Genomic DNA, 52,130 nt, shown 5'->3' on the forward strand with positions numbered 1-52,130 from the left:
GATCGGTGTTGGTGCTACACCCGATTCCCCCGTGGCATCGCGATAGCCCTTGCTAATTTTTGCATTGACAAGGCGATCGAGCAGTGTTTGGGCTTTCTCTAAGGAAATCGCGGTCACTGTCTCAGAATTTTCTTTTAGGACAGAACCCTGCCGACCATACCGCGAGTTGACCACATAGCGATTTTCACCCACCCGGCAGAGATCGATTTCATAAACCTTGGCTGAGCTGCCTGCTTGATAGAGTAGGGTTGTTCGTTTAATTAGTTCCATAGCAAGTTCAAACCAGTTAAATCGATCGCGATTTAGCTATCCTAAATCATTTGTATTTGACCCAGTTACACGATCTAGGTTATCGTTTAATCGTACATAATTTTGTACGTTTTTTTGTCGCAATGGCAGTCATAGAGGTAAACAACCTTGCAATCCGAATGGTGGATCGCCATTCTTGCATTTAGTCTAAGCGCGCATCACTGGCTTACTCTTAACTGTGCGTCTCTCGCTACTAGTGTGTTATCACAGTTTGGCTTCCGAGAAGCTAACGAACACACTAGTAGCGGAGCCGCTGGAGTTGAGCAATCCAGTCCTGGGAGGTTTACGAAGGAGTAACCTGTTGACTGCTATGCGACTTTTTTACAGTGCTTTGCGCTTTACCAACTATGACCAATCAACCTAGAACCCGTCAGGAACTCTACGATCGCATTAGACGCAGTTCCAAAGAGGAAGTGATTCTGGAGGAAATGATTCGTTTGGGGTTCTGGCCAGCCGCAGGGGAGATGCCCCAAGATCCTGCTGATGAGATTCGGCGCAAGGGCGAGATCTTGCGAGAACTTGAGGATTTAAGATCGCAAAATCGCCAACTCCATAACGAGGAAGCCCTCAAAAAAGCAGCACTAGCCCTGAGATTAGCCGAATCGAAACGCAAGCAACAGGAAACCAAGGAACGCCGAGAACGAGAACGACAGGAACGATTAGCGCTTTGGGAACTCAAAAAACAGCAAGAAATTGTATTTTTGGGCGAAGGGGTTTCGGCGGGATTAAATCAAACCGAATGCGATCGCGATCGTCTGCAAAGCTACGATTTACCTGAATATGGCACATCGGAAGAGATTGCCAATGCCATGGGAATTAGTCTTGGCGAACTGCGGTTTTTAGCCTTTGCGCGACGTGCCAGCAACACCTCTCACTATATCCGTTTTAAGATTGCCAAAAAAACAGGGGGCAGTCGCTTAATTTCTGCACCGATGCCACGCCTCAAGCGAGCCCAGACATGGATTCTCTATAACATTTTAGAGCAGGTCGATTTGCATGAGGCAGCGCATGGTTTTTGTTTGGGGCGATCGATTGTTACCAATGCCGCTCCCCATGTCGGAGCCGATGTCATTATCAATCTCGATTTACAAGATTTCTTCCCTACGATTTCCTATAAACGAGTCAAGGGCTTATTTCAATCCCTCGGCTATTCTGAAGCTGCTGCAACTATCTTTGGACTCATCTGTACAGATGCCGCCGTAGAGGCAGTGGAACTAGATGGCAAAACCTATTATGTTGCCCTAGGCGGCGGTACGCATCCTGAAAGGAATCGCCATTTGCCCCAAGGCGCACCCAGCAGCCCAGCCATTACCAATTTAATCTGTCGCCGTCTCGATCTGCGTCTCTCAAAAATGGCGACCCATCTTGGCTTTGTCTATACTCGCTATGCTGACGACCTGACGTTCTCAGCTTCTGGGGAGAATTTGCGGCAGATCTGCAATATTCTCAAACGCACAGAAGCGATCGCAACGCACGAAGGATTCACAATCCATCCGCAAAAAACGAGAGTTCTGCATAAATCTCAACATCAAGAAGTAACGGGTATTGTAGTTAATCAAAAGCTCAATGTTGACAAGAAAACACTCAAATCTTTCCGCGCCACTCTATTCCAAATCGAGCAAGATGGACTAGAGGGAAAACACTGGGGAAGTTGCCCCGACCTCATCCAATCCATTGAAGGTTTTGCCAACTTTGTTGCCATGGTGAATCCAGACAAAGGAGAAAAGCTCAAAGAGCAAGTAAAGCGCATTAAAGCCAAATACAGACCTAAGCGTGTAAAGCGCATAAGATGGAAAAATAAATAAGCGATCGCTCTGAAAAAAACAACTTGGATTCCACCCAGAAACTCTTTCCATTACTTTTCTTCCATACCTTAAATTCTGCTTCTGTTGCGATAAATTTCATTAGTGCAAATTACTGTGTGGTTAAACTAACGTGAGTTCGATGAATTTCAAGACTCTAAAGCTTTATAAATCAAGGTTTTTGAAGCCTAGTCATATAAACAAATCCAAATTTTTATTGAGAATAAATGACTCCGTCGCAAACGGACGGGGTATCAAATTCAAATTCTTTTTTTTCAAAGACTAATGCCCTAAAGGGCGGGGAATTCGACCCTTGATGAGATTAAAATCCATCGAACTCACGTTAAAAATTAATGGGGGGTTATGACAGGACTGCAAAATGTAGTAGAGCTTCGCTCGACGTGTGATGCTAGTGGATTGAAAGTTTGATAAAATCTTGGGAAAAGCTTTAGAAATGGTTGACTTGACAGAATCTGCATATATAGCGATCCTAAATGATCCATGAGAGATTCTTTCTTCTGCATAAAATCGTAGGGGCAATTCATGAATTGCCCCTACACACAAATTAAATAGGATTGCTATAGTATAAAAGTTATGCATAGCTGATAAATTCCTTCTTCTGATTTGTCTAGAAATTATTCAGGAACATAATTCTTATGACAAAGTCCAGATATATAGGTTAAAAACGCAAATAATTAAACATATATTTGGAGTTTGTTAGGTTTTAAATGCAGAGAATTAACTTGAGCAGTTTTTTATTGTGTGGTGCAACGGTAGCGATCGCGCTATCTGGGGCTAAATCGGTTAACGCTCAAGCGATGGATGTTCTTTTCGGGCAAGCCTATAACGTGTGGCAAAGTTGGAGGGTCGATGCCCAGAAGATTCAGGAGATTAGGTCTAGACCTAGTAGACTTCCAGGTGAGGGCTATGTTGACCGAGAAGCACAGAAACTAGAGGCAAGTCTTGTCACGGCAACATCGATTGTGAAAAAGCAAGCAGAACTGCTCAACAATCCTGAGTATATTCTGTATCTAACGGGGCATTGGAGGCTATTTCCAACTCCTCAAGGTCAAAAATCTGGCGAATTTTGTAGTGCTTTCTTCTCAAGAAACGGAGTAATGCTCACTTTGTCGGGTCCTGGTGGCGACTATAAGGGTGCGCTCCTCACATTTATGTCAGCAGATATTCCAAAGCCTGACAAGATGGAAATGGTAAAAGTTACCCTCACTCAAGATGATGAACCTTCCATAACGACACAAGCATTCAATTACTCGCCTCCTAATATGCCATTTGGGGCGATCGCTTTTGCGGTTCCGACTATGGATGCAGCTTTGTCTGGTATGAAAGATGTTCAGGTTTTCAAGGTAGAGATGGCTGGCAAACCCGTCGCGAAGATCAATTGGCATAGTGGTCTGGCTGCAAGTAGAGAACTGCGTAGGTGTATGGATGGTCAACCCTATACAGTGACAACTATCGACATTATGCCGAAAGGTATGAAGCGATGAATACTGATATTCCCTAATGTCGTTTACCCGTCACGATATAGCTCACACGCTGTCCGACGTTGGTGGCATGGTCTGCCATGCGTTCTAAATGGTGAATTGCCAAAACCATCAGCATCGTGGGTTCGATCGAGCCAGCGATCGGGGTTTGTTTTGCCAATAGGTCAAACAACATAGCATAGTCATCATCAACCGCATCGTCCTTGGCTTTAATTTGGAGTCCCATATCAGAATCAAAATTTGCTAAGGCAATCAAACTCATTGCTAACATAGCACGACAGCGATTGGACATGGTCTGAAGCTCTTCCATAAAAGGAGGGGTAGGGTAGGAAAATAGCTTAATCGCAATTTCACCTAAATTTTCAGCATAGTCGCCAATGCGCTCTAAATCTCGAACCAAATGCATCAAAGCACTTAGCAACCGCAGATCGCGGGATACAGGGGATTGCAGTGTCATGAGGCTGATGCAGTCCAATTCTATTTGGCGATAAAATCCATCAATTTGTTTGTCTTGGGCGCTAATCTGTATGGCTGTCTCTAGATTGCGCTCAAACAAAGCCGTATGTGCCAACAAACAGGAGTTTTCTACCAAGGCTCCCATGCGCAGCGCATCCTGTTCTAAACGGCGTAGTTGTCGTTCAAATTGGCTTCTCGTTCGTTTTTGCCCCTGAGGAGGGATGTCTAACATTGCAGTTCTAACGTGAGGGACATTAGCTTACGCCAAGCGATCGAAAACAAAGTCTCAAAAATAAAAGATATATTAAGATTTTAAGCACTTATCTTGACATATTTACACCAGTTTTAGTGTGTTATCTAATACCCTAGCCCATCCCGCTTGTTGGCAGGTTTGTTGGCAGGTTTGTTGGTAGGGTTGCTTGCATTAGCTCAAGCCACTCGATCAAGTTTTCGAGTTGTTTGTCAGGAGCCATTGTCCCTAAGCCTCTAGCCGTGACCTTGCCGACTTGATAGGCAAACCGAGATTGTAAATGACTGGGTAGCTGCTGCTGCAAGATTTTCCAAGCGGGTTCTTCCATTTTAGTTTCTAAAATAACGTGTTGCTTGCCTTCGGGCTTAATGCGAGAGAAGCCGATTTTTTTAGCAACCTGCTTTAATTCCATCACCTTCACCAGTTGTCGGGCGGGTAGGGGAACCGTACCGTAGCGATCGCGCCATTCTTCTAAAATTTGTCCCAATTCCTTGCGCGAACTGACGGAAGCCACAGCACGGTAGGCACTCATCTTTTGATCGGTATCGGGAATATATTCCGAGGGAATAAAGGCTGTGATTGGCAGATCGATTTGCGTATCATCCACCTCAGGGATTTCAGAACCGCGAATTTCATTTAGTGCCTCTTGCAGCATTTCCATATAGAGGTCAAATCCAATTACGTCCATTTGTCCAGACTGCTCTGCACCCAGCAGATTGCCCACACCCCGAATCTCCATATCGCGCATGGCGAGATGATAGCCAGAACCGAGTTGGGTGAATTCTTGAATCGCGCGCAAACGCTTGCGGGCTGGTTCTGTAAGTTCGCCTTTTTCTTGATAAAACAGCCAAGCATGAGCCTGTAGACCCGCTCGACCGACCCGACCGCGCAGTTGGTACAGTTGCCCCAACCCGAATTTCTGGGCATCTTCGATAATGATCGTGTTAACGCGGGGAATATCCAATCCTGACTCGATAATCGTGGTACAGAGCAGGATGTCGGCTTCACCACTGTTGAAGGTGAGCATGGTGGACTCCAGTTCTGCTTCGGGCATCTGTCCGTGCGCGATTTCAATTCTGATCGATGGGATCATGGCGCGGATTTTTGCTGCCGTTTCTTCGATGCCCTCAATCCGAGGTAAGACGTAAAAAATCTGACCGCTGCGATCGAGTTCCTGCCTGATTGCCGCTCTGATTGCTTCGGCATTGTAGCGCGATAAATGTGTCTTGATCGATCGCCGCGAGGGGGGTGGCGTTGTAATTAAGCTCATCTCGCGCACGCCAGACAGTGCCATATAGAGGGTGCGCGGAATCGGTGTTGCAGTCAGAGTCAAGACATCAACTTCAGTTTTTAGGGCTTTGATTTTCTCTTTTTGGGCGACACCAAACCGCTGTTCTTCATCGACGACCAATAAGCCCAAATCCTTAAAACTGATTTCTTTGGACAGCAATTGATGGGTTCCCACAACAATATCTAACTCCCCCGTTTTGAGTCGTTGGATAATCTCCTTGCGTTCGGTCGCAGAACGGAATCGATTCAGTAGCGCGATTTGGATGGGATAGGGCGCGAAGCGTTCCTGTAGGGTGTGATAGTGTTGCTGTGCCAAGATCGTAGTTGGAGCTAAGAGTGCAGCCTGCTTGTCGGCTGTAACCGCTTTAAATATCGCACGAATACCCACTTCGGTTTTACCGAAACCGACATCGCCGCAGACCAAACGATCCATAGGGCGACTGCTTTCCATATCTTGCTTGACATCTTGGGTTGCCTTGAGCTGATCGGGTGTGGGCTGATAGGGAAAAGACTCTTCCATTTCCTGCTGCCAAGGCATATCCGAGGGGAAGGTGTAGCCAACTTGTTGCGATCGCTTGGCGTAGAGTTCCAAAAGATCGATCGCAATTTTTTTAATCGCTTTACGGGCTTTATTCGTCGTGTTTGCCCAAGCCTTGCTAGACATGCGATTGAGTTGTGGCTTGCCCTCCGCTTGGCTGCGGAATCTAGACAAACATGCCATTTGATCGACTGCCACCCTTAGCAAGCCATCTTCGTATTTGACCACGAGGTACTCGCGAGTCTCGCTACTGATCGTGAGACGCTCTAGCTTGAGAAACTGTCCGATGCCATGATGCTTATGCACCACATAGTCACCGGGGGAGAGTTTATTTAGATCGACCTGTTTAGAAACCGCTCTGCGCCGCTTGCGCACGTAGCTAGGCGTTCCAAGGGAATGCTGTCCAAAAAATTCGCGATCGCTGATCACCGCAATCCGAAAAATTGGTAGCACGAACCCTTGAATCTCAGCGACGCCTGAATATTTCAAGGCTACGGGTGTGCGTCCAGATTGCAACTTCTCAATTGCCCCATAATCCCTAACATTGGGCACAAACTGAGCAGGACAGTCATGTTCTTGCAGCAAAGACACGGCTCTAGAAGGCTGCGCCGAGATTAACGTGATTTTAAACCCTTGGTCGCGATATTCCCGTATGGTTTTAGCTAGATTTCCAAACTGATGCGGTACGGCTGGAATGGAACGGCTTAAGAGATTGATGCCTTTGCCTTCTTCGCCCAATTCCGATAGGTATAAGCGAGCGAATACTTCAATTTCTGCCAAACACTCCTCAAACGAACGGTGTAATTTGCGAATCGCAGAATTATCCACTTGCGGCTCGCCGACCGTAGATTGGTGGTAGAGAAATGCCTGCTCAGCCGCCTCTACCCAGCGATCGCTATGGGCTTGACATTGCTCGGGTTCGTCGATCACGACAAGGCTGCGATCGCTGAGATAATCAATCAGTGAAGCCCTTGCCTCAGGATTCACCGCAAATATTCTTGGGGTTTCTTCTTTGGAATCTTGCTTGGAATCCTGCTTGGACTCTTGTCTGGAATTCTGAGCGATCCCGAAAATTGGCTCAAAACTAATCGGGGTGAGGGAGATGGAGGGAATACTATCTAGGGTGCGTTGGGTGGCGGGGTCAAATTCTCGGATTTTCTCGATGCGATCGCCAAACCAGTCCAAGCGGATCGGTAGTTCGCTGGAAACGGGGAAAATATCGACAATATCGCCACGCCTTCCCCATTGCCCCTCTGCTTCTACTAGGGCGGTACGCTCGTACCCCAAGCGCGCCAAATCTGCCGCCAATTGATTGAGGCTGAGTTCCATGCCCACGGACATCTGTAGGCAAAAGGATTGAAAGTCTTCTAGCTTGGGTAAATGCGGCTGCAAGGCGCGATCGGTAGCCACGATCGCCAATCTTTGGCCGTTATTTGTTGCGTCGGTTCGATCCTCGTCTTGACTGCGAACCAAATCTGACAGCACCTGCATCTGCGCCCAAGTAATCTCAGACTCAGGCACAAAAGGCTCGTAGGGTAATGCATCTGAAGTGGGGTAAAAATGCACGGTCTGCCAACCCATCGCCTCTAGCTGCACCGCCCATCGCCCTGCTTCTTCGAGAGTAGCGGTAATCACGACCAAGGGACGTTCTTGCTTTTGGCTCAGACAAGAACTAATAATCCCTTTGCCTAAGCGGGATAGCCCCGATAGCCTCAGACATTGCGATGCTTGTAACTTGTTCTCTAGCTCGTCTGTAAAAGGCGATCGCATCAAAGAGCGAATAACCGATGAAAATGGCATAAACCTAGCAACCCTCTAACTGCGCCACAAAAGCTTACTGCTTTGCTGCACTAACTCCTCTTGTAGTGTAGCTAAAACTTCGATCGCTTATATTTTTTTAAGATTTGGTATGGTTGCATAATGTTCTCAACTTCTATGAGTCAGTCACGAGATCGTGTTCGTCTGTCTTTACTAGCCACAATCGCTGCTATCAAAGCTGCCATCCTCTACACTGTAATGTATGCTGAGGTGTAGTTTTTGCTAAAAAAATTATGAGTGCGTTTCTGCAAACCCTTGTCCAAGCCAATGCAATTTATGTCAAACAAAAATTTGAACTAGCTGAAATATTTGGCTTTGAAACTCGCAACCGTTATCAAATTCAAACCGATGATGGTCGGCTATTTGGTTACTGCGCTGAACCAAAACTAGGTTTTATGGATGCGATCGGGCGACAGTTTTTAGGACATTGGCGAGTATTTAACATCGTGGGAACCGATCTGGATAATCAGCAGGTTTTTCGTGCCAATCATCCATTTCGCTGGTTTTTTCAACGTCTGGATATTTTTGGTGCAGGCGATCGCCCTGTAGGGAGTTTGCAGCAAAGATTTGCATGGTTTAGTAAGAAATTTGATTTTCTCGATACTAGGGGCAGAGTAGTGATGACCATGACTTCGCCACTTTGGAAAATTTGGACATTCCCCATCAAAAAAGGAGAGCGCGATGTATCCGTAATTGAAAAGAAATGGACAGGTCTGACTAAAGAACTATTCACGGATGCTGATAACTTTAGAGTACGCTTCACCGATGCGAAATTAACGGCTGACGAAAAGTTACTGTTACTCGCTGGTGCAGTGTTTGTCGATCTTTTATACTTTGAGACTAAAGCTTCTTCATAGTCAGGAATTGCCTTGAGTGCGATCGCCGATCTTGTAGATTGAAGTTGACGAAGGAATCCCAACAGATTTTTACCCGATCGTTCCTGTCGGTTCGGCGATTATCGGAAAACCCTTTGCCCACAACAAACTTTGCAATTACTAACTTCGTTTTAATCCTTTATATTCTCAATGTTCCGACTCAATGGCACGCATCAGAACATTTTCTTGTTGGTGTTCGGCTTCCAAACGTTCTTGAGTCAGAAGTTCGCGTGCTTCTTCACTTAAAACTGGGGCAGTCCTAAAAAGGAAAGGATCGATGTAAGGCATGCTAGACAAAGATTTCTGCGATTGAAAGAATATTGAAGCCCCTGAGTATGTAGGCTTTTTTTTGCGTATTTTCGGCTGCATAGATCAAATATGTATGAAGTCATGGGCTTTGTAGCATCTTCCTAATACTGAATCTTAGATATTCTCATGCAAGAGAAATTCATAAACTCCATACTGAAAGAGGGTTCTGAACATCCTTTCCTTTTTAGGGCTACCCACCTGCCTACCTAGATGAGCGAAATTGGTATAGGCTTTCTACTAAATCTGCTACCTTGGGATAATTATCCATTCGACCCTGTTGCTGAAAGAGTTTGGCGGCTTCGTTGTAATCCGCGATCGCAACTTCTTTCTTGCCAAGCTCGTACTCCGCGTACCCACGACTGAAGTAAGCATTGGCATCATCGGGCTCAAGACGAATCGCTTCGGTGAAGTCAGCAATGGCTCCCTGATAGTCTCCTAATCTGACCTTTGCGTTACCACGACTGTTATAGCCAGCCACACGATTGGGCTCAAGACAAATGGCTTCGGTAAAGTCGGCAATAGCTCCCTGATAGTCCCCGAGTTCGTACTTTGCGTGCCCCTTTCTGAAACTGTCTTCAGCAGACTTACCCCAAAATATCTTGCAAACGTTCATCGCTTTTCTAGCTCAATTTTTTGCGTCTATGTTCTAAATTTATCTGGAAAACCTATTTCCTTGGGTGTTTGGCGTCATCATCTTGTTGCGATCGCGATCGCAGGTAAGTATGATAAAGAACACAGGATCGCAAGGATAGCGATCGCATTGTTAACTGGGTCAGTATTGCAGAATATCCTTATCAAGTTTAAGGAACCAAAAATATGCAACGACAAAGTACTCCTCAGCAAAAACTAATCGCTCGATGGATCGATATCGAAGGCAAACTCATTTGCAAATGGGAGTCGATCGACCTCGAGCAAAAAACAGGGATTGTGCTTGCTTTCCCCTTGGTAGAAGGCTTATCAGAGCAGAACGCACAGGCAGCCTAATACTGTACAGGAACCATACACTAGCTAAATTTCGTCTTAAGCGTTCAAAGGTTGTTTCAGATATGGCTTTAGCATCAAATTGTCTCGATCGACACAAAGCGAAAGCGAAAGTAAGATTAAGGTAAGGTTAAAATATGTTTGTATTTGATGACAATAAAGAAAGGCAGCATTCTGACCGAGGGTTAAAATTAGGTGTTCTATTCCGAACCGTGAGTAGTTTCCTATGCTCCTCTCTGCGATCGCAAAGAAATAGAATCATGGCTTATCAATAGGAAATTAGGAGGATTCCATCATGAATAAATCTGACTTTATCAGTCCACGTTCTCGCTTTTACGGAGAATTTACGCCTCAAAATCTGGTTTTTGATGCGAACTTGCAAGAGTTTGCCCATCGCGTCAGTATTGTTACCGCACTGACGACAGGGGGGAAGTTAATGCCTGAAGAGGCCTATAGCCAAATCAAAAAGCTATGGCACGAACTCAAAAGCTCCAAGAAACAGCTTGGCATCGGTACAAAACCCACTGAAGGCACTCAGGAGATGAAAAACTGATTGAAACTCATAATTTCTGCTCGCACAAAAGCACAAAAGAACCCGCTATAAATAGCGGGTTCTTTTATATATGGGCGATTCTACTAGAGGATTAACCTATTACTATTTCCACAACATCTACAGCGAGACCCATTATGTATGCAGCAACAAAGATCCTCTTCATTCCTAGATCTGGGATAGAACTGCACGGGCTGCAGCTAAGGTTGCCTCAATATCGTCGTCGGTATGAGCTAAAGATGTGAAGCCTGCTTCAAATTGCGAGGGTGCGAGATAAACGCCATGCTCTAACATGCCGCGATGGAACTTGGCAAATTTTTTGGTGTCGCTCGTCTTGGCATCTTCATAGCTATAGACCTGCTGACTCGTAAAGAACATGCCAAACATGGCTCCAAGAACGTTGCCTGTGGCAGCATGACCTGTTTCATGGGCGATCGCCAGCATTCCATCCGCTAATTTCTTCGTAACTTGGTCGAGATATTCGTAAGAACCTGGTCGCTTGAGAATCTCTAGGGTTTTGATCCCAGCCGTCATCGCTAGGGGATTACCCGACAGCGTACCAGCTTGATACATTGGTCCCGCAGGTGCAACCATAGCCATGATGTCCTTGCGACCGCCATAGGCACCAACAGGAAGACCACCCCCAATTACCTTACCAAGGGTAGTGAGGTCAGGCGTGACACCAAAACGGGCTTGAGCGCCACCATAGGCAAGACGGAACCCCGTCATGACTTCATCAAATACGAGCAAAGCGCCATTGGCACGGCAGAGATCTTGCAAACCTTGGAGAAACCCTGCTTTAGGCAAAATGCAACCAGCATTGCCGACCACAGGTTCGATAATCACACCAGAGATTTCGTTAGGATTTGCTGCAAATAGTGCCTTGACCGCTTCCAGATCGTTGTAAGGCGCAGTCAGCGTGTTTGCAGTCGTGGACTTAGGCACACCGGGGGAGTCGGGCAAACCAAGGGTAGCCACGCCCGAACCTGCTTGCACTAAGAACATATCAGCATGTCCGTGATAGCAGCCTTCAAACTTGATGATTTTGTCTCTACCAGTAAATGCACGCATCAAGCGCAAAACCGACATGCAGGCTTCAGTACCAGAGTTGACAAAACGTACCATCTCAACGCTAGGCACTGCGTCAATGACCATTTCGGCAAGCTGATTTTCTAAGACACAGGGCGCACCAAAACTCGTCCCATGAGCCAGCGCTTGATGGAGCGCGTCGATAACTTCGGGGTGGGTATGACCGACGATCGCAGGGCCCCATGAGCCTACATAGTCAATATATTTGTTGCCATCGATGTCCCATGCGTAAGCCCCCTGCACGCGATCGAACACCACAGGTTCCCCGCCTACAGATTTAAATGCTCTTACGGGTGAACTAACGCCACCGGGCATAAGGTTTTTGGCGGCTGCAAAGATTTCTTGTGATTTTGTCGTGTTAAAGGCGACCATATTACGGATTAGCTATTTAAATACTTCTTGATTTCAATTTAGCCTGAAGTGACGGTCGATCTTAGCAAAACTAGACGTTTCTTAATACCTGTAGCGATCGCAAATTCTGGCAAGCATTTAACCTACTGGTCACGATCCCCATGATTGAGTAAGCTGGACTGTAGCAAAATAAATTCTTAAGTTTTACAAATTATGTCTACTGAAACATCTGCCGAATCTCCATCACCATCGACTACGGGTGCTGATGCCATTGATGTGGCGATCGCCCAGGGTATCGATTTTGATGGTTCTGCGATCGACCCCAAAAAATTGGATCTATATAACAAGGTGATGGCGATCGAGGCTGGTCGCCAACGTAGCGGTGTTACTAATACCATGCGATCGCGCATTGTTCGCATTGGCGTCAAACATATTGCCAAAGACGAACTCAATCAGATGTTGGCGGATGCTGGATTTAACCCACTTAAAGACAAGGAAATTGCTTTCTACTACAGCAAATAGTCAATTTTCAGGAATGACGATGCACTGGTGGAGGGAACGTAAGTTGGGGTTAAGGATTTTGGAATAAGCAAGCCAACTTGTTGAAACCAAAGGTATTGCCCCTCCTTAACCCTCCTCTTAATGAACGCAAACGTGCCAGAAGTTAGCGATCGCATATAACCAATCAGGAAAAATCTAAAAAAGACGCTACCTGTTTACCAGTATAGCGCCCATATTTTTTTAAGGAAAGTTAAGGGATGACCGAATACTTCTATTCAACGTCTTCGATGCGGTCTTCTAGTTCTTGGTAGAGATCTCGCAGCATTTGCAGATTGCAATCGCTGGTTTCCCAATAGCCGCGACCGTTGACTACTAAAAACTTACCCTCCATTTGACGACAACTCAAATACTTGTTTAAGTAAGCTAATAGTTATTTGTTTATCATAATTGCGTTAAACTCTACAGCAGACAACGCTTTAATAATCAAATTTCTTACGACTGATAATTTACAGGTTGGAGATATTCTATTTACACGTAAAGGTAGTTTTGGTAATTCTGCCGTAGTTGATGAGAAAACAGTGCATGGAATTATTAGCAGTGAAATAATGCTTGTCAGATTAACTCCAAATTCAAAGTTATTAATTTTACCTGAATATACAAGTTTGTTTTTAAATTCTCAGTTTGGATTCCTACAGGTTGAGCGTAGAGTTCACGGAGTAGCTTATTACAGTATTTCACAATCTGATTTAGCAGATCTTTTGATTCCTATTATGCCGATATCTAAACAAAAAGAAATTGTTAAAAAGGTCAAATCCTCGTTTGCATTACAAGAACAATCCAAACAACTGTTAGAAATTGCTAAAACTGGAGTAGAAAAGGCGATCAAGAAAAATGAAGAAGTAGCGATTAATTGGATGAATCAACAATTGAAAATTTTAGGCATAAACTTATGATAGGAGACACAACTATGGAAGCCCAAATGCTTAGAGACATTATCAAGCAAAGTATTCGCGAAGTCTTGAGAGAAGAACGCTTATCTCTTTTTCTGGCGCTAATCCCAATTGTCAGCGATAAAGAGATTCGTGAAATTGAAGCGAAGTTTTCCACTCCATCACAATATGCTCCCGAAGAATTTACTGACATGACTGACTGGATTAAATCATGAAGGTTAAATTTAGCAAAAATGCAATCAAGTTCTTAAATGCTCTGTCTTCAACAGACCAAGAGCGGATACGGGAAAAGCTTAAAACGCTTGTACTTTCCATTGAGGAAAGTGGTTCAATTCCCTTTCAAGAACTAGATATTAAAAACCTCAAAGGTGAATGGAAAGGCTACCTGAGAATGCGCATAGGCAAAATGCGAGTCATTTTTTGTACAAGTGTTGAAGAGCTATTAATTTATGAGATCGACTTTAGAGGAGATATTTATAAGAGAAAATGAAAATTACACAAATTGCTAAAATTGGAGTAGACAAGGCGATCGAACAAAATGAAGGTGAAAAGCTACAATAAGTAAGCGATCGTTAATTTAAACAGATGGACGTACCACACGAATTAATTTTCCTTGCAACGATTCCTCTGCTTTCACAGCTTCATCAATCCGTGCTGCAAATTGTTCCCAATTACGATTATTAGTACAAGCAACAATTCCGAAATGGTTATCATTAAAGCGATGCAAACGAATAAAATCCCCTCTATTGATAGTTAATATTGCTCTCTCTTGACCTATGGCAAAAGCTAAAACCTCATCATCGGATATCCCCTGGTTCGCATTTCCTGCCTCTTGAACCGTCAAAACACCATGCCCTAAACCTCGCAACAATTCTACGACCTGCAAAGGAAACTGCTCATCCGCATAGAAACGTGCCATCCCCTAAGCAGCCTCATTCTGCTCAATTACCAAATCAATCTCATCCGCATGAGCCTCAGCATATACCCAAGCATTCGCTAAATCCGTAGCTGTAATGGTTGGATAGCTCGTTAACAGGTCAGCATCACTATATCCAAGACGACGAGCTTCAACCAGCACCCAGACTGGAATCCTTGTGTTCGCAATGCAAGCCTCTCCACCACAAACTCTGGGCGTTTTCTCAATTCCTTGCCAAATACTCCCAAGACTTTGAGCAAGTAACTGGATAACCTGCACTTTTTCACTGGGTTTGAGGGCAAGAAGCTGTTGTTCTAACTCTTTGACGATCACGAGTGTAAATCCTCATAACGCTTTATCAAACTACATTTACAATTTTATCTCTTATCGAATAGCCAATGAACGCAAACGTGCCAGAAGTTAGCGATCGCATATAACCAATCAGGAAAAATCTAAAAAAGACGCTACCTGTTTACCAGTATAGCGCCTATAATTTTTTAAGGAAAGTTAAGGGATGGTCGAATACTTCTATTCAACGCCTTCGATGCGGTCTTCTAGTTCTTGATATAGATCTCGTAGCATTTGCAGATTGCGATCGCTGGTTTCCCAATAGCCGCGACCGTTGACTTCTAGCAACGTGCCCACCATCTTACGGAAAGAATGGGGGTTGAGATTTTTGAGGCGATCGCGCATCTCAGCATCTTTAACGTAAACGTCATTGACATCCTCATAGACCCAGTTGTCCACAGCACCCGCTGTCGCAGACCAGCCCATCGTATTTACAAGGCGTTTGGAGATTTCTCTAACCCCTTCATAACCGTGATTGAGCATCCCTTCGTACCATTTGGGATTGAGCAACTTGGTACGGGTGTCGAGACGCACCGTTTCGCTCAGCGTCCGTACTTGGGCGTTCGCTGTCGTCGTATCCGCCATGTAGGAATTAGGCTTTTTGCCATCCTTCCGCAGGTTTTGGACGAGTTTCGTGGGGTCAGAATCGAAGTAATGGCTGACATCGGTGAGACTAATCTCAGAGGAATCGAGGTTTTGGAAGGTGACATCCACAGACTTGAGTGAAGACTCGTACAACTTGCGTTGCTGGGTATTGCTGACCTCAGAACCAAAGGCAAAGGACTTGCGTGCCAAGTACATTTCCTGAAGTTCCTCTTCCTTTTCCCAAGTGCTATTTTCCACAGCGAGGTTCACATTCGCGGCATAGGAGCCCGAAGCATTACTGAATACTCGTGTCGCGGCTTGGCGAGTCGTAATGCCAAACTCTTCGGCTTGGGCGATCGCGTGTTTGCGCACGAAGTTCATCTCTAAAGGCTCATCCGCTTCCGCTGCCATACGAATGGCGCGATCGAGCAAATCCATTTGGTTGACAAATAGATCGCGGAACACACCCGAACAGTTAACTACAACATCAATGCGCGGACGACCGAGTTCTTCTAGGGTCATCAACTCTAAACGGTTAACGCGACCTAAAGCATCGGGCAAAGGTCGTACGCCCACCATACAGAGAACTTGGGCTAAGGATTCGCCGTAGGTCTTGATGTTATCGGTTCCCCAGAGTACGCAAGCGATCGTTTCAGGATAGTTGCCATCGTTATCAGCCTTTTGACGAGCTAGCAGGCGCTCCACAACCACATGGGCAGCTTGGACAGCGGCACTGGTAGGAATCGATTGCGGATCGAGGGCATGCATATTCTTGCCCGTAGGTAGAACGCTGGGATTGCGAATGGGATCGCCACCAGGGCTAGGGGTGATGTATTCCCCTTCTAAGGCTCGAATCAAGCCACCGAGTTCGTTATCGGCAATGATTTGCTTGAGACAGAATTCCAAAAACTCAAATAGAGGCTTAATTGCTTCGACATCGACATTGCCATAACCGCTTTCTTGTAGGGAGGTCAGCCAAGGCTCGGTTTTGCCCATATGCAAGAAGTTGAGAATGGAGAGCTTCGAGATCCTGCCATCTAAATCCGTTTTGGCTTTAACTAGCGCTCCAACCGCTTTGGTGGTCGCAACTCGCATACTTGCAAGTAACTCGACATCTGCGAGAATGCCATTGTCGCTAGATTTATAGAGTTGTTCGATATCTCGGTTAATGCTTTCACAAATAATCCGCAAGAGGGACTTCACATTATCTTCGGGGCGATCGAAGCTGGCAATGCTGGCAAGGACATCGGTAATATCATCAATCTTGGGAGGTTCGCCCACAACGTGCAAACCACAGGGCAAGACACGGGACTCAATCTCCATCAGTTTGTTATAGACCTGACCGATAATATTATCTCGCTCTTCCAAGGTCATATCCTTAGCATCGCGATCGGGTAGATCGACATCCTTGTCTAGATTGACCAGACGCACCTTATCCATAATCGTGTTGACGATGGAAACCCCACGATTGCCTAGTCGCAGATCTTTATAGGAGCCAATCAATTCGTTGAGTTCCTTTAAGCCGCGATTGAGTCCCGCCGTTTCAGGTGCAGGCGTGATGTAGCTGATCGTTGTGGCATAGCCGCGTCGTTTGGCGATCGTCGCTTCCGAAGGATTATTGACAGCGTAATAATAGATATTCGGCAGGGAACCGATGAGATTATCGGGATAGCACTCACCTGACAGACCAATTTGCTTGCCTGGCATAAATTCTAACGAGCCATGCGTACCAAAGTGCAATACGGCGTCAGCTTCCCAGATCTTATTGAGATAAGTGTAGTAAGCAGCAAAGCCATGATGGGGCGAGGCAGACTTACTAAACAAGAGTCGCATGGGGTCGCCTTCGTAGCCAAAGGTTGGCTGCACGCCGACGAACACATTGCCGTAGTGCTTGCCGTAGATCAAGAGATTCTGACCGTCGGAATTGAGATGCCCGGGAGCAGGTCCCCACTGTGCGGCAATGCGATCGTAGTAGCTGGTATTCTCTTCGTATTCCTTGACCGAGAGTTTTGCTGCCACGTTCAATTCTGGACTACCCACCATGGCGTTGGGATTGTGCAAAATCTCTTCCATTAAGGCAGAACCATTGGCAGGCAAGCCCTGAACATCATAGCCATTTTTGGATAGGGCTTCTACTACCTTATGAATGGAAGCAAATACATCGAGGTAGGCAGCCGTACCAATATTGCCTTTATCGGGAGGGAAACTAAAAATGGTGATCGCAATCTTTTTGCTAAGGCGAGGTTTGCGGCGGAGATTTCCCCACTTAAGTGCGCGTCCAGCAATCATTTCCACCCGATCGCTGAGTGCGATCGCCCGCCCAGTCATTTCATCGCGACCCGACATCACAATGGGGTCAACACCACCATCGAGTTCGGGCAAGGCTACCTGCAACGCCACCTGCACGGGATGAAGTCCCAGATCGCTCTGTTCCCATTCTTCGGTGGTTTGGAATACGAGAGGCAATGCCACCATATAGGGGCAATTGAGCTTTTCTAAAGCTTCTACTGCCTTGGGATGATCTTGACGTGCAGGACCTCCCACAAGCGCAAAGCCCGTGAGCGAAACGACTGAGTCAACTAGAACGCTACGCTTAGAATCATTCGCTTTTCCCTGTTGGTGGAAAAATGCTTCCACGGGTTTAGAGAAATCAAGCCCCCCAGCAAATACTGGAATCACTCTTGCCCCTTGAGATTCCAATTCCTGCACGATCGCAACGTAATGGGCATCATCTCCTGTAACGAGGTGGGTGCGGGCAAGTACTAAGCCTACGCAGGGAGCCAGAGGATCCTTGACATCTTCGGGAATATCGCGGCGGCTATTGAACCAAGCAAGGTACTCCTGCACATCCTCAAACATTTTGGGAGCCAGAGGATGCCAGACGCCCATATCGGGATAGGCGATCGGATCTTTGAAGGTGAGCTTGCCAGCAGCTTGGGGCAAATACTTCTCAGCCAGCATTAAAAGGAAATTTTCTAGGTTCTCTTGCGAACCTCCCAGCCAGTATTGGAAGCTGAGCATGAAGTTCCTTGCATCCTGAGCCTTTTCCATGGGCATGTATTTCAGGATTTTAGGCAGGGTCTGCACGACCTTGAGCATACTGTCTTGGAAAGAACTTCCAGATTTTTCTTTGCGCTTACGCATGAATTGCGCGATCGCACTTTTGGACTGTCCCAGATTTGCCATGCTAAAGCTGCCCATTTTATTCAGGCGCATGAGCTGGGGCATAGAGGGGAATACGACACAGACATCTAAGCGATCGCGATAAACCTGCACAGCATCAACGACTTTGTTGGCGAGATCTTCAATAAAAATCAGCGAAGCGATAAAAACATTTGCTTCTGAAAGATCTTGCTTAAAGGCTTCATAGTTTTCGGGACTGCGAAGTTCTTCGATCAAATAGCCGCTTACAGCGATCGCAAGGTTAGGGTTCTTTTGGTTAATGGATTCGATCGCGGATGAAAGAGCACTCTGGTACTGTGGCTCTAACACAACATAGACCAATTTCATCAACACGCGCCCTTGCAGATTGGCTGGTTCGATATGTCTATTGTTTGGTTTAGCCGACGGCTTAACAGAAGTGAACATGCAGTCTCCTTAAGTTTTAGTCCTTTAAATTGTTATCGGTAAAAAGTGATTGATGAATCACAGTTAATTTGATAATTCTTATTTTATTATCAAAGATCGTTACACTACCTTAATCTCAGCCCTAACTGCAATAAATCGAAACCGAATACTCAATATTTCTACACATTTTAGTGTTTAAGCACTCAGAATAAAGCAATATTTCTTAATATTCGTCCTATATTCTTTATTGTGGTTATTTATTTTTCATAGCCAGGCCTAAATGTCGAAAGCGATCGTTTGTGGAGGGATGATGGGCGATCTCGATCGGAGCCAAGGGAATTAGCTTGAGGTTTTGACATCGAATCTATAGCCAACTCATTTCAGTAAAAGCAGCTAGCCACAATCTTCGTCAACTAAATCCCTAAATTTCGCGGTCTTTTGCGAGCATAGTGCGGATTTCGGGATTCTCTCAATCTCTGCGTTGAGAGAATCCGAAGCATCTTTTCAAAAACAAACGATCTGGGATAGCTATAGAAACCTAAAATCTGCAAGTAGACTCTGGCTTAATCGGACAAACCTTTTCACTAATTTTATTACTATCGAGGTCTAGTCCAACCAAGGTCGTTAAACGTTCCAGATGCTTGACATTGCTCACTTGATTGTTGGAGATTCCAAGGTAAGTCAATTTCGTCAAACTCGCTAGTGGCTTGACATCGCTGATTTGATTTTTGGAGAGATCGAGCCAAGTTAAGCTGATCAAACCTTCTAGGACATTGACATCACTAATTTGATTGCCGTCTAGTCTGAGGTAAGTCAATTTCGTCAAACTCGTTAGGGGTTTTAAATCTTTGATTTGATTTCTAGAAAGATTGAGAAAGGACAAGTTGGTCAAAACTGTCAGTGGCTTGACATCTTTAATTTGATTTCTGGCAAGGACAAGTTCGGACAAGTTCGATAAACCTGTAAGTGGCTTGACATCGCTGATTTGATTTTTTGTAAGGTCAAGTGCGATCAAGTTGGTCAAACCTGCCAGCGGACGAATGTCACTAATTTGATTTCTAGAAAGGTTGAGCCCAACCAGATTCTTGAAACTCGCCAGGGGTTGAAGATCGCTAATTTGAGTTCTAGAAAGGTTGATCTGAGCTTGGCTATTTAGGGTTTCATCAGCTAATTTACAGTCTTGGGTTCCAGCCTGTTTTAACAAGACTTCAACCGTTGTTTTCGTTTCTGCGGCGAGAGAATCTTTTTGTTGGCACCATTGGGCAAAGCTCTGTTTGCTAGTCGGGGCTGCCTCAGACTGTAGAAGCGGGAACGAAAGAAAAACCGTTGCGGTTAAGAGCGCTAACGAGGCAAAGGAATGTTTCATATTTTTTCACTTCTGTAAGGTTTTATGGCTTTTCTAAAAGTACCTATAGCGATTCTTAGTTGTATGTGAACGTAGTACGGGCTTCTAGCCCTTACAGGCAAGATGCCTGCGCTACAAATTAATTTCAACTCATTTAGGATTGCTATATGTGACATAGAAAGCTAGGTTGTCGAAAAAGTTTCTGCTAGATTTTGGGCTATAGGTCTCGTACTCACCCTGAAATTTGGCAATCCACCGTTAGTTTCCATTGAAGTCTACTATATAAGTATAAAAGTATAAATTTCGCGTGTAACTCATATCGAGACTATCTACGGTAACCTTCAAGGTCTGAAATCTAATCAGCTCAAGCAATTACAACGGCTGTATCGATCGCGTTTGCCCCAAAGCAGCTTTACAACACCAGAGTTTGCACAACGCTTAGCAGCGATTAGTACGGAGATTAAACAGCCGATCTGTGCCTTTGCCAATCGACGCGGGCAAGTGATTCGCATCGGCTTAGGCACGCCCAACCAAGCTAAAATTCCCCCTTTAGAATTGCCGCGCTATGGCGACGAACGTCTATGCGGCCTGCGCTGTATTTCAACCAGCCTCAAACGCGAGCCTCCCACTCTGGCTGACTTAACTGCCATGGCAATGCAGCGGCTAGACACCTTGGTGGTGCTGACCTTAAATGAGTCGGGTTCGGGACATGTCGATCGCGCCTACATCGCGCACTTACTCCCCAATACCCATGCGGACACCGACCAAGCTTGGCAAGTGTCGCCACCGGTGAGTTTAGATGCGATCGCCAAGCAAGACTTTCTCGATTTGGTAATTGGGCTCGAAGAAGAATTTAAGCGTGAATTTGTCGCGCAGGTTGTTGAAGACAGCCAAGATCGGGTAATTTTGGCAGGACTGGTAGAAGACAGACCCAATCAGAATTCCAACCGTGTCTTGCCACCACCCCAGGAGTCTTTGCAAACGGGTAAGGCGATGCCCTACAGTTTGATGGAACTGAGCCAGTTAGTAGAAAGTGCTGGGGGCGTAGTGTTAGATATGATTTGGCAAAAGCGAGATCGCCCGCAACCCCAAACCGTTTTAGGTGAAGGTAAGGTGCAAGAACTGGCGATCGCTGCCCAAACCCAACGCGCCAATCTGATCGTGTTCGACCGAGAGCTATCCCCCTCCCAATCGCGAAATTTAGAGCGACAGATCGGTGTGAGGGTGAGCGATCGCACCGAAGTCATTCTCGATATTTTCGCGCAACGCGCCCAATCGGCGGCTGGGAAGCTGCAAGTGGAGCTGGCGCAGTTGGAATATCGACTACCCCGACTTTCGGGTCGCGGTCAGGAATTCTCGCGGCTTGGTGGTGGTATTGGCACGCGCGGTCCTGGGGAAACAAAATTGGAAAGCGATCGTCGCGTGATTCAAAAGCGGATTACCCATTTGCAACAGCAGGTAAATCAGCTCCAAGATCAAAGGGCAAGAGTGCGGCAACGACGGGTCGATCGCGAGGTTCCAACCGTAGCGATCGTGGGCTATACCAATGCAGGGAAATCTACCCTGTTAAATGCCCTAACCAAATCGGATGTATTTGCGGCAAATAAGCTGTTTGCTACCCTCGATCCCACCACCCGCCGCCTCAATTTATCTGTAGAAGATCCCCAAGATAGCGAGCAGGAGCGCAAGTCCTGTATGGTGCTGATGACAGATACCGTGGGCTTCATTCACGAGTTGCCACCTTCTTTAATGGATGCCTTTCGTGCCACTCTCGAAGAGGTTACGGAAGCCGATGCCCTCTTGCATGTGGTCGATGCTTCCCATCCCGCTTGGGAATCTCAAGTTGCAGCAGTCGATCGCATTCTCAAGGAAATGCCGATTACGGTGGGTCCAACCCTGATGGTCTTTAATAAAACCGATCGCGTTTCTGACGCCGATTTGATGGAGATCGAGGCGAAATATCCTGATGCAATCATGATTTCCGCGATCCATCGCCAAGGACTTGATACGCTTTGCCAAGCGATCGTACCTTTGGTGCGGTATGCAGTTGGTGAATTTTAGTAATCCTCAATCAATAAGCACTTCACTACTGCTCTCTTGGGAAATAATCGTCCAAAACCTCGTCTAATCTGTCCTTAAAAGCAGTAAGGCTAGGCATATCTAAAATTTTTCTGATATCTAGCTTACCACAATCGATTTTGTCATTAAGTAAAACCCTTGTCGCTTCTTCGTCAAGATATTCATTTAACTGGTCTTTTAAGGCATTTGGTGATTTGTCATTGCCTGACTCATTTTCAAGCTTTGTACAGTTTTGATAATTTTCACGTAAAGCACATAAAACCCAAGCCTCAGATTTTGGCTTTGGAATCATGGGGACACCATTTAAAACTGCTTCGGCTTCAAAACCATCCAACATCGATTGTCTTTTATCTGCCCATTCTCCTCGACCAGAGTTTGCTTTACCATCAGCATCTCTAAATAAAACTGGTATTACTGGCACATTCAGTTCGTTACTTTTATTTTTGGATAATATGGCTAAGGCTCTCGCGTTTTTATAGAAATAACGTGTTTCAATTTCCTGTTTTTTTCCTTTTCTCGAAAGTGGCTTTATCGCTTTTGCCGTTTCAACAAGTGTTTTTTCCGTAACAACACTGTATAAAACACAATCAAGCAATGAGTAATTGCTACGGCGAGTAATCCAACTATCAACAAACTTAGTCATTGGACCAATTTCATTATCCTGAGTACCTATATCAGTTGGTCCTTCCCCACTGAGTAATAAAAACATCACAAATTCTCTTCACACTATTTTTTTTGCTTCAATATCGAAATTTCGGCGTCAAGTTGAGTTAACAAGGTGTCTTCATAAACTTCACCAGGTCCCATTACAGTTAATTTCTCGCGCATAGAAGGGATATCAAAAAGCCGTATGGCTTGTGTAGCTCCATTTTTCTCTTTGTACAAATAGATAACACCTGCGATCGCAATTTCATCTTCAAGATAATTTAAAATCATTGGACTATGAGTGGTGACAAGTACTTGTGGAGAAGCTTCAACTAAACTATCCACAAGAACCTCAATTAGTTCTGGATTAATTCCATTCTCTATTTCATCAAGGAGTAAAAAACTTTGCTCCTTAGTCAATTGAGCAAAAACTGCTAACATACGAAGCAATCCATCAGCTACATGTCGTGCTTCAGTCTTTAATTCAGTATTTTCAAATTGCTCTAAAATCGTGAGTTGCTTCCATCCAGAACGCATTTTTGATACATCTAGCTGCTTTAGTTTCGGATAAATTTTAGACAGTCTCTTCTGAATATCTCCTCGTTTTTGTTCGTCTATTTCGTACAAAAATGCTGATAGACGTTCGCCACCTAAGCCTAAACTGTTCTGAGAATCTCTTGTGCGCTGTCTTAATAATTCTGGAGTAAGCAGATCTAAGGCATGTAAACCCTCAAAAAATCTTTTAAGTTCGAGTATTTCTTTGGTTAATTGAGATTCTTCAATCTGTGAGAGTAACGATCCTTGATACCTAAATGCGAGTGTTCCAGATAATTTAGGTGTATTCTCTCGCTCTTTTTCATTCAAATCCCAAATAGTATATTTCCGATCTTCTACTTTCAAAATTACATTTCCATTCCACTCTACACTTTCAGAAGTGCAACGCAAAAACAGGCGATTAAAGCTTGCCGACCACTTAATACGGCAATTTTCTGATTTGACAAGTAAAATCTCAAAATTAATATTATTCTTGCCAGTTAACTTTGAATTAATATCGGATGCTTCCCACTGTCGCCTTTTTAGCCAACCCTCTAGATCGCCTCTAACTTGTTGAGACAAAAAGTCAAAAAATTGTAATACTGTCGATTTTCCTGAACCATTAAGTCCAACTAAACAAGAAAATTTCGCTAATGGTAGATCGAACTCAACTAAAGATTTGAAGTTAATTACTTTTATGTGACTGATTTTCATGTTTATTTCATGTAAAGCACTTGCATAGGACTAACTACAAATCTAAAATCTACCAACTCAATCAAAGGATAATCGATTCTACATATCACTAACACTGTAATTTGCTAAAAGCAGCAAAACATATCACTCACTAGAACGGAGATTTATTCTATCGGTGTAGTCGAAAAGTAATCTCGGTCTGGTGATTTCAGACTTTAGTCCAATTCTTGAAAAGGTTTGTTAAGCTAGTACAGCTAAATCTTTTAAAGCAACAAGAATTATCATCTAGGGCTTACTTATGCTAAAGACGGTCAAACCAACGATCGCAATTTCTCACTTGGGCTGTGAAAAAAATCGCGTCGATACAGAACATATGCTGGGCTTGCTCGTACAAGCAGGCTATGGCGTTGATAGCAACGAAGAATTAGCCGACTATGTGATTGTCAATACCTGTAGCTTTATTGACGCAGCCAGACGGGAATCCGTGCGCACGCTTGTAGAACTTGCAGATGCGGGTAAGCGGATTGTGATCGCAGGTTGCATGGCGCAGCATTTTCAGCAAGAACTTCTAGATGAAATTCCCGAAGCCGTAGCCCTGGTTGGTACGGGGGATTATCACAAAATCGTGGATGTGATCGAACGGGCAGAGGCAGGAGAAAGGGTGAAAGAAATTTCTCAAGAGCCCACCTACATTGCCGATGAAACCGTGCCGCGCTATCGCACCACCAATGAATCGGTTGCCTATGTACGCGTCGCCGAGGGCTGCGATTATCGCTGTGCCTTTTGCATCATTCCCCATCTGCGCGGCAATCAGCGATCGCGCTCGATTGAGTCGATTGTCAGCGAAAGCCATCGTCTTGCTAGCGAAGGCGTCAAGGAATTATTGTTAATTTCTCAGATCACCACCAACTACGGACTCGATATTTACGGACAGCCTCGCCTAGCGGAGTTGCTTTGTGCCTTGGGCGAAGTTGATGTGCCTTGGATCAGGATGCACTACGCCTACCCCACGGGTTTAACGCCAAAGGTAATTAAGGCGATGCAGTCTACGCCCAATGTTTTACCCTATTTAGATTTGCCCTTACAGCATTCTCACCCCGATGTCTTAAAAGCGATGAATCGTCCTTGGCAGGGAAGGGTAAATGACAAAATCATCGAACAAATCAAAACGGCACTTCCCGATGCGGTGATGCGAACCACTTTGATAGTGGGCTTCCCTGGTGAAACCGACGCCCAGTTCGAGCATTTGCTCTCCTTTATCCAGCGGCACGAGTTCGATCATGTCGGTGTCTTTACCTTCTCAGCGGAAGAAGGAACTCCTGCCTTCGATCTGCCCAACCAACTTCCAGAATCTGTGAAGCAAGAGAGACAAGATGCTCTGATGGCAGCGCAGCAGGAAATCTCGCTCAAAAAGAACCTTACTGAAGTTGGGAAGATCGTAGATGTGTTAATCGAACAGGAAAATCCTGAAACAGGCGAACTGATCGGGCGATCGCCTCGTTTTGCCCCAGATGTAGATGGCGTAGTCTATCTAAAAGATCCCCAAGGCAAAGCCTCTCTCGGCAATATGTTACCTGTAGAAATTACGGCCGCCGATCATTACGATCTATTTGGCACAATTTTGTAACTTCTTAGACTGACGCAGTTCTAATTATGAAATTTACTTCTTTAGACGATCGCCTTCACAACTACCTTTTATCTGTTTCTTTACGCGAACCATCAGTCTTGAGCGCGTTACGAGAGGAGACCGCTCAACATGTCATGTCCAATATGCAAATTGCCCCAGAGCAAGGGCAGTTTATGGCTTTGCTCGTGCAACTCATTGGCGCTGTGAAAACCCTAGAAATTGGCGTATTCACAGGGTATAGTTCCCTTTCTGTCGCTTTAGCTTTACCCGAACATGGAAAGGTAATTGCCTGCGATGTCAGCGAAGAATATACAAGCATTGCAAGACGCTATTGGGAACGCGCCGAAGTTACCCATAAAATCGATTTACAGATTGCGCCTGCCGTTGAGACCTTAGACCGTTTGCTAGCTGAAGGTCAAGCGAATAGCTTCGATTTTGCTTTCATTGATGCGGATAAAGAAAACTACGATAATTATTACGAGCGATCGCTACAACTGATACGTCCAGGTGGCTTAATTGCGATCGATAACGTTCTGTGGAACGGTCGCGTATTGGACGCCCAAACCCAAGATTCAGATACAATCGCTATTCGCAAGCTTAATGAGAAATTGCACCAGGACCAACGGATTACGCTCTCACTATTGCCAATTTCCGATGGATTAACCCTGGCACATAAGCGGTAAGAGTTTCTTCCTGGCGATCGCCTACCAACAATTCTTCTAGCTAAACGGAGAAGTAGTCAATTTGACAGTGGATTCAGATCATTTCTATTTGCAGGGTGGGCATGAGACGCTGCAAGTTTTTTAACGATTTTGTCTGCCATAAAACTTGCGCAGAGCCTTTTAAAAGAGCATGAATACCACCTTGCTTCCGTAGGGTAAGCACCACCATGGACAGCATATTAATTCCCGAACTATTGAGAAACTCTAACTCTTGCAGATCCAGTGCGATCTTTTCATTTTGCAAAGCCAGATCGATGAGTAGATTCTTCATCGGTCTATATTCCTCTTCTCCATTTAATCTGATAAACCCTTTAAAAAAGACAGTATCTTTTTCTGAGTCATACCAAACACAATAGCCTTCGGCTTTAATCTCCACAAAAATAACCACTCCCTAATAGACCAAAATTTCTAATGAAGCGTGAAGTGAATCATTACAAATTTTTCTGCGCGATCGCAATCCTCAAAAAATAATGCAACATATTTAGGCATTTACCGAATTTAGACATGCACAAACGATGAATACTCCCAGGAAAGTATTGATATATTCATCCGTTACGATGGTTAGAGAGGTTGGTACAAACATTTCCTAATCTCAATACAATCATATCAAATCCTCCACCTTAAGCATCGTCACGTCAGGCTGAGAAGTAAGATGCGATCGCATCAGTAATCAATGTGAATATTGCAAAACTCGCATAACTTTTACAGCGATCCCCTTGTATTGACAGCTTGCGCCAAAAATCTGAAAATTTTGGGCTATCATCCACCTTATAAGAATTGCTGAATTGTTTTGTTTTAATCAGTAAAAACCTTGCACTATGCTATAAATAACTACTTTAAGGCTTGCATAGGCTTAACCCTTCTCTAAAAGGGTTGTTTCAAAGTATCCATGCAATGCTTAAACTTGAGTCCTTAATTTTCTTGGCTAATCCATTAGCAGTGAGAAACCTAGTTGTGTTGAGCGAGCAAATTTCTAATATTTAATTTACTTCGAACGAGAAGTTTAAAACTAGTGGGATGGTAGGGTAAGACAATGCAAGACGATCGCACAAAGATAAGCACCCCAACGAGAAGCATCCAACTTCCCAGCAATATTTTAATGCCTGAGTTTGGGGAAGTAAATGTTCGCGGAACGAGTGACGAAACCTTTGTGGAATTTACGATCTTAATGGAACCTCAGGGTAAATATGCCGAGGGATGGAGAACGGGAATTGCCTTAGATGCGAGTGCCTCCATGAAGCGCTCCTATGGACGCAAGGTTTCTGGGCGCGTCGATCCTGCGGTCTTAACCAAGTATATGAAAAAAGGATTGCTCAAGTCTTACATTGAGGATGGAGAGCCGATCAGGTGTTTGCAAAAAGATGCCTACGAGGAAATTAAACAAAAAGGCTATGTTTTTAAAACGACTCCTAATATTTTGCAGCCCATAGCCCAAAAATTCACTTCCTATTTAGCCAATAGTTTAGATGGTGTCGGTAGGACTGCCTTAATTTACTGGGGATGTGGCAAGGGCGATGAAACGCAAGCGATCGGGGAGTTTAATGCCGCAGAATGCCAAAATCTTGCGATTAATGGGCCCAAAGATATCAAACTTGGAAATACCACAAAGCTGATGCCTGCGATCGCTTACTTTACCGAACAGTATCCTGAAGCAAAGCGGGGGCTATATCTATTTATTACCGATGGACGTATTGACGATTTAGAAGAGGTGAAGCAATATACTTTGCAGTTAGCCCAAGATATTGCCTCAGGGAAACGGAACTTTGTCAAGTTTATTTTAATTGGTGTTGGAGATGGCATCGATCGCTATCAACTGCAAGAACTCGATGATTTTGACACAGGAACGGACATCGATATTTGGGACTATAAGATCGGCGATGAAATGCAAAGCTTGGTGCAAATCTTTTCTGAGGTTGTGGGAGAGCAACAGATCGTAGCGGATAGAGGTGCGATCTATAGCCCTCAGGGAGACTGCGTCAAACTCTATGCCGATGGACTTCCTGCCCAAGCTAGTTTCTCTATGCCTGCTGGCTCGGAATGGTTTGAACTAGAAGTAAGTGGAAAGAGAATTCGGCAGACCGTTGTGGTAGATGAGTCTATGGCGATCGTGCCCCTACCCAAACATGCAGAAATTGATAAATCTAATGGATTTGATCTTGGGAAACTTGGTTGTACTGGGTTGCTGGCTGGTTTACTTTTGCTTGGCGGCGCGATCGCCTTTGCTTTTTTTAACGCCAATTCAATCTTTAACTCAACTTCAAACCCCAATCCCAGCCAGATTCCCAAATCGAAGCCCACACCTGAAACCCTCTCTGGACAAGATCGGAATACTTCACCAAGCGCTTCCATTCCAGTGGTTCCATCATCTCCCCAGATGAGAGCCCCATCTCCTACACTAACCCCTAGTCAAACTCTTCAAGGTGTTGTGGTTCCTTCAGCTAAGCCTTCTCAAAACCCTAATTCTACTACAATCGCAAAGGTTGACAAAGATTCTACTTTGCAGCCTTCGCCATCAAACTCAAACGCAAATCTTGGATCGGATCGAACATCCATTCGAACATCTAATCCAGGGAATAGCCCAAGTCAACAGCGAGATAAAAGTATTATTGCGAATTCATCAAAGTCCTTAGGAAATCAAGAAATAAAGCCGTCAGCGACTGAACTGAGTCCGAACGATCGAAATAGCGATCGCAACTTCAACACCCTCGTGCCTGATGCCCAAGTAATTATTTATTTTCCCGTGAATGAATCTAGTCTTACAACTGCTGAGTTCGCAAAACTAAATGAATTTTGGACTAAAATCAAAAATAAAAAAGGTGTAGTGTCCGTGAAAGGCTATACCGATTCTTTTGGGGAAAGTACTTATAATTTGGAACTCTCTAACGCCAGAGCCAATGAAGTCATCGATCAGCTTAGAAGTATGGGTTTAAGTGAGAACTATAAACTTACGCTTGAGGCATTGGGCGATTTGAACCCGATCAAAGATAATAGTACAGATACAGGCAGAGCTTTTAACCGCAGAGTCGTTGTATCGTTTAAGGTATCTCAGTTTTAGGTTCTAAGGGGAAGCCTCATATGGGGTAAGTAGGTAGAGGGAGACAATCAAAATCAATCCAATGTTGCGGAAGTGGAAAGACTGTAAATTGAGACGGTAAATTAGATTATGCGATCGCTCAAATATCCCTATAGATAGACTTCAATATTTTTTGTGAATGCCCCAAAATGGTCTCTCATATTTCCTAATACTTTACAATTTAAAAAAATTTGCAAAGTTTAATTAAATTAGCGGCTTAGTAACTGTTGACTGTTACCGCTTCAGCTTACGATATTTTCCATAAAAGCTTCTATAGGTAATTAAACTTATGCTCAATGTACTTGTGAATCTCCCTCTGCTTGCCTCTGTTCCTGCAACCCCTACTTGGTCAATTAGTGTGGGTATTATTATGATTACCAGCAATCTACTTGCATTGGTGATCGGTCGCTATGGCATCCAACAAAAAGGAGTTGGTCCAGCGATACCTGCTGAATTACCTGGTCTATTTGAAGGGTTTGGTGTACCTGAACTTCTCGCTACAGCAAGTTTAGGGCACATTTTAGGTGCAGGCTTTATCTTGGGTTTGGCACAGGCTGGTCTACTTTAATCGCAGTTCTCTAGAGTAACTTAGTGGGGGCTTCTTGTCAGTTGCCTCCACTAATGCTTTAATCATAATTTCGGTGGAAAGGCGATCGCTTCGGCAGGTTTTACTTCAATCAGCTCCAATAATTTCTTGAGGGTTGTGTATCTGTAAACGTCAATACAGCGACTATGGTATTACTTAAAAATGTACCCATCTAATGCCAAATTGGGGAAAAGACTGGGGATAGAGGGTGTAGGATTTTATGAGTAAACTTACGTTCGCCATGCCACTCAAAATCATCGATAATTTCGACAGCAGCTTTTCACTCGATCCAGATGCAAAGATCGTGTTATTTGAACTGCTAAGAAATGAGAGCTTTTTAAATCAGGTAGCCACGGAAGTCTCTACCAAATTAAACGGCGATCGCGTCGAATTTACCGAACTTCTTTTCCAACCCGTTCCCTACACGACAGCAACCCCCAAAGGAATGCCAGCCGAATTTGAGAAGTATCATACTTCACCCGATCACGCCATTATTAATGTGCCCCCTAACTTTATGTTTAAAGCCAAAATCTTTAAACCTAGCCGCCTTTGTGCGATCTATCGCAAGGCTAAAGCATAAAAATCTAAGCGGAATCCATCGAAAACAAGCGATCGGTAACAGAAGGTATTGTTTGCAACCCAAATACTCGCGATCGCGACCGTAAAATTAATTCCTAGCAGGAATAAGTCATATTCCCTTTTGCCATCTTCTCAAAATTGGTAGAATAAATCATCATAATTACAGGGCAAAGCCATGGAAGCTTTTGACAAGTACTATGGCGAGGATGTCGTAATGCAAGAAAATGAGAACCCTGCCACAGTTGGGAAAGCTGCTAATCGCGAAATAGAACTAGATTTCTTTTCTAAAGTGACCGAATTTTGTGGAGCCGAGGTCAAAACTGTTGCCTATGGCGAGGATGTAATTATTTCGGAGTGGAATCACTCCTACAAAGACCTTCTGTACAACAAGCCGTTCAAGCAGATTTTCCCGAACTCCTGACTAAGTTTTTGCGATCGCGTCAGAGCTATTTATCTCAAATGATTTGACCGAAAAAGGTGACTCTATGCTTCGACATCTATTCAAATTCCTCTAGGTCGATTGAAAACTGCTATAAACTATTAGACTGTTACAATTTAAAAATTATCGATAGATATCTCAGACTATTTTCAAAAAAGCTGCATTCCAGCTTTTTTGAAAGCCTGCGCTTAGCGCAGACTCGAATCTCGATTTGTTGCAAATTTATTTGAAATTGGTAGTATGTCTGAACAGAAAACATATTTGGAACTCTCCGAAGGCGATAGTGGTTCTCATAAGTTTTATGAAGTAATTGTTAATGGTGTAGAGGTGTCGATTCGCTATGGACGGATTGGCGATCGCGGCCAAACCAAAACCTCTACTTTTGCCACACCCGAAAAAGCTCTAGCGGAAGCGACGAAAAAGCTGAACGAAAAGAAGCGTAAGGGTTATGAGCCAGCCGTGATGGGCGATCGCCAAAAGCGGGCAGTCACTCGGCGTCAAATTACCAGCAGCAAATCGACGGCGAAACAATCTCCAGTTCTGTGGAAGTTTGCTACTGGGGCATCTGCCTTTGGTGTATTTGCCGATGAAACAGGCTGCTGGGTAGGGAATCAAGATGGGCGGATCTATACCCTCACCCATGAGGGGCAGGTGACGAATCAGTTCAAACTTCCTGATGGCGTGAAATGTATTGTCAGCGATCGCGATTGGCTGTATGCAGGCTGTGATGATGGCAAGGTCTACGATCTGGGTGGGAAAGTCCCTCGTGTTGCCTACGAGATTGCGCGGGATGTCGATATTTTTTGGATCGATATCAGCGATGGTATTTTAGGCGTCTCAGATCGAGATGGTGGCATTACCACGATCAATCATGAAGATGAGTCAAAATGGACGAAACGTAGCTCTGGCAGTGCTGGATGGATGGTACGTTGCGACGAGATTGGGATCTATCACGGACATACGAATGGCGTCACCATGTACGATTGGGAAGATGGACAGACGATCTGGAATCAGCCGACGGATGGAGCAGTTCTATTTGGTTGGCAAGAGGAGTCAATGCTTTATGTCGGGACTTCTAATCATTTAGTTCAAAGCTTTACCAAAAAGGGCGAGGTCAGCACGGTTTATCGCTGCGATGCTGCCATTTATTCCTGTGCCGCTGCAGGGGATGGCGAGTATGTATTTGCTGGTGATAACTATTCTTCTATTTATTGTTTTAATCGCGGTGGCGATCGCCTGTGGAAATTGGGAACGGGTTGCGGCTCTGCTTATTCGATGCAGTTCTTTAATGGGCGGCTGTATATTGTCACAACGGATGGCAGTTTTGCTTGCATTGATGCTAGCGAAACTGCTATTCAAGCGGCTCAAGCTGGAACATACGCCCAAGCGGTTAATATCAAAGCGCCAAAACTGAATGATGTTTTACCTTCTACAACGGTAGAAACCACTTCGGATAGTAGCCGAGGTGTTTTGCTAGAATGCTTCCAAGAAGGAAGTAGCTTGAGAATGCGTGTAATCTCTGAAGGTTATAACCAGAACTGGAAAGTTCAATTCCCCAAAGATATTCGTGAGGCGGGTGCTCGTTATCTAGTTGACGAAATCCGCGAATCCGCCAGTGGTGGCTTTTACCGTGCCTTGGGCGATATTAGAAAGTTAGTTCGATCGCATTAGAAATTTTAGAGAGATGAGAAAATGGCAGAAACGTTTGTTGAAACGTTTGTTTTAAATCGAATCTATTGCTTACCTTGGGGGATATCTTGAGTATTGTTGTAAATCTCTGATTGGGATTCAAGTTCTCTGGCGTGGTTGGTCAAGTTTACGCGACCTTTCTCAAGGTTGGCTTCTTGCCCAAATTCATACTTAACGGAAAAAGTAAGATTGCTAGATCGCTTACCAAGCTATACTATGAGAATCGTTATCATTGTCACTTGGCGATTTTATGCTTGAGGTGCAGCAGCTATCTGTTCAATATCAAGGCGTGCAGGCGCTTACGGATATCTCCTTTCGGTTAGCCTCAGGGTCTGTAATCGGACTGATCGGCCCTAATGGGGCAGGCAAAAGCACCTTGCTAAAAGCCATGCTCGACTTGGTACCAACTAGTGAAGGGTTTGTGTTTTTTAACGGCACACCCCTCAAACAACAGCGTCAACAAGTAGCCTATCTGCCCCAACGATCGCAGATTGATTGGGATTACCCAATTACAGTCTGGAACGTGGTTATGATGGCTCGCAACACACATACAGGCTGGTTTCGCAGTCCTAGCCGACAGTCTAAAGAAATAGTCAGGCAAGCCCTCGAACGTGTCGAAATGTACGACCTACGCGATCGCCAAATTAGTCAGTTATCAGGTGGGCAGCAGCAGCGAGTATTTTTAGCCCGTGCGATCGCCCAACAAGCCGACTTACTTTTGCTTGATGAGCCACTCAATGCCGTTGACAAAAAGACGGAATCTTTGGTCTTAAGAATTTATACGGAGTTAAAAGCAGAAGGAAAAACCCTGCTGGTAAGCTGTCACGAATGGGGCGATGCGCTCCATCATTACGATGAGTTACTGCTTTTAAATGGGCAATTGATCGCGCAAGGCTCTCCGACAGATGTGATGACCATGGAGAACATACAACAGGCTTATGGTGGTTATTTAGAAAAAAGATGGCAGATCGATCAAAGAGAAGCGGCTTTCTTTTGTTAGCTGAGATCTTGCCTCTGCGATCGGAATGCGAAAAACTTAAGTTTTTCGCTCAAGTGCGAAAGTCCATTAAAATAGACTAAAACCTATTCTGGTAGTCCGCTGAAGAGGACTTTATACCAATTGCTCTTGAATTTGCCACAGATCGGGTTTTGGGTTCCGCGCTCTGCGCGGTCTTTTCAAAAAGATGCGTTGCATCTTTTTTTGAAAATGGTATTAGCTTTTAGCCCACATATGGGGCTATCCTGAGTTTAAAAAGAATAGGTGCGAGATCCGAGTCATGCCATACAAGCAATTATTTCAGCAAGATCGTGGAATCTATTCTCTTACAGGTTTTGGCAATTATTATCGGTGCAAGCATCGGCAGCTTTTTGAATGTGGTTGTCTATCGCGTGCCTGCGGGGCTATCAATTTTGTTCCCCCCATCGCGCTGCCCTCATTGTCTCAAACGTTTGAGCCCAAGAGATAATATTCCAATTTTGGGTTGGTTCTTAATTCGCGGCAAATGTCGTTATTGTCACACCACTGTATCATGGCGATACCCAGCCGTAGAGGGTTTAACTGCCGTTTTGTTTTGGAGTGTGGCATTCCATTTCGGCTTTTCCCAACCTTGGTTCGTTCTCTTATTTTACGGGGCTTTTTTGAGTTGGTTGCTGGCACTCACGCTCATCGATCTCGATACCATGACCTTGCCCAATCAGCTCACGCAGTCTGGTTTGGTTTTAGGACTAATCTATCAAAGTGCGATCGCATTCTCACCTAATGTAGTCCCCTATGCCCCTAAATTGGGCTGGGGCAGTCAAATCCTTGTGGGCATCACAGGTGCGGTTGTGGGAATTTGGTTGTTAGATATCGTGCGATGGGCAGGAAGATTCTTTTTAGGAAAAGAGGCAATGGGCGCAGGGGATGCCAAACTGGCTGCCATGATGGGGGCTTGGTTGGGATGGCAACATCTCTTGTTGGCAATTTTGCTGGCAGCGTTCGTGGGTTCTTTATTGGGACTATTTGCCGTTGCAACTCGCATTCTTGGTAGAGAGCAGCCCTTTCCCTTTGGCCCATTTTTAGCCTTGGGTGGAGCTTTATCCCTTTTTTGGGGCAGTACGATAATCTCGACCTATCTAGGCTGGTTTGGCATTATTTACTAAATACGCCAGTGAACCCCTCATAGACAAGCAATCCTGACATCATTACTCAAGTTTTTGAATCTTCTGCAAAATTTGTTCTAGCACTTTGGTGTTTCCCAACTGTTTGAATAACTTAGCTGCTTCTCTGAGATCGGCGATCGCGCCTTGTTTATCTCCCAATCTCTCTTTGAGCGATCCGCGATTCCTATAAGCATAGGCATATTGAGGATCGAGGCGAATCGCTTCGTTGTAGTCAATCAGTGCGCTTTGATAGTCACCTGCTCTATCTTTTGCCAACCCGCGATTGTTGTAAGCATAGGCGAAATTAGGATTAAGCCGAATCGCTGTGTTGTAGTCCGCGATCGCACCTTGACTGTCCCCCAGATCGTCCTTCGCATTGCCACGATTGACATAAGCAGAAGGATCTTTGGGATTGAGCCGAATCGCTGCGTTAGAGTCCGCGATCGCACCTTGTTTGTCTCCCGCTCTATACCTAGCCAGTCCGCGTTCGGTGTAAGCATTCGCAAAATTAGGATCGAGCCGAATCGCTATGCTGTAGTCTGCGATCGCACCTTGCCCGTCTCCTAAGTCATCTTTTGCATTGCCACGATTGACATAAGCCTCTACATACCTAGGATTGAGTCGAATTACCTCGTTAAAATCAGCGATCGCACCTTGGTAATCTCTGGCTTTATACTTCGTTACCCCCCGTTCAAAGATTTCTTTAGCTTCACTTTTTTTAACCGCTCTTTCTTTCTCTGTAGTTTGGGGAGGAGTAGCTTGAGAATCTACCTGTTTTGAAGAAGCAGAACGCATCACAGAGGATTCCGTCGAGGGGGACTGTGTATCATCTGGATTGTTTGCAGTATTCATCGCATCACAACTACTGCTAAGGATTGCTACGAAGGCAAATCCAATTATCGTAAGTCTTGAAGCCATCTTAGTTCCTCCAATTTCAGTCACAATCCTTATCGCTCGTTCTTTATTATTTATGATACTTATTAACTGGGCAACATAAGCAATCCTAAAGGAGTTGTAATTAATCTGTTACAAGCAATTAAGGATCGCTATATAGCAGTCCTAAATGATTTGAGCGTAGGGGCAATTCATGAATTGCCCCTACGCTCAATGTAGAGGAAAGAAGCTCTCATGTATCCAATAGGATCGCAATAACATTGCTTACAACCATAAAAATCTAGTTATGCGCTACGCCGCATCTTTCCCTAGTTTTGTATCGTTGCTGGAAAATAAGGCGCACTCAGTCAGTGCTGACTAAATCTGCGAGAACTTGGGCAGGGTGAACTTCAGCTTTTACATTGCGATAGATTTTTTCAATCTTGCCATCGGCATCAATGACAAATGTATTGCGGAACATACCCATATATTCCTTGCCCATAAACTTCTTTTTGCCATAGCTCTCATACTCCGTAGCAACTTTCGCATCGACATCACAAAGCAATGGAAATGGAAGCTGAAATTTTGCCGTGAATTTGGCATGGGACTTGGCATCATCTGCACTCACACCCAAGATCGCAACATTCTGCGATCGGAACTCCGCATAGTTGTCGCGAAAAGCACAAGCTTCTTTCGTGCAACCGGGAGTATTGTCACGGGGATAAAAATAAAGCACCACCCTCTGTCCGCTTAAAGCCGACAGGGTTACTAGATTTCCGTCAGTATCGAGCAAACTAAACTCAGGAGCGCGATCGCCAATCGAAAGTGTCATAGGATTCTAGAAGTTCGTGTAACGGGATACTTTAAAATTTGCGTTGAAATTTGCGTTGAAATCACCTTGTAAGCGTAACATCCCTTTGAAGGGCTAGCTGAAAAGATTGCAACTGCGAAGTGTTTTGAGGGAACCAAAAACTATTGCTTTCAACATGGATGGGTGGAATTACATCATAGACAGGTTCTGACAAGAAATAAGTAGCGTCAAGGCGAACGCCCCAGATCTCGCGCCCCTTGGCATCAGCTTCCACTTGATGGGAATAGTAACTTTCCTTGTACCCATGTTCTTCCCAATCAGCCGTAAAACTCGTAGCGTTATACTGAAAAACCTCTGTAACTGTTGCTAACCCTTGCAAAGCATAGGCAGGGAAACTCTGTTCGCTAAACCCAAACTCCCCCATAATCCGTTGGCACAGGTGCGCTACCTCTGGCTCATCAGGAAATCCTAGGGAATGAATTAAGATTCGTCCTTGATAGTCGCGCACGATCGCTGGCGGATCGAACAGTACGATCGTGGTGTAAATTCTGGCGAGATAACAAACCGCTTCTTCAGGACAGAGAGAAACTGCCAAGGTATTGGCTGCACTATTTTGCATGGCGATCGCTCGTGATTGCTAGAGGGGATATCTAAAATATCTAAACAGGGGAAGGCAGTCACCCTATGCTAACAGGAGAGCCCCACGATCGCCCCTACCCCGATCGGTAACATCAACTGCTTCTTTTACCAATTCCCAATAGCGTGTTTAGTCGTCGATCGCAAACTCTGAGGCGAAATCTTGCTGTTTGACAAATTGGTATGGCCCCATAATCGCACCCCAAATGGCTTCTCCCGTCTCAGGTTTAACCCCTCGATCGTAACTCCAGAAACTCGATGCAGTCACCTCAAAGCCTAAAATTACTTGCTTAATTTCGCCCATGTAAGTAAAGCAACATTTGGTGTCTGGGATTAAATCTGCCTTGTATTTTTCAGGATCTTGTGCAGAATTCGTAGTTCCAGAATGGATAACCTGTAGGCGGCAACCCGATAGCGGTTCTAAATCTGCAAAAGTTAACCCAGCTAACCGCCGAGCATCTGCACCCGCACCTTGCCATGCACTCGGATCGCGCAAAGCATAGTAATTCACCCAAATCTTGCTATTTTCCTCTTGAAATTGCAAAATCCGCTGGCGATAAGGGCGATCGAGATTCAGCACATTCGCTTGCTCGGCAAATAGAGCCAGCCCTTTGAATACTTGAAAAGGAATCGGTCGCTGCCACCATCGCAAATTGACATACCAAATGGGCTCAGCGAGCGCTTGGGCTTGATTGCTAAATTCTCCCGCCATCCATTTTGTTAGAGTTAGAAGCTCAGCCGAAATCGTCATAGGGGAAATGGGAATAAAGTTAGCGTGAATTTCTAGCGTAATTGATGAATTGCCCCCGCGCTAACTTTTTTTGTTAACCCTCTTCGACCTAAAGGCAAGAAGTGAGGGGCTTTATACACTCAGTTTCTTGGTAAGATCGAGCCTGCTAGATTTTTGATTTACTCGCAATGACAACAAAAGCCGACATCGATATCGCTCTGACACAACTACAAGGCAAGTCTCCCCAAGAAGTACTGACTTGGACACTAGAGCAATTCCATCCTTACGTAGCACTTGCCTCTAGTTTCGGAGCAGAGGATGTGGTGCTGATTGATATGATGGCAAAAATTCGCCCTGATGCCTGTGTATTTACCCTAGACACAGGCCGTTTGCCCTACGAAACCTATGATGTGCTCGCCGCAATTCGGCAAAAATATCCGCAACTGCGACTCAAGGTAATGTTTCCCCAAACCGATGCCGTACAGCAAATGGTGCAAGACAAGGGCATCAATTTATTTTATGACAGCGTCGAAAATCGCAAGCAATGCTGTTATATTCGCAAGGTAGAGCCGCTAAACCGTGCTTTAACTGGCTTAAAGTCTTGGATTACAGGGCTAAGACGCGATCAGACAACCAACCGCTCTGATATGCAAGTGATTGAGTTAGATGTGGAGCGCAGCATCTCGAAGATTAATCCTCTGATTGATTGGACAAACGACCAGGTTTGGGAATACATTCATCAGAACGGTGTGCCCTACAACGCCTTGCACGATAAAAATTACCCCAGTATCGGTTGTGCCCCCTGCACGAGAGCGATCGCCCCAGGTGAAGACCTCAGAGCTGGTCGATGGTGGTGGGAACAAAGCAACCAAGAATGTGGTTTGCATGTCAACGAACAGGGTGAATTAGTCCGCTCTAAAGCCTGATCCTTCCGTTCTATCGAACAATGCGAAATGTCTAAACCCAGCTTTTTGCCTAATTCTGAGCTGCCTTGGCACTATTGGGATCGCGATCAGGTACTAGCGCAGGTACAGTCCTCAGCTGAGGGACTTTCGTATGTAGTGGCAAGGCAACGATTGCGCCAGTATGGGGCGAATAAGCTACCGCAAAAGCCGCGATCGCTGAAAACCCTATGGCAACCCCTGATTAATCCCTTTACCTATATCTTGCTGGCAACCGCCGCATTTTTTGGGTTTGGACTGCGCTTGGTTGCTGAAGGCATGGCGATCGCTACCATTGGCACGATCCATGGGGCAATGGGTCTTGCCCTCACGTTCTGGTCTCTCAAAACGAGAGAAGTCGCTACCCTTGGTAGAACCCAGCGCCGACAGAGTCTTCCTGCTGCCTCTGTGCTGGTGCAACGGGATGGGGAAGCCTTAGACATCCCAGCCCGCGATCTGGTGATCGGCGATCTGTTGATCCTACAGACAGGCGATCGCCCGTCCGTTGATATCCGACTGATCGAGGCTTCTGAAGATTTACAGACAAACCAAACCAGTCTGGGTGGGGAAGCGATCGCGCCCAAACAGGCAACGGAGTCCTTAGCCCTCGATACGGCGGTCTTAGAACGAACCAATGTAGTCTATGCAGGTACGGAAATTACCGCAGGTAAGGGGAAAGGCATTGCGATCGCTACGGGGCATACTGCCTACTGGCAGTCGCATTTGGTCGTTCGCGAGCAGCCCTTTTCGGCATTACATACGCAGTTGAGAACCCTGCGGCGGGTATGGGTTGCGATTGTGGGGTTAGTCGCGATCGCGATCGCCTTACTCAATTGGCAGCGTGGGGCAGATGTGGCAACTGCTGCGGTGGTAGCGGTGCTCTTGAGTACCTATCCGCAAAATTTGCTGCGGTTAGCCACCCAAGTCCAACTGATTGGCATGGGGACGTTAGCGAAAAAACGGCTGTGGGTGAGATTTCCCTCGGCGATCGATGCGCTATCTCGGCTAGATACGATCGCCTTAATTTTGGAATCAGACATTACCCTCGCGATCGATAATCTCAGTCAGGCAGGGATTCGCTGGTGTGGCTTAATTCGCGCTTCAGAATCCGACGCGCAAGCCTTGGGAACTGTTTTGGGTATTGAGGTATTTAGCTATTTTGATGCCCCACAGGAACGATTGCGCACTTGGCAAGGCGATCGCAAAGGGGATCTCAAGGCAGTCGCAGTGGTCGGCAAGGATATTGAGGATATTGCCCTTTTGCGGCAAGCAGATGTGGGGATCTGCGATCGCACCTGCAAACGTGAGATTCAAGATAGTTCGGGTTTAATTTTGCCAAGGGAAGATTTTCGGTATATTCCCGTCGCCATCCTCGAAGGTCGCGCCGTATTCGATCGCCTCCAGCGTTTTGTTTTGCTCCTCGCGGCAACTGCTTTTACCCTTGTCCTTCTCGCGCTTGGGGATGCCGTTGTAGGGTTTGGGATTTCGCCCTTGCAAATGCTTTGGGTTGGCGCGATCGCTACCCCTTTGGTAGCGATTCCCTTACTGATTGAGACAACTGCCGTGGAGTTGATCCAGCAACCTGCCTATCGGTTTCAGACCATGTTGCGACGGGGCAATTATCTACGCCTATTGTTAGCAGTCTTGACAATGACGGTGGCGGTAAATCTCGTATTTTGGCTGAAATATCAAGGCGACCCTGCTTTACTAGTGCAGGCGCGCACGATGGCATTTGTCACTTTGGTGTTTAGTCAAGCCCTGCATGCCTGTGCGCTCGCGCGGCATAGCCTATTTCAAAATATTCCCTTGGCGATCGCGGTTATTCTTATAGCAACTTTGCAGGTCATCTTCGTGCAGGTCGTAGTCATGGGCGAGTTTATGGGAACCTTGCCCCTCAGCTTGATTGAATGGGCGATCGCTTCCCTTGCTGCGACGGCTGTATTTTGGCTACAGGAATTGGTTAAGGGACATTAGAGTAAGGCTAATCCTCATAGCCTAAATTATTTACCAATTCATCGCGAATCATGTGTTCCCAAAACCTTCTTTGCCAGAGATTTTTTCTTTTCGCTTTTGCTTTGAGGCTGTTATCTTTTCTGTAAGATGTAGCTCGTTCCCACAACTTTTAGTAACGAAGGTTTTTATCAGTCGCCAACGAGTAGCATAGTCATAATCTTGTGGTGGTAAGGGCCAGATGCAGTGCAGGCGATCTTGGGAGTAACACTATGGCATCAATTGAGAACGGATAGGTTTGGCGGACGCGATTAATTGCATTTCGCAGGGCTTTACGTGCGACCTCTCTACAGAGCCACTGTTGTCGATGATAGGTAACTTGGGTGAAAAAGTATGTACCGCCTGCGATAGACGATCTTCTGAAGTTAGACATTGCATTCTATTGTTTTGCGACGTTTTTAAAATCATACAAGTGTTCGGTGCGTTACGTTGGCACTAACGCACCCTACTGGACTATGGCAATCTCCAAGGTTTGAATAAGGCGGAAACCGTGGAGAAATTTGGGCAAGCCCAAGTGACAAAATGGAGGCGTTCCTATGACGTGCGTCCTCCTAGCGGCGAGAGTCTAGAAGATACGCTGAAGCGTTCAGTGCCTTACTTTCGCGATCGCATTCTCACCCATTTGAAACAAGGCGACAATGTGTTGGTAGCGGCTCATGGGAACTCTCTGAGATCGATTATCAAGGAACTCGATGGGTTGAGTAATGAGGAGGTGATTAATCTGGAACTGGCGACGGCAGTTCCAATTGTCTAAGATGTCGATAGCTCAGGACAGGTGAGCCATAAGTTGATTTTGAATTAATTGGGAGTAATTTCTTTATCACAATTACTATGTTTTTTGACCTTCTATATTTAAATTAGTGACTTAAATAGGTCTCAAATCTTCTACTATCATAATAGAAGGTTAGAAAAGTGCCATCATCAGTTATTATCCCAAGAACAATATCTAAAGCTTCCAAAAAGTAGGGGCTACCAGGTTCATCATCTGTACTAATGATGGGTTCATCTAGAACGAAAATTACAATAGCAGGTTGGTTTTTATGCGGAAGCTTTCTATTCTTTAGATTATCTTTCCACTTTACAATTTGCCCAACTTCTAAAGCCTGTTTTTTTAGAAAGTTTTCACAAGTACGTTTGAGCTGAGCAAGATGTTCATCTCCATATGGCTTTTCTCCTTCGTTTTCCGAATTTTCATTGCTTTCAGGAAGGTATTTTAAAAGTTCAGTAGTAGCATTTTCCTGCTTACTCATTACGTCAAATCCTCTTATGTTTATTAGGACACTAAAAAATAATTAATTCTCAAAAAATGGAAATATGTTCATAATCATTCAATTGTTTGCGGAAAAGTAGGTTAGACATTGGATTACTTTTGCTGTAAATATCTGTTACGTTAAATTTATTAGTTTCAATTTTGTTCGAGCGAAAAACAAATGAATTAGAAGAAACTGGTAGACTCTCTCTCATCCTATCTTCAGAAGCACTCCGAATAACAGACTCCATGGCAAAACTAATTTCTTGTAACTTATCTATTCGATCAGATGCGATGTGTTTCTCATTTGTCGAGTAGATAGAGTTAGGTGCAACTAAACACCAACTGGCTGGGACAACATCAAGCAACCACCAATCAAACAATTCGCGTCTTCCATAAGATCCAGGAAAGATAGCATAACCCTCTAAGCAGTCATCTAAAATATCTCTTAATGCTTCTAATGCCTGCTTGGGGTCTAGCACTTCGATGGCATTTTTATAAACATCTAAAGCTTCGTATAATACTTGAAAGCTTGAAATCTTATTGTTCTCAGAAAAAAATTGAGAAGAGTCCAGTATATTATTTTCCTCTTCCTTTTTAGCTTCCCTAGAAAACCGATTTTTATCACTAAGCATTTCTGTGAGGGTTTCTATTAGCCAAAGAGATAATCGATTCATAGTCTTTTCTGGAATAGAGTTATCAGGCTGATAATATTTGACTGTAGGTTCTACAACAGAAGCAAGTATTAACGCCATCCAAACATAGCGAAGGTGACTCAACGTTGGACTACTACTTTGAATGTGAAATAAACTCAAAATATCATTTAAAGCATCTTGAAGAGAAGTCGTTCCTCCTGCTTCCGATTCATACAGTTCTTCATAATGCTGCTGATAAACTACACCTAATCTTCCTTGAAAGGAGTTGGGTAATTTGCAAATTAAAGATGATGTTTTATCTATAGAATTACTCCAAGTTGAAATCATAGATATATTCTCTTTTCTCTAGTGATCGTGTGGATAGGGTAAATCCCAAAAGATCTCTATGTTTACAAATAAAAACTTCTCCTGAAATTGCTGTAAAATGCTATTGCAGCTTTCGCATGGCTGATATTCAGTATAGAGATAAAGATTACCCTTTGCTTGATCATTGTAGTCTTTGTCCAAGATATTAGCAATTTCAGACAGGACTTTATACTCAGCATCCGTATCCATAAGCCGATCTGTGCGGGAGTCAACAGATGGTTCAAATTGTCCTCCTTGCGACTTGGGAATAGGGATTTGAATCGGACTTTGACGCCCTCCTCTAGAAGTTGCTCCAGCGCAAAAGGCTATATTTTGAGTAAGGTATATCTCAGCAACTGCAACATTGCCTTTGCCAATAGGTTTTCCATCTAGATATCTCTCCCGAATCAAAGCAGCACTAGCTTGCAAATCCTCCTTTCTCAGATGTTAGCTCCTTAAGATAAATTCTTTCATTCTGATGAATCAGAATATTAAGTATCTCAAGTATAGAAACACAACTGGATTATTACCAGTGTCAAGCAGGTAACTTAATGTAACAAAAGGTAAAGGGAACTTGTTTCCTTTAGATTTAGGATCCTTCGACACAACTATTATCCATCCTCAGAAACGTGGTGTAACGTTATCTCTCCTATCACTATATGTCTTGGATGATCGACGAGTCCCATATCCAGCAGGCACCACACAAAAAATATCGCCCATCATTTCGCGCGTTGCAGCATTGCCTCAGAAATATTCGCGTATTCCACGATCGCATTCTCATAACATCAAAATAAGGCAATTCTTTTCACAGCAAATCATCTATCACAAATTAATCTTGACTTGAGCGATCGCTGATTGCAACGAAGTCATCCAACTCAATTTTGCCAAAGTCAAAGCTCACGACAAGCGAGGTACTGCGAAGTATAATTTAGGAGATAGTCAAGAAGCGCTCTCTCGCTAACTACAACGAATTTTTACAAGACAGCGCAACTCTATCAATAGCAAAGCAAAACGGTAGATTGTGAGAATGCACAAAATTGCATTAGACAACTAGGAGGCTAACCCATGACCATATACGAGGAAACCATTACCAAACTGCAAAAATTGCCTGAATCCTTATTGCAGGAGGTAAATCAATTCATTGAATCGCTCGCTAAGCGCCAATCAAAAACAAAACAACCGACCGTATCCGCCTATGAACTCAGTAAACAATGGCTAGGTTGTGCTGACTTACCACCCGACCTTTCACACAATAAAAAACATTTGGAAGGCTATGGTAAATGAATCAAGTCATTGTTGATACTGGTGTGATTGTAGCGCTGCTAAACAAAAACAATAATTATCATCAATGGGCGAGCGAGCAATTTGCACTAATGGGATAACAACTCTCGCGATAGAATCAAAGAAATCGGAGGTTAAATTTATGATCGCCACCCAACAGGAACTTATCGAAACCTTTGCCGCCCTTCCCCCAGAAGCCCAGCGCCAAGCTCTAAATTTCATTGCTTTTTTACACCATACCTATCAAAAACCAGTTACAGAATTACCAAATATCACCGTCAAAGAGTCAGATAAACAATTAGCTATTACCTCACAGCATCAAGAATTAACCCTTAACGACTTAATATCCAGTATTCCCAATGACTTTCAATATCCTGACGATGTAATGGAATTTTCTGAAAGCGAACCTCTAGGGCGCGAACTTCTATGAATATCCAAAGGGGTGAAATTATCAGAATTAATCTTAACCCAACCCAAGGCAGAGAACAGTCAGGAAACGCTCGCCCCTGCTTGGTCATCAGCCATACGCAATATAACCAAAAACGTCAGGGAATTGTAATAGTTCATCCCATTACCAGCACCATTAAGCCTAAGATCAAAATGATGATTCCGATTCCCGAAGGTTTTAAAGTACAGGGTTCAGTTATTGCCGAACAAATCAGAACGCTCGATCTAAATCAGCGTTGGTGGAAAACAACAGGAGAAATTTTGCCTAAAGATTTTGTTAATTTAGTTGTCAAAACGTTTAGCGTTATCATCAGCTAAACAGAAAAAGAGGAGATATGCCCAGTCGCGATCGGCTAGAAGTTTTTTTGAATTCTAGGGGCAATTCATGAATTGCCTTGGGATTCTAGGTTCGCCCATGGGAGAGCCTTAAGGACTACTGGTGTTAATCGCTTTCATGTGATGTCTTGATGAGTGGGTTGACTTGCGATACAAAGCGCTGCGGGGAAGGACGCGCAATATTTCATCGGTAGTTGTGATTCCAGTGGTGAGCTTTTCGATCGCGGCAAGTCGGAACGAATGGAATTCAATCTCATTTAGGTAGCGATTCATTTGCGTGATCGTACCTTCGTAAATCAATTGGCGCACGGTGTCATCGGCATCCAGCAGTTCCACCACGGCTTCGCGACCTAAAAACCCTGTATTAAAACAGCGATTGCAGCCTGTGCCCTTGCGCCAGTGGGTCAGATCGATGGTGTCAGGATCGATCTGTAGAGATTTTAACTCAGCCAATGTCGGAGTATGGGGTTTGGCACAATGGGGACAAATTTTGCGGACAAGGCGTTGTGCCACCACACCTAAAAGCGCATCGCTAATCAGACCAGGGTCTGGACCTAAATCTTTTAACCTCGGAATTGCACTGGCAGCATCATTGGTGTGCATGGTCGATAAGACCAAATGCCCTGTCAGAGCCGCCCGAACCGCCGTTTCAGCGGTTTCTGGATCGCGCACCTCGCCCACCATGACAATATCGGGATCTTGGCGTAAAATCGCGCGCAACCCTGCGGCAAAGGTCATACCTGCGGGTTCGTGGACTTGGGTCTGCGTAATATTGGGCAGCACGTACTCTACGGGGTCTTCTACGGTGACAACATTGACATGTTCCGTTGCCAGCATCTGCAAGCTGGTATAGAGCGTACTGGTTTTGCCAGACCCCGTTGGGCCAGTCATGATAATCAAGCCTTGCGGTTGCCAGATCCAACTCTCATAGATACTTAACGCCCGTTTGGTAAAGCCTAAACTTTCGATGCGATCGGAAAAGGGATTTTCGCGGGGCAGTAACCGAATTACAATTTTTTCGCCATGGACGCAGGGCAGGGTACTTACCCGCATATCGAGGTCTAAGTCCAATTCCTCGGTGTTGGTGTAGTTTTTGCCAATACGTCCATCTTGAGGGCGACGGCTTTCGGCAATGTCCATATTGCACATGACCTTGAGCGCCACAATGATTTTGCGACTGATGTCTAGATGCAGTGTCTTAATGTCGCGCAGAATACCGTCAATGCGATAGCGCACCCGTAGCCCCAGGGCAGTCGGTTCTAGGTGAATATCACTGGCACGATGTTGCAGGGCGACTGAGATCAGGGCATTGATCCTGCGGGTTTGATCGACGGCTTGCGATAGGTATAGATCGGTGACTTCGCTAATATCGGCAAGTTCGGTTTCGCCAGTGAGGGGATTGATTAAAGGCGTAGAATTAATACTATTTTGACTGGGAATATTCTGTCTGCGAAACCAAACCCGATAGCTTTCAGGGGCGATCTGGATTGAGCGAACTTCTGTCAGGGTGCGATCGCCGATCGCTCTTAGATCTTCAGGTGAGAGCGCATAGGGGCTACCAATATAAAAACAACTACGCCAGAGCAAAAGTGGGATCACGGGGGGAAGAGCAGAGAGATCTTCAAATTCTCGAAAAAAACGATGGTTTAGCTCTTGGTCTAACAGTTCAAGCTTGACCAACCCCTTGGGATCGACGAGTTGACGCAACGCCTCCTCACAGGAACGAATCTGATTATTTCTAAGCCTTTGCCAAACTGATTCAGGATTTAGAGATTGATTTGAGGACATTGTGCTAATTTCCATAATCCTTGCGATATGAGTATTTTGGGCTTGCAGAAATCTGTGGGGTTACGCTCGGGCTGAGCAGTTTGATTATGCCCAGCTAAAATGACAAAATCATCTCGCTCTAAATTACAGTTTTGTAATTAAACCAAGCTTCTGTTACGCTTAGCGGGTGCGGGATTCCATGCAATACTGATGCGATCGCATACCCATACATGACATTTCCATGAATTCTGACTGCACTGAAGAGATTTATCCTAAACTCTGATATAGACGATCTATATTCACGAAGAAGTAAGCGCTATATTTTAGTAGTCTACGAACGCGCTTCTATCTGTTAAGATTCATTGATTGTTTAACACGAAAGCTAAATTACCCCCAAAATTGCCTCAATAACTGCTTAGATTCTCTAATTTTTGGACTCCCCTTTAGATTATGGCTCAATCTACAACTGTCAAAGAGACTGGCACGACAATCGACACAGTACCTGATGTAGAACTGAAAAAGGTATTTAAAATTTTTAGCTCTGGCGCGGTTGTTCAAGGCGTAGATTTACAAATCCAAAAGGGCGAGCTTTTTAGCATTCTTGGTCCTTCGGGCTGTGGCAAAACCACATTACTGCGCTTAATCGCTGGCTTTGAAGAGCCTTCCGCAGGAGAGGTGTTAATTCAGGGGCAGACCATGACCTATGTGCCCGCCTACCGTCGTCCTGTAAACACAGTGTTTCAAAGCTATGCGCTGTTTGGGCATATGAGCATTTTTGATAATGTTGCCTTTGGCTTAAAGGTACGGGGTTTACCTAAAGCCGAAATTAACGATCGCGTCAAAGATGCCCTCCGCAAAGTCAGGCTAGAAGTGATGGGCGATCGGTTTCCACGTCAGCTATCGGGCGGTCAACAGCAACGGGTGGCTCTAGCCAGAGCCTTGGTCAATCGCCCCAAGGTGGTGCTGTTAGATGAGCCCTTAGGGGCCTTGGACTTAAAGTTGCGCAAAGAAATGCAGGTAGAGCTTTCTAACTTGCAATACGATCTGGGGATCACGTTCGTCATGGTTACCCACGATCAAGAGGAAGCGCTCAGTATTTCTAGTCGCATTGCAGTGATGAACCAAGGGCAGTTGGAACAGGTGGGTACACCCAGTCAAGTTTATAATTACCCCACAACTCCCTTTGTTGCTGGTTTTGTCGGTGAGACTAATCTGTTTGAGTGCAAGCTGGTAGAACAAGATGGAGCTTTTTTAGAACTGCGCTCTAACTCGGGACTGGCGATCGTGGTCGAGAAACCAAGTGATTGGCAACTCAGCAAAGAGGCATGGGTGAGCGTGCGTCCAGAAAAAATCAAACTGTCCACAGAGCATCCCAATCAGCCCTACAATACCTATCGCGGTGTTTTAAACAATGTTTTCTATCTGGGCGATCATTCTCAATATATTGTGGATTTATTGGCCAGTGAGAATGTGCCCCCAGTACGCGTGACCTTGGTGCGCCAAAACACACTTGGGGATAAAGTTCCACCCTTTGATAGTCAAGTTTATATATCTTGGACTCCTGAGGACTGTTTGGCTTTAGCAAAACCCATGCCTTTGCCCAGTCTAGATCTTCTCTAAATCCCTCTTTTATGAAAGCGATCTGAGCTTGGCGAGCCTTGATGAAGAGTATCCAGATAAGAGTATCCAGATGAGAGTATCCAGACGGAAATTTATCAAAAATTCTGCCTATGCCACATCAGCGCTGATGGCGGGCACAGCACTATCGAGTTGTGGCATCTTTGACACGCCCCAGCCTCCTACCACAACAGAAACGGCAGAACCAACCGCAGCCCCGACTGTGACTGGTGATAAAAACACTCTATATATCTACGGTTGGGCGACCTATGTCAGCAATACCGAGGTGATGGAGGGTTTTACCAAGGAGACAGGAATTAAGGTTGTCGGTGACAGCTACGATTCTAACGAGGTGATGTTAGCAAAGTTGCAGGCAGCTGGTGGCAAGTCAGGGTATAGCATTATTTATCCTAGCGACTATATGGTTGCGCAGATGCACGAGTTGGATTTGCTGTTGCCCTTAAACAAGAAACTATTACCTAACCTGCAAAATATTGGCGAAGAATATTTCGTATCGGCAACGCTATACGATCCGGGCAACAAATATGGAATTCCTGTGAGTTTAGGGACAACAGGAATTGCCTACAACGTGAAAGCGATGGGGGAAATCGTCGGTGCCGAACCTACAGATTGGAGCTTTTTATGGGAGCAGCGCAACAAACTTCGGATCACACTGCTCAATGATGTGCGTGAAGTGATGGGGATGGCACTCCATTCCCTCAATTTTTCTTATAACGCCAAAGAAGAATCAGCAATTCGTCTTGCCTTTGAGAAACTACGAGAACTGATGCCAGCCACAGCAAACTTTAATACGGATGCATGGCGCGACCCTTTGACCGCAGGAGATTTAACCCTGTCAATGGCATTTTCTGGCGATGGCATTAGTTTAATGCGCCAAAACAAACAAGATCGCGAGAAAGATGCCACGATTCCTGAAATTAAGTATATTCTGCCTGCCAGTGGGACTTCTGTTTTTATGGATATGCTGGCTATTCCTAAAGGTGCGCCGAATTTAGCAGCAGCCCATGCTTGGATGAACTATATTATGCGTCCTGAAATTGCCGCCAAAATTAGTAACGCTAACAGTTTTGGCACAACCAATAAACTGGCAAAATCTCTGGTGGACGAGGACTTAAAAGCGATCTCAGTTTGGGAACCAACGAAAGCCTATATTAACAGAAGTGGAAGAATTTCCAAACTTGACCCAGAGGTGTCGCGCATTTATGAAACCTACTGGACGAGGCTGACTTCAGGTTTGGGTTAAAGTCTCGTTAGTGAAGGCTACTGAACTAATATCGTGCCTTTCATACCTGCTTCGGTATGTCCCGCGATCGTACACCGAAATGTGTAGCTGCCTTGCTTCATGGGCACAAAGAACCATTCAGCGTTTGCTTGCGGGCGTAGTTCGAGTTCGCGAATATTGCCCTTGATCTCGACTTGACCTGCTTCGACCTTTTGCGTCCAGATCGCATCAGCGAAATCTTTGCTGGTGAAATAGTGCTTCATGGCACTAGGGTTGCTCAGCACGAATTTGTAACGCTTGCCTGCTTCAAAAGTGAAGCGATCGGGCTCGAATTTCAATTCATTGGTTGTGTTGCTCAAACTCACCTTTACCTCGATCGCGGGTTGATTGACCAGATTGACAGAGGTAGTATTCACGGTTGCCGCGATCGCCAAGGGATTGCCAGCAAAAACAACGCCGAAGGTTACAAACAGAATGCTAATTAATTGAATGATGCGGCGCATAGGTGACTCTCCTTAAATTGGGCCTTTTTCAATTATCAGTTAGACCGTTGACAACGAACAAGTGAAAGTCAAAAGCTTTAGGGCGTCAAAAGTTTTGAGTGGGAGCTTGCAATCCTACAGATTAATTCTTCCATCGGGCATAATTGCCCCCTGCATTCCAACTCCCTCTAAATTTGTTTGAGTTAGATCGGCTCCCCGCAAATTGGCATTATGTAGGGCGATTCCACTTAGGTTCGCATAACTGAGATCGGCTCCCTGCAAATTGGCTTCGCTCATGTCGGTGGGTTGAAACTGCATGGCTTGCCAACCTCCTAAAACTGCCCGACAGAGTTTGGCGTTCTCTAAATTTGCGCGTCGTAACATGACGCCACCCAAGTTGGCAAAGCTCAATTCTGCCTCTACCAAAATCGCATACCCCAGATCGGTTTGCTGATCGAGCGTAGATTGCAGATCGGCATCATATAAAATCGCCCGCGAGAGATCGGCATAACTTAAATTTGCACCACCCAGACAGGCTTTTAGGAGCCTTGCCCCCACTAGCTTTACCTGTAACATTTTCGCGCCACTGAGATCGGCTTCCCTCAAATCTGCACCACACAAATTGGCGTAACTGAGATCGGCTCCCCACAAAATGCTTTCGCAAAGCTTCGCACCACTGAGATTTGCCCCACTGAGATTTGCCTTACCCAATCTTGATTCTCTCAAATCGGCATTACTTAGATCGCAACCAGCAAGATTTGCATTAATTAAATCTACCCCCCGCAGATTTGCACCCGAAAGATTGGCAGATAGAAACTCTCTCTCTCCCTCGTGATACCTGCCAATTAGCTCAGTAGCTTTCATATTCTAGAATTTAGATATTTCGTCTTCAAATTGGGACAAACTTCTTGCCTGTTGTAAGGTGCGTTTGGTGATGCGATCGCAGGCTAGATCGAAAAACTCAACAACCAAAGGATCGACAATCTCATAAAAAGCGCTGGTTCCCTTGGTTTGGCGAGACAAAATGCCAGCCTGCGTCAGCATCTTAAGATGTTTTGAGAGGTTTGCTTGCCCCAGTCCAGTTGCTTCGGTGAGTTGTAAGACATTCATTGGTCCCGATCGCAAAGATTGCAAAATTTGCAACCGCGTTACCTCAGAAATTCCTTTGAAATAATCTGCAACGGAAGCAAGAACAAACGCAGAAACCATTGCCTCTGTGGACTTGGGCATAATTTTAACTTAGATCTAAAAACTTCATAGCTATATAATAATTTAACAAGTGCCATTATTTTAAAATCTACTTAAAAATTAAATAAAGAGCGCGATCTCGTAAACATGCCAGACTACACTAAACTCTTTACAGATCTTACATTTGCACTGCCCTTTGCTATCGCTCTCAGAAACTATGAAGTCCCAACTGGGAGCATCTCAATTAGGCACTGAGTAAATATACTTAGGGGCATAGAAATAACCGTTGAGGTAAGCACAACGATGCTTCAAGACTTGAGCAACATTGTGACGGTTCCATTGAGCACCAGAAATCTTGACCCGACGACCAATCTGTTT

50 protein-coding genes and 2 pseudogenes (1 of these 52 cut by a window edge) are annotated in these 52,130 nt (G+C 44.9%); 27 read left to right on the top strand and 25 right to left on the bottom strand.

All coding sequences use genetic code 11. From position 1 onward, the window contains the following. Positions 1-270 carry the 5' portion of a hypothetical protein gene (locus tag ACP2WE_RS11380; protein ID WP_425215668.1) on the bottom strand. Its footprint begins 3,000 nt before the window's first position, so 270 of the gene's 3,270 nt are visible here — the first part of the coding sequence; the start codon lies at positions 268-270; the stop codon falls past the left edge of the window. 386 nt (positions 271-656) lie between these two features. Between ACP2WE_RS11380 and ACP2WE_RS11385 the strand changes: the two genes are divergently transcribed. Beyond that, on the top strand, positions 657-2,114 hold the full coding sequence (locus ACP2WE_RS11385; protein ID WP_425215669.1) for a reverse transcriptase family protein: 1,458 nt from the start codon (positions 657-659) through the stop codon (positions 2,112-2,114). 725 nt (positions 2,115-2,839) lie between these two features. Beyond that, positions 2,840-3,616: a hypothetical protein gene (locus tag ACP2WE_RS11390; protein WP_425215670.1), complete on the top strand. Its 777-nt coding sequence runs from the start codon at positions 2,840-2,842 to the stop codon at positions 3,614-3,616. A 13-nt stretch (positions 3,617-3,629) separates the two neighbouring features. Here the strand turns inward: ACP2WE_RS11390 and phoU are convergent, their stop codons facing one another. Together phoU and mfd are read right to left on the bottom strand one after the other, a co-directional pair. Continuing rightward, the gene (gene phoU, locus ACP2WE_RS11395) at positions 3,630-4,301 is read right to left on the bottom strand and encodes a phosphate signaling complex protein PhoU (RefSeq protein WP_425215671.1); all 672 of its coding nucleotides are present in this window, start codon (positions 4,299-4,301) and stop codon (positions 3,630-3,632) included. Positions 4,302-4,434: 133 nt separating this feature from the next. Beyond that, positions 4,435-7,947: a transcription-repair coupling factor gene (gene mfd / locus ACP2WE_RS11400; RefSeq protein ID WP_425215672.1), complete on the bottom strand. Its 3,513-nt coding sequence runs from the start codon at positions 7,945-7,947 to the stop codon at positions 4,435-4,437. Positions 7,948-8,198: 251 nt separating this feature from the next. Between mfd and ACP2WE_RS11405 the strand changes: the two genes are divergently transcribed. After that, positions 8,199-8,822, top strand: coding sequence for a phospholipid scramblase-related protein (locus ACP2WE_RS11405; RefSeq protein WP_425215673.1), 624 nt, complete (start codon positions 8,199-8,201; stop codon positions 8,820-8,822). A 165-nt stretch (positions 8,823-8,987) separates the two neighbouring features. Here the strand turns inward: ACP2WE_RS11405 and ACP2WE_RS11410 are convergent, their stop codons facing one another. Continuing rightward, on the bottom strand, positions 8,988-9,137 hold the full coding sequence (locus ACP2WE_RS11410; RefSeq protein ID WP_425215674.1) for a hypothetical protein: 150 nt from the start codon (positions 9,135-9,137) through the stop codon (positions 8,988-8,990). A gap of 214 nt (positions 9,138-9,351) precedes the next feature. After that, entirely contained in the window at positions 9,352-9,762 is a 411-nt protein-coding gene (locus tag ACP2WE_RS11415; protein ID WP_425215675.1) for a tetratricopeptide repeat protein, read from the bottom strand. Positions 9,763-9,965: 203 nt separating this feature from the next. Here ACP2WE_RS11415 and ACP2WE_RS11420 point away from each other — a divergent pair, with 203 nt between their 5' ends. Together ACP2WE_RS11420 and ACP2WE_RS11425 are read left to right on the top strand one after the other, a co-directional pair. Continuing rightward, positions 9,966-10,133, top strand: a complete 168-nt coding sequence (locus ACP2WE_RS11420; RefSeq protein WP_425215676.1) for a hypothetical protein — start codon at positions 9,966-9,968, stop codon at positions 10,131-10,133. A gap of 292 nt (positions 10,134-10,425) precedes the next feature. Further along, a complete protein-coding gene (locus ACP2WE_RS11425) occupies positions 10,426-10,683 on the top strand; it encodes a DUF7219 family protein (protein WP_425215677.1) in 258 nt (85 codons plus the stop codon). Between the two features lie 165 nt (positions 10,684-10,848). On the opposite strand, the gene hemL is transcribed toward ACP2WE_RS11425, so the two are convergent. Beyond that, positions 10,849-12,141: a glutamate-1-semialdehyde 2,1-aminomutase gene (gene hemL / locus ACP2WE_RS11430; RefSeq protein WP_425215678.1), complete on the bottom strand. Its 1,293-nt coding sequence runs from the start codon at positions 12,139-12,141 to the stop codon at positions 10,849-10,851. Between the two features lie 192 nt (positions 12,142-12,333). Here hemL and ACP2WE_RS11435 point away from each other — a divergent pair, with 192 nt between their 5' ends. The 4 genes from ACP2WE_RS11435 to ACP2WE_RS11450 all read left to right on the top strand — a co-directional run bounded on the left by ACP2WE_RS11435 (position 12,334) and on the right by ACP2WE_RS11450 (position 14,061). Next, positions 12,334-12,642, top strand: coding sequence for a small RNA NsiR4-regulated ssr1528 family protein (locus tag ACP2WE_RS11435; RefSeq protein WP_425215679.1), 309 nt, complete (start codon positions 12,334-12,336; stop codon positions 12,640-12,642). A 413-nt stretch (positions 12,643-13,055) separates the two neighbouring features. Further along, positions 13,056-13,574 (top strand): restriction endonuclease subunit S, encoded by a 519-nt coding sequence (locus ACP2WE_RS11440; protein ID WP_425215680.1) that lies wholly within the window; start codon positions 13,056-13,058, stop codon positions 13,572-13,574. Beyond that, entirely contained in the window at positions 13,571-13,786 is a 216-nt protein-coding gene (locus ACP2WE_RS11445; RefSeq protein WP_425215681.1) for a hypothetical protein, read from the top strand. The genes ACP2WE_RS11440 and ACP2WE_RS11445 overlap by 4 nt, the downstream gene beginning before the upstream one ends. After that, positions 13,783-14,061, top strand: coding sequence for a type II toxin-antitoxin system RelE family toxin (locus ACP2WE_RS11450; protein ID WP_425215682.1), 279 nt, complete (start codon positions 13,783-13,785; stop codon positions 14,059-14,061). The genes ACP2WE_RS11445 and ACP2WE_RS11450 overlap by 4 nt, the downstream gene beginning before the upstream one ends. A gap of 87 nt (positions 14,062-14,148) precedes the next feature. On the opposite strand, the gene ACP2WE_RS11455 is transcribed toward ACP2WE_RS11450, so the two are convergent. The 4 genes from ACP2WE_RS11455 to ACP2WE_RS11470 all read right to left on the bottom strand — a co-directional run bounded on the left by ACP2WE_RS11455 (position 14,149) and on the right by ACP2WE_RS11470 (position 20,353). Further along, positions 14,149-14,490 carry a DUF5615 family PIN-like protein gene (locus ACP2WE_RS11455; protein ID WP_425215683.1) on the bottom strand — a complete coding sequence of 114 codons (342 nt, stop codon included), beginning with the start codon at positions 14,488-14,490 and terminating at the stop codon, positions 14,149-14,151. Positions 14,491-14,493: 3 nt separating this feature from the next. Next, positions 14,494-14,820: a DUF433 domain-containing protein gene (locus ACP2WE_RS11460; protein ID WP_425215684.1), complete on the bottom strand. Its 327-nt coding sequence runs from the start codon at positions 14,818-14,820 to the stop codon at positions 14,494-14,496. Positions 14,821-15,015: 195 nt separating this feature from the next. Then, on the bottom strand, positions 15,016-19,008 hold the full coding sequence (locus ACP2WE_RS11465; protein WP_425215685.1) for a magnesium chelatase subunit H: 3,993 nt from the start codon (positions 19,006-19,008) through the stop codon (positions 15,016-15,018). Positions 19,009-19,525: 517 nt separating this feature from the next. After that, positions 19,526-20,353: a leucine-rich repeat domain-containing protein gene (locus ACP2WE_RS11470; protein WP_425215686.1), complete on the bottom strand. Its 828-nt coding sequence runs from the start codon at positions 20,351-20,353 to the stop codon at positions 19,526-19,528. A gap of 297 nt (positions 20,354-20,650) precedes the next feature. Between ACP2WE_RS11470 and hflX the strand changes: the two genes are divergently transcribed. Continuing rightward, entirely contained in the window at positions 20,651-22,393 is a 1,743-nt protein-coding gene (hflX, locus tag ACP2WE_RS11475; protein WP_425215721.1) for a GTPase HflX, read from the top strand. Positions 22,394-22,418: 25 nt separating this feature from the next. Here hflX and ACP2WE_RS11480 read toward each other — a convergent pair whose 3' ends face one another. After that, positions 22,419-23,120, bottom strand: a complete 702-nt coding sequence (locus tag ACP2WE_RS11480) for a hypothetical protein (protein ID WP_425215687.1) — start codon at positions 23,118-23,120, stop codon at positions 22,419-22,421. A gap of 17 nt (positions 23,121-23,137) precedes the next feature. Continuing rightward, positions 23,138-24,304 carry an AAA family ATPase gene (locus ACP2WE_RS11485; protein ID WP_425215688.1) on the bottom strand — a complete coding sequence of 389 codons (1,167 nt, stop codon included), beginning with the start codon at positions 24,302-24,304 and terminating at the stop codon, positions 23,138-23,140. Positions 24,305-24,581: 277 nt separating this feature from the next. On the opposite strand from ACP2WE_RS11485, the gene rimO reads away from it, so the two are divergent. Continuing rightward, positions 24,582-25,910 carry a 30S ribosomal protein S12 methylthiotransferase RimO gene (gene rimO / locus ACP2WE_RS11490; protein WP_425215689.1) on the top strand — a complete coding sequence of 443 codons (1,329 nt, stop codon included), beginning with the start codon at positions 24,582-24,584 and terminating at the stop codon, positions 25,908-25,910. A 26-nt stretch (positions 25,911-25,936) separates the two neighbouring features. Beyond that, the gene (locus ACP2WE_RS11495; RefSeq protein ID WP_425215690.1) at positions 25,937-26,593 is read left to right on the top strand and encodes a class I SAM-dependent methyltransferase; all 657 of its coding nucleotides are present in this window, start codon (positions 25,937-25,939) and stop codon (positions 26,591-26,593) included. Between the two features lie 73 nt (positions 26,594-26,666). Here ACP2WE_RS11495 and ACP2WE_RS11500 read toward each other — a convergent pair whose 3' ends face one another. Next, on the bottom strand, positions 26,667-27,008 hold the full coding sequence (locus ACP2WE_RS11500) for a slr1659 superfamily regulator (protein ID WP_425215691.1): 342 nt from the start codon (positions 27,006-27,008) through the stop codon (positions 26,667-26,669). A 657-nt stretch (positions 27,009-27,665) separates the two neighbouring features. On the opposite strand from ACP2WE_RS11500, the gene ACP2WE_RS11505 reads away from it, so the two are divergent. The 7 genes from ACP2WE_RS11505 (at position 27,666) to ACP2WE_RS11535 (ending at position 35,140) form a co-directional block, all read left to right on the top strand. Next, positions 27,666-29,687, top strand: coding sequence for an OmpA family protein (locus tag ACP2WE_RS11505; protein ID WP_425215692.1), 2,022 nt, complete (start codon positions 27,666-27,668; stop codon positions 29,685-29,687). 307 nt (positions 29,688-29,994) lie between these two features. Continuing rightward, complete coding sequence (gene psaK / locus ACP2WE_RS11510; RefSeq protein ID WP_425215693.1) at positions 29,995-30,273, top strand: photosystem I reaction center subunit PsaK; 279 nt, start codon at positions 29,995-29,997, stop codon at positions 30,271-30,273. A gap of 259 nt (positions 30,274-30,532) precedes the next feature. Beyond that, complete coding sequence (locus ACP2WE_RS11515; protein ID WP_425215722.1) at positions 30,533-30,871, top strand: hypothetical protein; 339 nt, start codon at positions 30,533-30,535, stop codon at positions 30,869-30,871. Between the two features lie 174 nt (positions 30,872-31,045). Next, entirely contained in the window at positions 31,046-31,291 is a 246-nt protein-coding gene (locus ACP2WE_RS11520) for a hypothetical protein (protein ID WP_425215694.1), read from the top strand. Between the two features lie 258 nt (positions 31,292-31,549). Then, positions 31,550-32,980, top strand: a complete 1,431-nt coding sequence (locus ACP2WE_RS11525; protein ID WP_425215695.1) for a WGR domain-containing protein — start codon at positions 31,550-31,552, stop codon at positions 32,978-32,980. 268 nt (positions 32,981-33,248) lie between these two features. Next, positions 33,249-33,998, top strand: coding sequence for a metal ABC transporter ATP-binding protein (locus ACP2WE_RS11530; protein ID WP_425215696.1), 750 nt, complete (start codon positions 33,249-33,251; stop codon positions 33,996-33,998). A gap of 308 nt (positions 33,999-34,306) precedes the next feature. Then, on the top strand, positions 34,307-35,140 hold the full coding sequence (locus ACP2WE_RS11535) for a prepilin peptidase (protein ID WP_425215697.1): 834 nt from the start codon (positions 34,307-34,309) through the stop codon (positions 35,138-35,140). A 42-nt stretch (positions 35,141-35,182) separates the two neighbouring features. On the opposite strand, the gene ACP2WE_RS11540 is transcribed toward ACP2WE_RS11535, so the two are convergent. The 4 genes from ACP2WE_RS11540 to ACP2WE_RS11555 form a co-directional block, all read right to left on the bottom strand. Then, on the bottom strand, positions 35,183-36,058 hold the full coding sequence (locus ACP2WE_RS11540; RefSeq protein ID WP_425215698.1) for a tetratricopeptide repeat protein: 876 nt from the start codon (positions 36,056-36,058) through the stop codon (positions 35,183-35,185). A 319-nt stretch (positions 36,059-36,377) separates the two neighbouring features. Beyond that, a complete protein-coding gene (gene bcp, locus ACP2WE_RS11545; RefSeq protein ID WP_425215699.1) occupies positions 36,378-36,845 on the bottom strand; it encodes a thioredoxin-dependent thiol peroxidase in 468 nt (155 codons plus the stop codon). A gap of 61 nt (positions 36,846-36,906) precedes the next feature. Continuing rightward, the gene (locus tag ACP2WE_RS11550; protein WP_425215700.1) at positions 36,907-37,443 is read right to left on the bottom strand and encodes a hypothetical protein; all 537 of its coding nucleotides are present in this window, start codon (positions 37,441-37,443) and stop codon (positions 36,907-36,909) included. 147 nt (positions 37,444-37,590) lie between these two features. Then, positions 37,591-38,211 (bottom strand): chromophore lyase CpcT/CpeT, encoded by a 621-nt coding sequence (locus ACP2WE_RS11555; protein ID WP_425215701.1) that lies wholly within the window; start codon positions 38,209-38,211, stop codon positions 37,591-37,593. Between the two features lie 167 nt (positions 38,212-38,378). Between ACP2WE_RS11555 and ACP2WE_RS11560 the strand changes: the two genes are divergently transcribed. Together ACP2WE_RS11560 and ACP2WE_RS11565 are read left to right on the top strand one after the other, a co-directional pair. Further along, entirely contained in the window at positions 38,379-39,116 is a 738-nt protein-coding gene (locus tag ACP2WE_RS11560; RefSeq protein WP_425215702.1) for a phosphoadenylyl-sulfate reductase, read from the top strand. Between the two features lie 27 nt (positions 39,117-39,143). Further along, complete coding sequence (locus ACP2WE_RS11565) at positions 39,144-41,105, top strand: cation transporting ATPase C-terminal domain-containing protein (RefSeq protein ID WP_425215703.1); 1,962 nt, start codon at positions 39,144-39,146, stop codon at positions 41,103-41,105. Between the two features lie 37 nt (positions 41,106-41,142). Here ACP2WE_RS11565 and ACP2WE_RS11570 read toward each other — a convergent pair. Further along, positions 41,143-41,514, bottom strand: a pseudogene (locus ACP2WE_RS11570) (REP-associated tyrosine transposase); the annotation flags it as partial. An 81-nt stretch (positions 41,515-41,595) separates the two neighbouring features. On the opposite strand from ACP2WE_RS11570, the pseudogene ACP2WE_RS11575 reads away from it, so the two are divergent. Continuing rightward, a pseudogene (locus ACP2WE_RS11575) lies at positions 41,596-41,895 on the top strand (histidine phosphatase family protein); the annotation flags it as partial. Between the two features lie 103 nt (positions 41,896-41,998). Here ACP2WE_RS11575 and ACP2WE_RS11580 read toward each other — a convergent pair. Genes ACP2WE_RS11580 through ACP2WE_RS11590 form a run of 3 tightly spaced genes read right to left on the bottom strand, consistent with a single transcriptional unit; the run spans position 41,999 to position 43,820 of the window. Then, a complete protein-coding gene (locus ACP2WE_RS11580) occupies positions 41,999-42,391 on the bottom strand; it encodes a hypothetical protein (RefSeq protein ID WP_425215704.1) in 393 nt (130 codons plus the stop codon). 49 nt (positions 42,392-42,440) lie between these two features. After that, positions 42,441-43,373 carry a hypothetical protein gene (locus ACP2WE_RS11585; RefSeq protein WP_425215705.1) on the bottom strand — a complete coding sequence of 311 codons (933 nt, stop codon included), beginning with the start codon at positions 43,371-43,373 and terminating at the stop codon, positions 42,441-42,443. 18 nt (positions 43,374-43,391) lie between these two features. Further along, entirely contained in the window at positions 43,392-43,820 is a 429-nt protein-coding gene (locus ACP2WE_RS11590) for a deaminase domain-containing protein (protein WP_425215706.1), read from the bottom strand. 636 nt (positions 43,821-44,456) lie between these two features. On the opposite strand from ACP2WE_RS11590, the gene ACP2WE_RS11595 reads away from it, so the two are divergent. The 3 genes from ACP2WE_RS11595 (at position 44,457) to ACP2WE_RS11605 (ending at position 45,437) form a co-directional block, all read left to right on the top strand. Further along, a complete protein-coding gene (locus tag ACP2WE_RS11595) occupies positions 44,457-44,675 on the top strand; it encodes a DUF2281 domain-containing protein (protein WP_425215707.1) in 219 nt (72 codons plus the stop codon). A 139-nt stretch (positions 44,676-44,814) separates the two neighbouring features. Further along, the gene (locus ACP2WE_RS11600) at positions 44,815-45,102 is read left to right on the top strand and encodes a hypothetical protein (protein WP_425215708.1); all 288 of its coding nucleotides are present in this window, start codon (positions 44,815-44,817) and stop codon (positions 45,100-45,102) included. After that, on the top strand, positions 45,099-45,437 hold the full coding sequence (locus ACP2WE_RS11605) for a type II toxin-antitoxin system PemK/MazF family toxin (protein ID WP_425215709.1): 339 nt from the start codon (positions 45,099-45,101) through the stop codon (positions 45,435-45,437). The genes ACP2WE_RS11600 and ACP2WE_RS11605 overlap by 4 nt, the downstream gene beginning before the upstream one ends. 108 nt (positions 45,438-45,545) lie before the next feature. Here ACP2WE_RS11605 and ACP2WE_RS11610 read toward each other — a convergent pair whose 3' ends face one another. Further along, positions 45,546-47,243: a GspE/PulE family protein gene (locus ACP2WE_RS11610; protein WP_425215710.1), complete on the bottom strand. Its 1,698-nt coding sequence runs from the start codon at positions 47,241-47,243 to the stop codon at positions 45,546-45,548. A 429-nt stretch (positions 47,244-47,672) separates the two neighbouring features. On the opposite strand from ACP2WE_RS11610, the gene ACP2WE_RS11615 reads away from it, so the two are divergent. Both ACP2WE_RS11615 and ACP2WE_RS11620 read left to right on the top strand, forming a co-directional pair. Next, positions 47,673-48,842 carry an ABC transporter ATP-binding protein gene (locus tag ACP2WE_RS11615; protein WP_425215711.1) on the top strand — a complete coding sequence of 390 codons (1,170 nt, stop codon included), beginning with the start codon at positions 47,673-47,675 and terminating at the stop codon, positions 48,840-48,842. A 70-nt stretch (positions 48,843-48,912) separates the two neighbouring features. Further along, positions 48,913-50,103: an ABC transporter substrate-binding protein gene (locus tag ACP2WE_RS11620; RefSeq protein ID WP_425215712.1), complete on the top strand. Its 1,191-nt coding sequence runs from the start codon at positions 48,913-48,915 to the stop codon at positions 50,101-50,103. 17 nt (positions 50,104-50,120) lie between these two features. Here ACP2WE_RS11620 and ACP2WE_RS11625 read toward each other — a convergent pair whose 3' ends face one another. The 3 genes from ACP2WE_RS11625 to ACP2WE_RS11635 form a co-directional block, all read right to left on the bottom strand. After that, positions 50,121-50,585, bottom strand: coding sequence for a cupredoxin domain-containing protein (locus ACP2WE_RS11625; protein WP_425215713.1), 465 nt, complete (start codon positions 50,583-50,585; stop codon positions 50,121-50,123). A 114-nt stretch (positions 50,586-50,699) separates the two neighbouring features. Then, positions 50,700-51,428 carry a heterocyst differentiation pentapeptide repeat protein HetL gene (gene hetL / locus ACP2WE_RS11630; RefSeq protein WP_425215714.1) on the bottom strand — a complete coding sequence of 243 codons (729 nt, stop codon included), beginning with the start codon at positions 51,426-51,428 and terminating at the stop codon, positions 50,700-50,702. A gap of 3 nt (positions 51,429-51,431) precedes the next feature. Further along, the gene (locus tag ACP2WE_RS11635) at positions 51,432-51,794 is read right to left on the bottom strand and encodes an ArsR/SmtB family transcription factor (protein ID WP_425215715.1); all 363 of its coding nucleotides are present in this window, start codon (positions 51,792-51,794) and stop codon (positions 51,432-51,434) included. Between the last annotated feature and the right edge of the window lie 336 nt (positions 51,795-52,130).

The sequence above is a fragment of the Tumidithrix helvetica PCC 7403 genome, assembly GCF_965232925.1.
GTDB classification, from domain to species: Bacteria; Cyanobacteriota; Cyanobacteriia; order Pseudanabaenales; family Pseudanabaenaceae; genus Tumidithrix; species Tumidithrix helvetica.

Bases quoted from the DNA above. Each gene is read 5' to 3' on its own strand.
- ACP2WE_RS11385 (WP_425215669.1), top strand. From the start codon at position 657: ATGACCAATCAACCTAGAACCCGTCAGGAACTCTACGATCGCATTAGA.
- ACP2WE_RS11390 (WP_425215670.1), top strand. From the start codon at position 2,840: ATGCAGAGAATTAACTTGAGCAGTTTTTTATTGTGTGGTGCAACGGTA.
- phoU (WP_425215671.1), bottom strand. From the start codon at position 4,301: ATGTTAGACATCCCTCCTCAGGGGCAAAAACGAACGAGAAGCCAATTT.
- mfd (WP_425215672.1), bottom strand. From the start codon at position 7,947: ATGCCATTTTCATCGGTTATTCGCTCTTTGATGCGATCGCCTTTTACA.
- ACP2WE_RS11405 (WP_425215673.1), top strand. From the start codon at position 8,199: ATGAGTGCGTTTCTGCAAACCCTTGTCCAAGCCAATGCAATTTATGTC.
- ACP2WE_RS11415 (WP_425215675.1), bottom strand. From the start codon at position 9,762: ATGAACGTTTGCAAGATATTTTGGGGTAAGTCTGCTGAAGACAGTTTC.
- ACP2WE_RS11420 (WP_425215676.1), top strand. From the start codon at position 9,966: ATGCAACGACAAAGTACTCCTCAGCAAAAACTAATCGCTCGATGGATC.
- ACP2WE_RS11425 (WP_425215677.1), top strand. From the start codon at position 10,426: ATGAATAAATCTGACTTTATCAGTCCACGTTCTCGCTTTTACGGAGAA.
- hemL (WP_425215678.1), bottom strand. From the start codon at position 12,141: ATGGTCGCCTTTAACACGACAAAATCACAAGAAATCTTTGCAGCCGCC.
- ACP2WE_RS11435 (WP_425215679.1), top strand. From the start codon at position 12,334: ATGTCTACTGAAACATCTGCCGAATCTCCATCACCATCGACTACGGGT.
- ACP2WE_RS11445 (WP_425215681.1), top strand. From the start codon at position 13,571: ATGATAGGAGACACAACTATGGAAGCCCAAATGCTTAGAGACATTATC.
- ACP2WE_RS11450 (WP_425215682.1), top strand. From the start codon at position 13,783: ATGAAGGTTAAATTTAGCAAAAATGCAATCAAGTTCTTAAATGCTCTG.
- ACP2WE_RS11455 (WP_425215683.1), bottom strand. From the start codon at position 14,490: ATGGCACGTTTCTATGCGGATGAGCAGTTTCCTTTGCAGGTCGTAGAA.
- ACP2WE_RS11465 (WP_425215685.1), bottom strand. From the start codon at position 19,008: ATGTTCACTTCTGTTAAGCCGTCGGCTAAACCAAACAATAGACATATC.
- ACP2WE_RS11470 (WP_425215686.1), bottom strand. From the start codon at position 20,353: ATGAAACATTCCTTTGCCTCGTTAGCGCTCTTAACCGCAACGGTTTTT.
- ACP2WE_RS11480 (WP_425215687.1), bottom strand. From the start codon at position 23,120: ATGTTTTTATTACTCAGTGGGGAAGGACCAACTGATATAGGTACTCAG.
- ACP2WE_RS11485 (WP_425215688.1), bottom strand. From the start codon at position 24,304: ATGAAAATCAGTCACATAAAAGTAATTAACTTCAAATCTTTAGTTGAG.
- rimO (WP_425215689.1), top strand. From the start codon at position 24,582: ATGCTAAAGACGGTCAAACCAACGATCGCAATTTCTCACTTGGGCTGT.
- ACP2WE_RS11495 (WP_425215690.1), top strand. From the start codon at position 25,937: ATGAAATTTACTTCTTTAGACGATCGCCTTCACAACTACCTTTTATCT.
- ACP2WE_RS11505 (WP_425215692.1), top strand. From the start codon at position 27,666: ATGCAAGACGATCGCACAAAGATAAGCACCCCAACGAGAAGCATCCAA.
- psaK (WP_425215693.1), top strand. From the start codon at position 29,995: ATGCTCAATGTACTTGTGAATCTCCCTCTGCTTGCCTCTGTTCCTGCA.
- ACP2WE_RS11515 (WP_425215722.1), top strand. From the start codon at position 30,533: ATGCCACTCAAAATCATCGATAATTTCGACAGCAGCTTTTCACTCGAT.
- ACP2WE_RS11520 (WP_425215694.1), top strand. From the start codon at position 31,046: ATGGAAGCTTTTGACAAGTACTATGGCGAGGATGTCGTAATGCAAGAA.
- ACP2WE_RS11525 (WP_425215695.1), top strand. From the start codon at position 31,550: ATGTCTGAACAGAAAACATATTTGGAACTCTCCGAAGGCGATAGTGGT.
- ACP2WE_RS11530 (WP_425215696.1), top strand. From the start codon at position 33,249: ATGCTTGAGGTGCAGCAGCTATCTGTTCAATATCAAGGCGTGCAGGCG.
- ACP2WE_RS11540 (WP_425215698.1), bottom strand. From the start codon at position 36,058: ATGGCTTCAAGACTTACGATAATTGGATTTGCCTTCGTAGCAATCCTT.
- bcp (WP_425215699.1), bottom strand. From the start codon at position 36,845: ATGACACTTTCGATTGGCGATCGCGCTCCTGAGTTTAGTTTGCTCGAT.
- ACP2WE_RS11550 (WP_425215700.1), bottom strand. From the start codon at position 37,443: ATGCAAAATAGTGCAGCCAATACCTTGGCAGTTTCTCTCTGTCCTGAA.
- ACP2WE_RS11555 (WP_425215701.1), bottom strand. From the start codon at position 38,211: ATGACGATTTCGGCTGAGCTTCTAACTCTAACAAAATGGATGGCGGGA.
- ACP2WE_RS11560 (WP_425215702.1), top strand. From the start codon at position 38,379: ATGACAACAAAAGCCGACATCGATATCGCTCTGACACAACTACAAGGC.
- ACP2WE_RS11565 (WP_425215703.1), top strand. From the start codon at position 39,144: ATGTCTAAACCCAGCTTTTTGCCTAATTCTGAGCTGCCTTGGCACTAT.
- ACP2WE_RS11580 (WP_425215704.1), bottom strand. From the start codon at position 42,391: ATGAGTAAGCAGGAAAATGCTACTACTGAACTTTTAAAATACCTTCCT.
- ACP2WE_RS11585 (WP_425215705.1), bottom strand. From the start codon at position 43,373: ATGATTTCAACTTGGAGTAATTCTATAGATAAAACATCATCTTTAATT.
- ACP2WE_RS11595 (WP_425215707.1), top strand. From the start codon at position 44,457: ATGACCATATACGAGGAAACCATTACCAAACTGCAAAAATTGCCTGAA.
- ACP2WE_RS11600 (WP_425215708.1), top strand. From the start codon at position 44,815: ATGATCGCCACCCAACAGGAACTTATCGAAACCTTTGCCGCCCTTCCC.
- ACP2WE_RS11605 (WP_425215709.1), top strand. From the start codon at position 45,099: ATGAATATCCAAAGGGGTGAAATTATCAGAATTAATCTTAACCCAACC.
- ACP2WE_RS11610 (WP_425215710.1), bottom strand. From the start codon at position 47,243: ATGTCCTCAAATCAATCTCTAAATCCTGAATCAGTTTGGCAAAGGCTT.
- ACP2WE_RS11615 (WP_425215711.1), top strand. From the start codon at position 47,673: ATGGCTCAATCTACAACTGTCAAAGAGACTGGCACGACAATCGACACA.
- ACP2WE_RS11620 (WP_425215712.1), top strand. From the start codon at position 48,913: ATGAGAGTATCCAGACGGAAATTTATCAAAAATTCTGCCTATGCCACA.
- ACP2WE_RS11625 (WP_425215713.1), bottom strand. From the start codon at position 50,585: ATGCGCCGCATCATTCAATTAATTAGCATTCTGTTTGTAACCTTCGGC.
- hetL (WP_425215714.1), bottom strand. From the start codon at position 51,428: ATGAAAGCTACTGAGCTAATTGGCAGGTATCACGAGGGAGAGAGAGAG.
- ACP2WE_RS11635 (WP_425215715.1), bottom strand. From the start codon at position 51,794: ATGCCCAAGTCCACAGAGGCAATGGTTTCTGCGTTTGTTCTTGCTTCC.